This window comes from Reinekea marina (genome assembly GCF_030409715.1).
Lineage (GTDB): Bacteria > Pseudomonadota > Gammaproteobacteria > Pseudomonadales > Natronospirillaceae > Reinekea > Reinekea marina.
Genome location: NZ_JAUFQI010000001.1, coordinates 1330172 through 1386817 on the forward strand (window position 1 = coordinate 1330172; position 56646 = coordinate 1386817).

61 protein-coding genes (2 of these 61 only partly in view) are annotated in these 56646 nt (G+C 43.9%); 35 read left to right on the plus strand and 26 right to left on the minus strand.

The window, feature by feature from the left end:
* From QWZ13_RS06955 to QWZ13_RS06985, 7 genes are all read right to left on the minus strand, one after another.
* Window positions 1-1471, minus strand: partial view of a BatD family protein gene (locus tag QWZ13_RS06955; protein WP_290281119.1) — the 5' portion only. Its footprint begins 116 nt before the window's first position; the window shows 1471 of its 1587 coding nt (coding positions 1-1471); the start codon lies at window positions 1469-1471; its stop codon lies beyond the left edge, outside the window.
* Window positions 1471-3180, minus strand: coding sequence for a VWA domain-containing protein (locus QWZ13_RS06960; protein WP_290281120.1), 1710 nt, complete (start codon window positions 3178-3180; stop codon window positions 1471-1473). The genes QWZ13_RS06955 and QWZ13_RS06960 overlap by 1 nt, the downstream gene beginning before the upstream one ends.
* Window positions 3167-4159 (minus strand): vWA domain-containing protein, encoded by a 993-nt coding sequence (locus tag QWZ13_RS06965; protein WP_290281121.1) that lies wholly within the window; start codon window positions 4157-4159, stop codon window positions 3167-3169. Before QWZ13_RS06965 ends, QWZ13_RS06960 begins: the two co-directional genes overlap by 14 nt.
* The gene (locus tag QWZ13_RS06970; RefSeq protein WP_290281122.1) at window positions 4135-4602 is read right to left on the minus strand and encodes a DUF4381 family protein; all 468 of its coding nucleotides are present in this window, start codon (window positions 4600-4602) and stop codon (window positions 4135-4137) included. The genes QWZ13_RS06965 and QWZ13_RS06970 overlap by 25 nt, the downstream gene beginning before the upstream one ends.
* Window positions 4590-5510 (minus strand): DUF58 domain-containing protein, encoded by a 921-nt coding sequence (locus QWZ13_RS06975; RefSeq protein WP_290283300.1) that lies wholly within the window; start codon window positions 5508-5510, stop codon window positions 4590-4592. Before QWZ13_RS06975 ends, QWZ13_RS06970 begins: the two co-directional genes overlap by 13 nt.
* A complete protein-coding gene (locus QWZ13_RS06980; RefSeq protein WP_290281123.1) occupies window positions 5510-6466 on the minus strand; it encodes an AAA family ATPase in 957 nt (318 codons plus the stop codon). Before QWZ13_RS06980 ends, QWZ13_RS06975 begins: the two co-directional genes overlap by 1 nt.
* A gap of 172 nt (window positions 6467-6638) precedes the next feature.
* Complete coding sequence (locus tag QWZ13_RS06985; protein ID WP_290281124.1) at window positions 6639-6761, minus strand: hypothetical protein; 123 nt, start codon at window positions 6759-6761, stop codon at window positions 6639-6641.
* A 90-nt stretch (window positions 6762-6851) separates the two neighbouring features.
* Between QWZ13_RS06985 and QWZ13_RS06990 the strand changes: the two genes are divergently transcribed.
* Complete coding sequence (locus tag QWZ13_RS06990; protein WP_290281125.1) at window positions 6852-9338, plus strand: glycogen/starch/alpha-glucan phosphorylase; 2487 nt, start codon at window positions 6852-6854, stop codon at window positions 9336-9338.
* Window positions 9339-9371: 33 nt separating this feature from the next.
* Here QWZ13_RS06990 and QWZ13_RS06995 read toward each other — a convergent pair whose 3' ends face one another.
* On the minus strand, window positions 9372-10283 hold the full coding sequence (locus QWZ13_RS06995; RefSeq protein ID WP_290281126.1) for a DMT family transporter: 912 nt from the start codon (window positions 10281-10283) through the stop codon (window positions 9372-9374).
* A gap of 90 nt (window positions 10284-10373) precedes the next feature.
* On the opposite strand from QWZ13_RS06995, the gene QWZ13_RS07000 reads away from it, so the two are divergent.
* Window positions 10374-11090 (plus strand): 2-phosphosulfolactate phosphatase, encoded by a 717-nt coding sequence (locus tag QWZ13_RS07000; protein ID WP_216001165.1) that lies wholly within the window; start codon window positions 10374-10376, stop codon window positions 11088-11090.
* Window position 11091: 1 nt separating this feature from the next.
* Here QWZ13_RS07000 and QWZ13_RS07005 read toward each other — a convergent pair whose 3' ends face one another.
* From QWZ13_RS07005 to QWZ13_RS07020, 4 genes are all read right to left on the minus strand, one after another.
* Entirely contained in the window at window positions 11092-12330 is a 1239-nt protein-coding gene (locus QWZ13_RS07005) for a phosphopentomutase (protein ID WP_290281127.1), read from the minus strand.
* A gap of 79 nt (window positions 12331-12409) precedes the next feature.
* Window positions 12410-13738, minus strand: coding sequence for a thymidine phosphorylase (deoA, locus tag QWZ13_RS07010; protein ID WP_290281128.1), 1329 nt, complete (start codon window positions 13736-13738; stop codon window positions 12410-12412).
* Window positions 13739-13748: 10 nt separating this feature from the next.
* Entirely contained in the window at window positions 13749-14519 is a 771-nt protein-coding gene (deoC, locus tag QWZ13_RS07015; protein WP_290283301.1) for a deoxyribose-phosphate aldolase, read from the minus strand.
* Window positions 14520-14578: 59 nt separating this feature from the next.
* On the minus strand, window positions 14579-15043 hold the full coding sequence (locus QWZ13_RS07020; RefSeq protein WP_290283302.1) for a chemotaxis protein CheX: 465 nt from the start codon (window positions 15041-15043) through the stop codon (window positions 14579-14581).
* A 118-nt stretch (window positions 15044-15161) separates the two neighbouring features.
* On the opposite strand from QWZ13_RS07020, the gene QWZ13_RS07025 reads away from it, so the two are divergent.
* Window positions 15162-16151, plus strand: coding sequence for a sensor histidine kinase (locus tag QWZ13_RS07025; RefSeq protein ID WP_290281129.1), 990 nt, complete (start codon window positions 15162-15164; stop codon window positions 16149-16151).
* Between the two features lie 39 nt (window positions 16152-16190).
* Here the strand turns inward: QWZ13_RS07025 and QWZ13_RS07030 are convergent, their stop codons facing one another.
* Window positions 16191-19154, minus strand: a complete 2964-nt coding sequence (locus tag QWZ13_RS07030; RefSeq protein WP_290281130.1) for an insulinase family protein — start codon at window positions 19152-19154, stop codon at window positions 16191-16193.
* A gap of 100 nt (window positions 19155-19254) precedes the next feature.
* Here QWZ13_RS07030 and trxA point away from each other — a divergent pair, with 100 nt between their 5' ends.
* Together trxA and QWZ13_RS07040 are read left to right on the plus strand one after the other, a co-directional pair.
* Entirely contained in the window at window positions 19255-20112 is an 858-nt protein-coding gene (trxA, locus tag QWZ13_RS07035) for a thioredoxin (RefSeq protein WP_290281131.1), read from the plus strand.
* Window positions 20113-20168: 56 nt separating this feature from the next.
* Complete coding sequence (locus QWZ13_RS07040; protein WP_290281132.1) at window positions 20169-21437, plus strand: cyclic di-GMP phosphodiesterase; 1269 nt, start codon at window positions 20169-20171, stop codon at window positions 21435-21437.
* Window positions 21438-21467: 30 nt separating this feature from the next.
* On the opposite strand, the gene uvrA is transcribed toward QWZ13_RS07040, so the two are convergent.
* On the minus strand, window positions 21468-24296 hold the full coding sequence (gene uvrA / locus QWZ13_RS07045) for an excinuclease ABC subunit UvrA (RefSeq protein WP_290281133.1): 2829 nt from the start codon (window positions 24294-24296) through the stop codon (window positions 21468-21470).
* Between uvrA and QWZ13_RS07050 the strand changes: the two genes are divergently transcribed.
* The 3 genes from QWZ13_RS07050 to QWZ13_RS07060 are packed head-to-tail and all read left to right on the plus strand — an operon-like array spanning window position 24265 to window position 26389.
* Window positions 24265-24528 carry a hypothetical protein gene (locus tag QWZ13_RS07050; protein ID WP_290281134.1) on the plus strand — a complete coding sequence of 88 codons (264 nt, stop codon included), beginning with the start codon at window positions 24265-24267 and terminating at the stop codon, window positions 24526-24528. The genes uvrA and QWZ13_RS07050 overlap by 32 nt on opposite strands.
* Window positions 24529-24576: 48 nt before the next feature.
* Window positions 24577-25755 carry an MFS transporter gene (locus QWZ13_RS07055; protein ID WP_290281135.1) on the plus strand — a complete coding sequence of 393 codons (1179 nt, stop codon included), beginning with the start codon at window positions 24577-24579 and terminating at the stop codon, window positions 25753-25755.
* A gap of 40 nt (window positions 25756-25795) precedes the next feature.
* Entirely contained in the window at window positions 25796-26389 is a 594-nt protein-coding gene (locus QWZ13_RS07060) for a single-stranded DNA-binding protein (RefSeq protein ID WP_290281136.1), read from the plus strand.
* Between the two features lie 105 nt (window positions 26390-26494).
* On the opposite strand, the gene QWZ13_RS07065 is transcribed toward QWZ13_RS07060, so the two are convergent.
* Window positions 26495-26674: a hypothetical protein gene (locus tag QWZ13_RS07065; RefSeq protein WP_290281137.1), complete on the minus strand. Its 180-nt coding sequence runs from the start codon at window positions 26672-26674 to the stop codon at window positions 26495-26497.
* Between the two features lie 73 nt (window positions 26675-26747).
* Window positions 26748-27851, minus strand: a complete 1104-nt coding sequence (locus tag QWZ13_RS07070; RefSeq protein WP_290281138.1) for an NAD(P)/FAD-dependent oxidoreductase — start codon at window positions 27849-27851, stop codon at window positions 26748-26750.
* Between the two features lie 97 nt (window positions 27852-27948).
* On the opposite strand from QWZ13_RS07070, the gene QWZ13_RS07075 reads away from it, so the two are divergent.
* The 8 genes from QWZ13_RS07075 (at window position 27949) to QWZ13_RS07110 (ending at window position 36370) form a co-directional block, all read left to right on the plus strand.
* Window positions 27949-28833 carry a LysR family transcriptional regulator gene (locus QWZ13_RS07075; protein ID WP_290281139.1) on the plus strand — a complete coding sequence of 295 codons (885 nt, stop codon included), beginning with the start codon at window positions 27949-27951 and terminating at the stop codon, window positions 28831-28833.
* A 456-nt stretch (window positions 28834-29289) separates the two neighbouring features.
* On the plus strand, window positions 29290-30309 hold the full coding sequence (locus QWZ13_RS07080) for a TRAP transporter substrate-binding protein (RefSeq protein ID WP_290281140.1): 1020 nt from the start codon (window positions 29290-29292) through the stop codon (window positions 30307-30309).
* Between the two features lie 71 nt (window positions 30310-30380).
* Window positions 30381-30923, plus strand: a complete 543-nt coding sequence (locus QWZ13_RS07085) for a TRAP transporter small permease subunit (protein ID WP_290281141.1) — start codon at window positions 30381-30383, stop codon at window positions 30921-30923.
* Window positions 30923-32245 (plus strand): TRAP transporter large permease, encoded by a 1323-nt coding sequence (locus QWZ13_RS07090; RefSeq protein WP_290281142.1) that lies wholly within the window; start codon window positions 30923-30925, stop codon window positions 32243-32245. The genes QWZ13_RS07085 and QWZ13_RS07090 overlap by 1 nt, the downstream gene beginning before the upstream one ends.
* A gap of 2 nt (window positions 32246-32247) precedes the next feature.
* Complete coding sequence (locus tag QWZ13_RS07095; RefSeq protein ID WP_290281143.1) at window positions 32248-32796, plus strand: gluconokinase; 549 nt, start codon at window positions 32248-32250, stop codon at window positions 32794-32796.
* Window positions 32793-34604 (plus strand): phosphogluconate dehydratase, encoded by a 1812-nt coding sequence (gene edd, locus QWZ13_RS07100; RefSeq protein ID WP_290281144.1) that lies wholly within the window; start codon window positions 32793-32795, stop codon window positions 34602-34604. The genes QWZ13_RS07095 and edd overlap by 4 nt, the downstream gene beginning before the upstream one ends.
* Window positions 34601-35239, plus strand: a complete 639-nt coding sequence (locus QWZ13_RS07105) for a bifunctional 4-hydroxy-2-oxoglutarate aldolase/2-dehydro-3-deoxy-phosphogluconate aldolase (RefSeq protein ID WP_290281145.1) — start codon at window positions 34601-34603, stop codon at window positions 35237-35239. The genes edd and QWZ13_RS07105 overlap by 4 nt, the downstream gene beginning before the upstream one ends.
* Window positions 35240-35362: 123 nt before the next feature.
* Entirely contained in the window at window positions 35363-36370 is a 1008-nt protein-coding gene (locus QWZ13_RS07110) for a substrate-binding domain-containing protein (protein ID WP_290281146.1), read from the plus strand.
* A 107-nt stretch (window positions 36371-36477) separates the two neighbouring features.
* Here the strand turns inward: QWZ13_RS07110 and QWZ13_RS07115 are convergent, their stop codons facing one another.
* Together QWZ13_RS07115 and QWZ13_RS07120 are read right to left on the minus strand one after the other, a co-directional pair.
* Window positions 36478-36873 (minus strand): c-type cytochrome, encoded by a 396-nt coding sequence (locus QWZ13_RS07115; RefSeq protein WP_290281147.1) that lies wholly within the window; start codon window positions 36871-36873, stop codon window positions 36478-36480.
* 62 nt (window positions 36874-36935) lie between these two features.
* Window positions 36936-37187: a hypothetical protein gene (locus tag QWZ13_RS07120; protein ID WP_290281148.1), complete on the minus strand. Its 252-nt coding sequence runs from the start codon at window positions 37185-37187 to the stop codon at window positions 36936-36938.
* A gap of 276 nt (window positions 37188-37463) precedes the next feature.
* On the opposite strand from QWZ13_RS07120, the gene QWZ13_RS07125 reads away from it, so the two are divergent.
* From QWZ13_RS07125 to QWZ13_RS07140, 4 genes are all read left to right on the plus strand, one after another.
* A complete protein-coding gene (locus tag QWZ13_RS07125; protein WP_290281149.1) occupies window positions 37464-38102 on the plus strand; it encodes a pentapeptide repeat-containing protein in 639 nt (212 codons plus the stop codon).
* A 19-nt stretch (window positions 38103-38121) separates the two neighbouring features.
* Window positions 38122-38496, plus strand: coding sequence for a SirB2 family protein (locus QWZ13_RS07130; RefSeq protein WP_290281150.1), 375 nt, complete (start codon window positions 38122-38124; stop codon window positions 38494-38496).
* Window positions 38497-38516: 20 nt separating this feature from the next.
* Window positions 38517-39413, plus strand: coding sequence for a sugar nucleotide-binding protein (locus QWZ13_RS07135; RefSeq protein WP_290281151.1), 897 nt, complete (start codon window positions 38517-38519; stop codon window positions 39411-39413).
* Between the two features lie 69 nt (window positions 39414-39482).
* Window positions 39483-40151 carry a flagellar brake protein gene (locus QWZ13_RS07140; protein WP_290281152.1) on the plus strand — a complete coding sequence of 223 codons (669 nt, stop codon included), beginning with the start codon at window positions 39483-39485 and terminating at the stop codon, window positions 40149-40151.
* 11 nt (window positions 40152-40162) lie between these two features.
* Here QWZ13_RS07140 and QWZ13_RS07145 read toward each other — a convergent pair whose 3' ends face one another.
* Complete coding sequence (locus QWZ13_RS07145; RefSeq protein ID WP_290281153.1) at window positions 40163-41131, minus strand: polyprenyl synthetase family protein; 969 nt, start codon at window positions 41129-41131, stop codon at window positions 40163-40165.
* Window positions 41132-41168: 37 nt separating this feature from the next.
* Here QWZ13_RS07145 and QWZ13_RS07150 point away from each other — a divergent pair, with 37 nt between their 5' ends.
* From QWZ13_RS07150 to rpmA, 3 genes are read left to right on the plus strand one after another with little or no spacing between them, the layout of a single operon-like run.
* A complete protein-coding gene (locus QWZ13_RS07150) occupies window positions 41169-41309 on the plus strand; it encodes a hypothetical protein (protein WP_290281154.1) in 141 nt (46 codons plus the stop codon).
* Window positions 41310-41366: 57 nt separating this feature from the next.
* On the plus strand, window positions 41367-41678 hold the full coding sequence (gene rplU, locus QWZ13_RS07155; protein ID WP_216001146.1) for a 50S ribosomal protein L21: 312 nt from the start codon (window positions 41367-41369) through the stop codon (window positions 41676-41678).
* Between the two features lie 12 nt (window positions 41679-41690).
* Window positions 41691-41945, plus strand: a complete 255-nt coding sequence (rpmA, locus tag QWZ13_RS07160) for a 50S ribosomal protein L27 (RefSeq protein WP_216001145.1) — start codon at window positions 41691-41693, stop codon at window positions 41943-41945.
* Here the strand turns inward: rpmA and QWZ13_RS07165 are convergent.
* Window positions 41942-42097 carry a hypothetical protein gene (locus tag QWZ13_RS07165; protein ID WP_290281155.1) on the minus strand — a complete coding sequence of 52 codons (156 nt, stop codon included), beginning with the start codon at window positions 42095-42097 and terminating at the stop codon, window positions 41942-41944. The genes rpmA and QWZ13_RS07165 overlap by 4 nt on opposite strands.
* Before the next feature lie 30 nt (window positions 42098-42127).
* On the opposite strand from QWZ13_RS07165, the gene QWZ13_RS07170 reads away from it, so the two are divergent.
* The 7 genes from QWZ13_RS07170 to QWZ13_RS07200 all read left to right on the plus strand — a co-directional run bounded on the left by QWZ13_RS07170 (window position 42128) and on the right by QWZ13_RS07200 (window position 47388).
* Window positions 42128-42322 carry a hypothetical protein gene (locus QWZ13_RS07170; RefSeq protein WP_290281156.1) on the plus strand — a complete coding sequence of 65 codons (195 nt, stop codon included), beginning with the start codon at window positions 42128-42130 and terminating at the stop codon, window positions 42320-42322.
* A 14-nt stretch (window positions 42323-42336) separates the two neighbouring features.
* The gene (gene cgtA, locus QWZ13_RS07175; RefSeq protein ID WP_290283303.1) at window positions 42337-43533 is read left to right on the plus strand and encodes an Obg family GTPase CgtA; all 1197 of its coding nucleotides are present in this window, start codon (window positions 42337-42339) and stop codon (window positions 43531-43533) included.
* Window positions 43534-43553: 20 nt separating this feature from the next.
* Window positions 43554-44684, plus strand: coding sequence for a glutamate 5-kinase (gene proB / locus QWZ13_RS07180; protein ID WP_290281157.1), 1131 nt, complete (start codon window positions 43554-43556; stop codon window positions 44682-44684).
* Between the two features lie 11 nt (window positions 44685-44695).
* A complete protein-coding gene (locus QWZ13_RS07185) occupies window positions 44696-45271 on the plus strand; it encodes a DNA-3-methyladenine glycosylase I (RefSeq protein WP_290281158.1) in 576 nt (191 codons plus the stop codon).
* Window positions 45229-46218 (plus strand): RluA family pseudouridine synthase, encoded by a 990-nt coding sequence (locus tag QWZ13_RS07190; RefSeq protein WP_290281159.1) that lies wholly within the window; start codon window positions 45229-45231, stop codon window positions 46216-46218. The genes QWZ13_RS07185 and QWZ13_RS07190 overlap by 43 nt, the downstream gene beginning before the upstream one ends.
* Before the next feature lie 64 nt (window positions 46219-46282).
* Entirely contained in the window at window positions 46283-46891 is a 609-nt protein-coding gene (locus QWZ13_RS07195) for a fumarylacetoacetate hydrolase family protein (protein WP_290281160.1), read from the plus strand.
* 17 nt (window positions 46892-46908) lie between these two features.
* Window positions 46909-47388: a GNAT family N-acetyltransferase gene (locus QWZ13_RS07200; protein WP_290283304.1), complete on the plus strand. Its 480-nt coding sequence runs from the start codon at window positions 46909-46911 to the stop codon at window positions 47386-47388.
* A gap of 22 nt (window positions 47389-47410) precedes the next feature.
* Here QWZ13_RS07200 and QWZ13_RS07205 read toward each other — a convergent pair whose 3' ends face one another.
* A complete protein-coding gene (locus QWZ13_RS07205; protein WP_216001138.1) occupies window positions 47411-47647 on the minus strand; it encodes a DUF1127 domain-containing protein in 237 nt (78 codons plus the stop codon).
* A gap of 166 nt (window positions 47648-47813) precedes the next feature.
* On the opposite strand from QWZ13_RS07205, the gene QWZ13_RS07210 reads away from it, so the two are divergent.
* Window positions 47814-48701, plus strand: a complete 888-nt coding sequence (locus QWZ13_RS07210) for a LysR substrate-binding domain-containing protein (protein WP_290283305.1) — start codon at window positions 47814-47816, stop codon at window positions 48699-48701.
* Here the strand turns inward: QWZ13_RS07210 and QWZ13_RS07215 are convergent.
* Complete coding sequence (locus QWZ13_RS07215) at window positions 48698-49294, minus strand: class I SAM-dependent methyltransferase (RefSeq protein ID WP_290281161.1); 597 nt, start codon at window positions 49292-49294, stop codon at window positions 48698-48700. The genes QWZ13_RS07210 and QWZ13_RS07215 overlap by 4 nt on opposite strands.
* A gap of 174 nt (window positions 49295-49468) precedes the next feature.
* On the opposite strand from QWZ13_RS07215, the gene QWZ13_RS07220 reads away from it, so the two are divergent.
* The 4 genes from QWZ13_RS07220 (at window position 49469) to QWZ13_RS07235 (ending at window position 53876) form a co-directional block, all read left to right on the plus strand.
* The gene (locus QWZ13_RS07220; protein ID WP_252729126.1) at window positions 49469-50386 is read left to right on the plus strand and encodes a sterol desaturase family protein; all 918 of its coding nucleotides are present in this window, start codon (window positions 49469-49471) and stop codon (window positions 50384-50386) included.
* Window positions 50387-50472: 86 nt separating this feature from the next.
* Window positions 50473-50946 carry a methyltransferase family protein gene (locus QWZ13_RS07225; RefSeq protein WP_290281162.1) on the plus strand — a complete coding sequence of 158 codons (474 nt, stop codon included), beginning with the start codon at window positions 50473-50475 and terminating at the stop codon, window positions 50944-50946.
* A gap of 52 nt (window positions 50947-50998) precedes the next feature.
* On the plus strand, window positions 50999-53662 hold the full coding sequence (locus tag QWZ13_RS07230) for an efflux RND transporter permease subunit (RefSeq protein ID WP_290281163.1): 2664 nt from the start codon (window positions 50999-51001) through the stop codon (window positions 53660-53662).
* Window positions 53634-53876, plus strand: a complete 243-nt coding sequence (locus tag QWZ13_RS07235) for a hypothetical protein (RefSeq protein ID WP_290281164.1) — start codon at window positions 53634-53636, stop codon at window positions 53874-53876. Before QWZ13_RS07230 ends, QWZ13_RS07235 begins: the two co-directional genes overlap by 29 nt.
* 49 nt (window positions 53877-53925) lie before the next feature.
* On the opposite strand, the gene QWZ13_RS07240 is transcribed toward QWZ13_RS07235, so the two are convergent.
* The 4 genes from QWZ13_RS07240 to miaB all read right to left on the minus strand — a co-directional run.
* Window positions 53926-54807, minus strand: coding sequence for a CorC family transporter (locus QWZ13_RS07240; protein WP_290281165.1), 882 nt, complete (start codon window positions 54805-54807; stop codon window positions 53926-53928).
* Entirely contained in the window at window positions 54797-55270 is a 474-nt protein-coding gene (ybeY, locus tag QWZ13_RS07245; protein WP_290281166.1) for an rRNA maturation RNase YbeY, read from the minus strand. Before ybeY ends, QWZ13_RS07240 begins: the two co-directional genes overlap by 11 nt.
* Window positions 55270-56274 (minus strand): PhoH family protein, encoded by a 1005-nt coding sequence (locus QWZ13_RS07250; protein ID WP_377362184.1) that lies wholly within the window; start codon window positions 56272-56274, stop codon window positions 55270-55272. Before QWZ13_RS07250 ends, ybeY begins: the two co-directional genes overlap by 1 nt.
* 117 nt (window positions 56275-56391) lie before the next feature.
* Window positions 56392-56646, minus strand: the 3' end of a protein-coding gene (gene miaB / locus QWZ13_RS07255; protein ID WP_216001130.1) for a tRNA (N6-isopentenyl adenosine(37)-C2)-methylthiotransferase MiaB. The gene runs 1110 nt beyond the window's last position; 255 of the gene's 1365 nt are visible here — the last part of the coding sequence; its start codon lies off the right edge, out of view; its stop codon occupies window positions 56392-56394.

Consider the following 56646-nt stretch of genomic DNA (forward strand, 5'->3'; position numbering starts at 1 on the left):
TTGATCCAAAATAATTGAGCTCCATATTCTGAAGCGAATTTCTTGCCTTAGGGGTTAAACGCCTTTTTAAATCTTCTGCCGTAGCGTTGTGGTGGCGCAACAATTTTAATAGTTCGGAATAAGCTTCTTCTACATTCTGTATCGATGGGTATCGAGTTTTTGTTGATTCTGTACTTGGCTTGGGCGAATCTCGTTTTAATAACCAAATGTTAAGGGCTATACTCATCAGTAACAATTTACTTGTTATAACCGATAACCAAATCCATAAGGTATTTACATTGCCAATAGTCGAATTATTGCTATTCGCTAAAATGCTTTGATTAGTAGACCCCTGCGAGAATGTAGGTTGGTTAGGTTCTAGAATGATAGTTCGTGAAGGCAGTGTCGCATACTCTAGTTGGTCGGAATTGATATTCCACCAAGGAACGCGCACTTCAGGTAAAGTAATGTTGTCTTTTGTTTGATTTTTAAATGACAAGGCTGCTATGTCTTTTCTAAACCCAGAATTATTGTCAGCATCTTTAAATATAGGGTTATCTCGATACAGTTGAATATTAGGCTGTTGCTTGATTGAAGTCAGTGGGTCTGGCAATAGATTAGCGCTGATTCCAGTGACATTTTGAGTGATACTCCAGTTTAAGTGTTCGTCGGCTTCCAGAGTAATATCGTTGTCTAAATTATCTGATATGGTTAGGCTTGAAACTGGTAACCAGTAGGCTCCAGCAGGGTAAGTTGAGGGTATAGGCTTAACAGTGATTTTTTCAGGTTTGGCGGACAGCGAAATCCTTTTTGCGGGTCGAGTACTGGATACTTGGTACTGACCATTAAATTCAATTTCGGGCAAACTAAACGCCCCTGCGCTTCTAGGAGTGAGCGGAATAGTTAAAGTATAAACGTTATAGCTTTTCCCTTCACGGGTTTCAACGCGTTGTTGTTCTTGCTGCTCCCCGGTCTCAAAATTTGGAAAACTAAGCTTAGTAAACTGACCGTTTAATGCTACGCGATAGGCCACTTCTATAGTTAAATAGAGTGTTTGATCTATATAGGGGGATGTATCGCTGACTGAAACATCATAAATAATGGCGTCGTCTTCAAGTGTGTTTGAGCGAGTTTTTGCGTCTTTGACATTGATAAAAAATGTGTCGCTTTGTTCGCCATTGACTGTAAATACAGGTATGCCTAATAGCCCCTTTTCTTTGGGAGCTAAACGAAATTGGTATTCGGTAACCGAAGTTCGCTGTCCATTTACAGAAGTGGATTGAGTGGATTGACCTCTAGAGACAATAGTAAAAATGCTTTCTAGTGCATTAACATCGGCACGGTTTAAATTTGCTGATGGCGATACGCTGACCGTAAGTAAAAAACTTTCATCTTCATATATGTCTAAGCGATCAGCTGTAACAGTGACATCAGCACTAACAACGGCAGCCAGCGTGAAAGTCGCAATTATAAAAAATATTATTCTAACCATTACCAAAGCGTTCCTTCATCGGAGGTTGGGTTTTGTTGATATTGATATTTGAATTTCTGCTGTGTCACATACCCAGGTGTAGTTTCTAATTGGTTGAGTATTGCATCAATTTGTTGCTGCGCTCTCAGCTCTTCTGCACTTTTTGGCGATTCTGAATCGAGACCTTCAGTGGCGTTTTTTGGAGGGTTATTTGATGGTTCTGAGCCTTCGCTTGCATCTTCGCGAGATTCTTCTTCAGCTTCGTCGGTATTCGATTCGGAAGGTTCGACTCGATTGCTATTTTCTGATGGCTGAGCGTTTTCACCAGACTTTGCGCTATCCTGTTGATTTTCAGATGGGTCTTTAGGCTTATCGTCATTCGTCGATTGCTCAGTATTTTCTTGTTCGGCGTTCTGCTGGGCTATAAATTCTTCAATGGTCTTTTTATTTTTAAGAGCACCGGTGTGATTTTCTATAGTTAAAGCGTTCTCATAGGCTGAAATAGCTTCTTCAAGTTTTCCTAGGTGGGCTAAACTATTGCCCAAGTTAAAGTAGCCAGAAGCCGTAGGAATAGATTCGAATGCAGTTACGGCCTGTTCGTAATCATTCAGTTCAAATGCCGCTTGCCCTTTTATTTCTGGGGAAGTAGCAATGTTGAGTGCGTTGTCGAATTGCTCAGCCTGTAAATACTTAATTGCTTGTTGATCTTTATTTAAAAATAAATTTTCGAATTCAAACGCTTCACTGTTTGATGGTATGGCGATGAAAAATAAAACACCCATAGCCGAAGCGAAATTAGGGAAGGCACGCAGCATTAGTGCGAACAAAATCATGATGGGAATAATCAGCCAATAACCCACTTCTTGCTCATTGGAGATATCGCTTTGTTGGTCGTACTTGCTTTGTAGTAAATCGATGGCTGGATCTTGCCCTAGAGTAATAGTTCGAAACCCAAGTTCTAGACCACGCGTCGCTATTTCATTCGAATTTGCTTTCGCTATCACCATGTTATCGCCATCAGTTAAAAAACCGTTGTCGTTGGGCAAGGGTATCGCACTGCCTTGTTCTGTTCCGACTACGGTTAGAAACTTATTAGAAGTTTCAGGCAATGAATTGGTTATTTTTTTTATGTGATGCTCTTGAATGTCGTCCGTTAACCAAAGTAAGGTGAGTGGTTGGCTTGGCAGTGACGCTAAGCGAGACTCTAATGCTTTAAATGCCAGCTCGGGTCTGTTTCCCAGTGAAGGCATCATAAATGGAGTAACAGGCGATAATTGAACTTCTAGCGTTTTAGAATCTTGGGTAAAAGGTGTTAGCCAATGTGCTGAGCCAGAATACAATATAACGGCGGTTTGATGGAAAAGTCCGCTCTGTGTCCAATCCAGCAGCATTCGTTTTGCACGTGTTAGCCTATCGGGTGTGATATCGGTACCTGCCATCGATAAACTATTATCTAAGATGACAACTAAGTTTCCTAAACTCGACACCTTAACATCACCATTTTTAATGGCAGGTCCGGCGAGTGCAAATATAGAAAGTGCCAACAAAATGGGTAAAAAACCATTATGCCTTTTGCTTCTTTGAATCTGGTCACCTGCAATGGCTGTAAAAAGTTCTGGTGAGATGATGTCGCTCCAGCTCGACTTAGGCTGATTATTCCGAAACCAATACCAAGTCGCAGGAAGTAGTAAGACCAGTAGCCATAACCATTCAGGTCTAACGAAGGTCATATTGATGGGTCCTCCGTACATTTAAAGCGGTTAAACTAAGTATTAGAATTAAAATGACAGAAAATAGCAAAGGCCAGTAATAAAGCTCCATTATGGTGCGTTGTTCAATACCCTCTGATTCAGAAGGCTCCAATGCATCAATGGTTTCAAAGATTGCTTTAAGTTCTGCGCTATTGGTTGCTCTAAAGAATTGGCCTTGGGTCGTTTGAGCGATAGCGGTTAGGGTTCTTGTATCGACTGGGTCCCCAAAGAATGCAGACCCTTGCCGTCCAAAGCCTATTGTATGAACGCGAATATTGCTTTGTTTTGCAATATTGGCGGCGTCTTGGGGAGAAACGCTGCCGGCCTTATTTTCTCCGTCGGTAAGCAAAACAATAACTTTATCGTCAGTATCAATTTCGCGTAAGCGCTGAACCGCGAGCGCCAAGCCATCCCCTATGGCTGTACTTTCACCCGCCATTCCAGGTAGCAGGTCGCTTAATATGCTTTCTACAGCTTTCACATCGGGCGTTAGAGGCGCTTGAATATCGGCAAACGATCCGAAAACGACCAGTCCTAAAAAGTCACCTTTTCTGTTGGCAGCGAAATTGCCAACAACCGATTGAACGGCTTGATATCGCGCAATTCGTTGGCCATTCCAAACCATATCGCGCTCTCCCATACTGCCGGAAATATCAACCGTTAGCATAATGCTGCGCCCCACGAGCGGCTGTGCAATGGGCTCTCCTATCCATTGTGGCCTTGCCAGTGCCAGCACTAACAAACTCCAGGCTAGAATGGCGGCTGCATTTCGCCAATTTAGATATGGGTATTGTTGGGTTTGAGATGATACCTCCCCAAGACTGGCTAAATAAGGGTGCGCAATAGCCTCGGAGCTTCGTTTTGGTTGAACGTTAACTTTAAACGCGGCTAACGGTACCAGCAAAAACATAAGAAGCCATGGCCATGCAAAAGTCATACACGCTGCTCCTGTGACCATTGTTTAATCAATTGCTTAACCTGTATCCAATCTACCGTTACGTTTGGGTTTTGAGCGTAGTGAGCATTCACCCAATTAGGTACTGTATCGAGATCCAACGTGCTTTTAATTTTATTAGCAAAAATTTGATTGCTGACACTGGCGTCGGCTGCAGCATTATCTTGTAAGACTTTTCGTAGTAATAAATGTACTTGGCTAAGTTGTTGATCTTTTGGGGCGGTTTTTGTTTTATTCAGGTGTTTTAAATAGCTTCGATATTTCGCTTTTTTAAACCAAACTCTCGCAATAATGGTTAGTACGATACAAAGTAACAACAGTAACAACCAATAGCCTATCGCAAGTGGCCACCAAGGTGCGGCGCTGACCGGGTCATTTGGAACCAGTTGAGCTAACAGCTCTGGTGGTACTTGTGTCGCTGAATTCATAATCGTTAAATGGACCATTGGCTTACATCCTGCCATTGAAACTGTTGGCTGATCGAATGAATAAACTGTCCATTAAACCCAACCGCGATTTCGCTTAGTTTATTTTGAAGCTCTAACGCCTGTTGTTCGTGCTGTGAACGTGCCTGTTGATTGCTAGCATTTATAAAAGTGGTTTTATTGTTGTGAGAGACTGCTAGCTGACCAGCTTTCGGGTACTGTAAGTCAAACTGATCGGTCACTTGCAACAAATTAACTCGATTGACGCGCTCATAGGGTATAGACATTTGAAGCTCATCTAAGTCATCTTGTAAAAAGTCTGAAAGTACCCAAAGGTTCGGGCGGCTGTGCCAGTGAGTTGGCCAGTTAAAAGAGGGTGCTGAGTCGAAAATTTTGAATTGGCTGGCTAACAGGTCGTGACACTCTATTAAGGTTTGGCAAGCGAACGCAGCTTGCGCTTTATTCGATACGGTCAATTCTTTCGATGTATTTCCAACTTGAATAATAATTCGAAGAGGGTGCTTTAGGTGTAAAAAGCGCCAAACTAAAAATGCCGCCCAATGCACCAGCATTACGGATTTTAAGCAGCGTTGCGTGCCAAAGAAGCAGCTGCTCGATAAGTTTAACCAAATGGCTTGTTCGGCATGTCTATCTTCTTCCATGACTCGAACGAAGGGTTGTTGCTTGCGTGCGGTTAGCTTCCAATCTATGCGCCTAACATCATCGCCCATTTGATAATGTTTCATTTCTATAAACTCTCGACCTTGGCCTCGAAACTTTGAACGTTGGTCTCCCGCTTTTCGAGAGCGGGTACGGTCATTGAACAGGCGTGCCGTATCGTGAGCCAATAATTGAAGTTGCAACAAAGAAGCCACATCGACATCAGCGCCTTTTATGGCAAAGGGTTCAATAGCAGCGGAAGCATTCATTAGATTACGGCTACCGAATCTAGTAATAAACGTATTATTGATGGCGCAGTATGGCCTTTCGCTTGCGCATTTAACGAAACCACTATGCGATGAGCTAATACGCGTATGGCGACACGCTGAACATGATCTGGCGTGACAAAGTCGGATTGCTCTAGCCATGCTAATGCTCGAGCCAACCTTTCAATAGCGATAGTGGCACGCGGTGATGCTCCGTAGTCAATGGCATCGTTTAATTCAGGGTTGAATAATTCTGGTTGTCGAGTCGCCTGTATCAACCTGAGTATATAGTGTTCAACAGCGTCACTGACGTGAATGTTATTTAACGCTTCTCTTGCATCGAGTAGCAACTGTAAATTCAAGGAGGTCAGTTCAGGCAGTTGGTGAGCTTGTTCCGCACGCGCCAGTTTTAATATTTTCTGTTCATCCTCGATGCTTGGGTAATCAAGGTTGACCTTCATAATGAAACGATCAAGCTGGGCTTCGGGCAGCGGATAAGTGCCTTCGTTTTCGACTGGGTTTTGCGTTGCCATGACAAGAAATGGATTCGGCAGGACGTGCGTGGTGCCGTTCACAGAAACCTGTTTTTCAGACATGGCTTCTAGAAGTGCCGATTGAACTTTCGCTGGGGCACGGTTGATTTCATCGGCCAATACTAGGTTAGCGAAAATAGGACCCTTCTGAAATTCAAACAGATGCTCTTCAACTCGATAAACTTCGGAGCCCGTAACATCGGCTGGCATTAAGTCTGGCGTAAATTGAATACGTTGAAATTCGCCGTGAATTGAATCGGCTAGGGCTTTAACTGCGGTGGTTTTTGCCAAGCCCGGAGCACCTTCAACTAGCAAATGTCCATCAGCAAGTAGACTGAGCAACAAAGACTCTATTAGCTCATCTTGCCCGATAATACGGCCATCGAGAGAGTGTCTTAATTGATTAATAGCGTGTTGAGCATCCATAGTTAAGGTTCTTTATGATTCAAAAAAGTGTAATGACGCTAAATTATGAGCCTATAGCTCACTTTTCAAGGATGTTTACCGGTTAATTTCAAAAAATTTAGCAATTTTTTTAAACTTTTTCATAGCTGAGTAAAATTCACTTATACACGCGGCGCGGTAGAGAATTTAACCCTCATACACTGTTTTCATGCCGCGAAACTAGAGCCAAGGCTAAGACAGATGAGGAATAGTTAACTACTAGGGTCAACCTTAATAGGGTGGAGCTAAGGCAAGGGCAGGGTTCTGCTATATTCAAACTTCAACTTTATCAATGACTGAGTATTATGCGTTGATCAAAATTCAAACCATAATAAAAATCGCGAGATTTTAACCGATTCACAAGTAGATGGATGATCCTACAATGCCAAGTAAAAAGTCTGTAGCGCCAACGCCTGCTCTGACCGCTGAACAGTTTAAAACGTCAGTCGTTAAGCATTTACGTACCACTTTAGGTACTTATGAAGAGAAAGCCTCAAAGCAAGCTTGGAATAAGGCTCTCGCAGCAGCGATCAATGAATTTGTATTTGAAGGCGTTAGCCGCACACGTAAGACCCATGCCAATGTCGGTGCTAGAGCTGTACATTATTTATCGCTCGAGTTTCTTATGGGTCGCCTAATGTCGAATAACTTACAAAACTTGGGTTTATACTCAGTGGCGGAAGAAGCACTGAAGAGCCTGGGGCTTGAAATTGCCGATGTCCTCGAAGAAGAGCCTGATATGGCGCTGGGCAACGGTGGCTTAGGTCGTTTGGCGGCTTGTTTTATTGATTCAATGGCTACGCTTAGCATTCCGGCTGTAGGTTATGGCATCCATTATGAGCATGGACTATTTCGCCAAGAGTTCCATAAAGGTCGCCAAGTTGAACGGCCAGATCAATGGCGTGAGTTTGGTAATCCTTGGGAAATCTGTCGCCCAGAGTCTGCTCAAGTCATCAAATTATATGGCTATGTAGAAACGGTTTATGAACAAGGCAAGCTCTCAAAAGTTTGGCATCCTGGGCGCACTATTCGTGCCATTCCATGGGATATTCCAGTAGTAGGCTATGGTGGTCAGAATGTGAACGTTTTGCGCCTATGGGAATCAAGAGCCGATAAATTTTTTGATTGGGATGTATTCAACTCAGGTGGTTATGTTGATGCCTACTCAGAATCTGTAGAAGCCGAAACCATATCAAAAGTTCTTTACCCCAACGATGAAACGGATGCAGGTAAAGAGCTTCGCCTTATTCAACAGTATTTTTTCAGTGCGGCATCAATTGCTGATGTTATGCGACGCTATAAAGCGGCAAACGGTGAAGACTTGGCAAATTTCGCAAAACTAAATGCGATGCAGCTTAACGACACCCACCCAGCCATTGCGATTCCTGAACTGATGCGTGTGCTCGTTGATGAAGAAAATTTTGCCTGGGATGAAGCTTGGGCAATGACACGCGAAACTTTCTCCTATACGAACCATACTTTACTCCCTGAAGCATTAGAGAAGTGGTCTTTAAAGCTCATCGAAAAAGTATTACCGCGTCATATGGAAATTATTCTGGAAATAAATAGCCGATTCTTGACTCAAGAAGTAGAGACTATGTGGCCAGGCAACAATGACATAAAACGGAAGCTTTCGATTGTCGAAGAAGGCGCAGAACAAATGATTCGCATGGGTAATTTGTCGGTTATTGGCTCCCACACTGTAAACGGTGTAGCCCAGATACATTCCGATTTAGTTAAGAAAGATTTGTTTCCTGAATTCGACGCGCTGTGGCCCAATAAGTTTGTAAACGTCACCAATGGTATTACTCCTCGACGCTGGATGAAAGCTTGTAACCCTAGGCTGTCTGCTTTAATTGAGCAACATATCGATACCGATTGGCCACGGTATTTAGAAAAGCTAACGGGCTTAAAGCCTTTGGCTGATGATCAAGCATTTCAAGATAGCTTTATGGCCGTTAAACATGAAAACAAAGTTGATTTTGTTAAAGAAATAAAAACACTGACCGGTGTAGATGTGAGCGCCGATGCCATCTTTGATGTGCAAATTAAGCGTTTGCATGAATATAAACGCCAGCATTTAAATTTATTGCACATTATGGCGTTGTATCGTCGAGTGTTGATTGATCCAAATTACGATATGCATCCAAGAGTATTTATCTTCGGTGCTAAAGCGGCTCCAGGCTACAAAATTGCGAAAGAAATTATTTTTGCGATTAATAAAGTGGCCGAAAAAATTAACAATGATCGCCGCATCAATGACAAGATAAAAGTTGTATTTTTGCCGAACTATCGTGTATCGCTCGCTGAAAAGCTAATTCCAGCGGCTGATGTTTCCGAACAAATATCATTGGCAGGTAAAGAAGCTTCAGGTACCGGAAACATGAAGCTTGCATTAAATGGTGCCATTACCATTGGTACTATGGACGGCGCAAATATTGAGATTGCTGAAGAAGCTGGTTCCGATAATGTTGTTATTTTTGGAATGGAAGTTGACGATGTCGTCGCGCTAAAAAATAAAGGGTATCACCCTGCAGATTATTATCGTAGTAACGAAGAGCTAAAAGCGGTGTTGGATTGGTTAGAAGGAGACTTCTTTACCCCTGGTGAACCTGGGTTGTTGGCAGAGGTGAAACGTAACTTGGTCGAGAGTGATCCATTTATGGTGTTACCAGATTTTGAATCTTATTGTGAAGCTCACCAAAAAATTGATGCGCTTTATCGTGATAAAAAAGCTTGGGCAAAGGCCGCTATTTTAAATACAGCCAGCTTGGCTAAGTTCAACTCAGATCGTTCTATTCAAGATTACGCGCAAAATATTTGGCACGTAAAAGGTGTTGAAGCGAAGTCTTAGTAGTTGCTCTTAAAAGCTATACCCTCAAAGGCGCTAAGGCGCCTTTTTTATTTTCAGGCTAGCAATACGAGAATTAAGGCTGTGTAGTTTTAATAGTTGTAAGGTCAAGGCCGTACCTGAAAGTGTTACTACCATGCCTAAAATGAGCCTTAACGTGAGTGATTCGTCGAGTAGAAATATCCCCCAGCTCACAGCAAACAAAGGCACGAGTAGCGTCACATTTGAAGCAATGAACGCACCGGCTTCCTTCATGATCTTAAAGAAAATGATAAAAGCGACGCCAGTCGAAGCGACGGCTAGTAGCAATGCACTGGCCCAGGCTTGAGTACTTGGGTTGGTCGTTGGCCAGAAATAAAGGCCAGGTACTAATAAGATAAGGGAGGAGGCAAGCATACTCCCAACCGTTATTTCGATGGCACTTAGATGGCTTAACGCATGCTTGGTGTAGTTTCCTGCAAAACCATAAGAAAGTGCCGCCATTAACCCCGCCGCTATGGCCCAACCTGTGCCTAAGCTGCCAAAGCTCATTTTATCAGACGACAAAATGCCAACACCCAGAACGGCTACAATTAAACCTAGAATTTGGCTAGGTTTAATGGCGGTGGCAAAAAACAGCGCGGCGACTAAAGCCGTGAAAATTGGCGTTGTGGCATTTATGAGCGAGGTAAAGCCAGATTCGAGTGAAAGTGCTGCATAGGAAAGGGCGACAAAAGGTATTACATGGTTAATCAAACCCAGTAATAGCAGTGCTTTGGCGTTTTTGATTATGGCTTTTAGCAAAGAAACTTTGAAGAAAAAAGGCAGAATAGCCAGAACGCCGACAGACATGCGAATAAATATTAGGCTAACAGGGCCAAACTCTGGAGCTCCCACACGCATAAATAGGAACGAAGCGCCCCAAAGGGCAGAAAGAACCAACAGTAAACTCAATGACTTTGGTGACATAAGGGCTTTTATTTCCTATTGACGATTCACAATAAAACGTGGGCTCTGGTATGCTGGAGCCATTACAAAAAAGACTAGGATAAACGACTCATGAAACAAGCGCTATTCGATATTCGATGTGAATGGGGAGAACAAGGAATGTTATCGTTACACGATGCTTGTGATGTGATCATTGTTGTCGATGTTCTTTCTTTTTCTTCTTGTATCAGCATCGCTGTAAATCAAGGTGCAATCGTTTATCCGACAAAAATGGATTCGGAAAAGGCCAGTGCTTATGCTGCGCAGCTTAACGCAGATTGTGCGGTAAAGCGCGACACAGCGGTTAAGCAGGGAAAACTCAGTCTATCTCCTAAGTCATTCCAGTCGATTAAACCCGAACAAAAAGTGGTTTTGCCTTCTCCAAATGGCGCGACATTGAGTTTAATGGCCAATGAGACCCCCGTATTGTGTGGCAGTCTTAGAAATGCTCGAGCAACGGCGGCGGCGGCCATGCACCTAGGTTCTCGTATTGGTATTGTGCCAGCGGGCGAACGTTGGCCTGACAATTCTTTGCGACCAGCTTGGGAAGACCTCATTGGCGCGGGAGCGATCATCAATGAGCTTGATGGTCAGCGATCACCCGAGGCAGCCGTAGCTGAAATGGCCTACTTAAGTGTGACCGGTGAGTTAGACGCGAGAATGTTTGAATCTGTGTCGGGGCGGGAGTTAATAGATCGAGGTTTTAAAGAAGACGTGCAACTGGCTTGTGAAGAAAACTCCGATGCCTATGCTGCACGCCTTGTTGATAACGCTTTTGTGCAATTTTAACTTACTGTTTTGGCGCCATTTCATTTAAGAAACTGGTGCCATAGTCCATCGCTTCTAAGCCGAAGTAATCGGCCAACGTTTGGCCAATATCGGCAAATGAGCTTCTTAACCCTAAGTTCACGGCTTGTCTGTTTTTGCAGTAAACAATCACAGGAATGTGCTCACGGGTGTGGTCTGATCCTGGCCATGTTGGGTCGCAACCATGATCCGCGGTGAAGATAACCAAATCATCATCGGCGACGGTTTCTAATAGCTCAGGGATACGAGTATCAAAATACTCAAGAGCTGCCGCGTAGCCAGCCACATCTCGGCGATGTCCGTAGCTAGAATCAAAATCTACAAAGTTAGTGAAAACAAGGGTGTTGTCTCCAGCGGCTTTGATTTGCTCTAAAGTCTTATCAAATAAAGCTTCAAGACCTGTTGCTTTATGGCCTTCGCTGATGCCGGTATGGGCATAAATATCCGATATTTTACCAATAGAGATTACTTTGCCGTTGGCATCGGTAAGCTTTTCCAACACGGTCTTTGATGGCGGCTGAACAGCAAGATCTTTACGATTACCCGTGCGCTCAAAGCTCTCTGAATCGGCACCAACGAACGGGCGCGCGATCACTCGACCAATGTTGTATTCGTTGACCAATTCACGAGCAATAGTGCACAGCTCATATAAACGCTCTAGGCCGAAGCTTTCTTCGTGGCACGCGATCTGAAATACGCTATCGGCGCTGGTGTAAACAATCGGTTTACCCGTGGCCATGTGCTCTTCGCCTAAGCGTTGGATGATTTCAGTACCCGAAGCATGGCAATTGCCTAAAATACCCGGCACGTCTGCACGTTTGATGAATTCTTCAAGCAATGATTCTGGAAATGAGTTTTCTAATTCAGAAAAATAGCCCCATTCAAATAAAACGGGAACGCCAGCAATTTCCCAGTGACCGCTAGGCGTATCTTTACCGCTGGAAAGCTCTTCAGCAAAACCATGGCTCGCTATGGGTGCGTCTGTTTGCTCTAAGCCAGCAGGTACCTTGCCTTTACTGCTCTGAGTCGCTGCATTGACCAATCCAAGCTGGGTTAGGTTAGGTAATTTAATAGGACCTTGTCGGTTAATGTCAGCTCGACCTTCAAAGCACTCTTGTGCAATGTGGCCAAAGGTATTTGCCCCCACATCACCAAATTTATCGGCATCAGCGGTTTCGCCTAGGCCAAAGCTATCTAAAACTAAAATGTGAGCTCGTTTCATGTGGTTCACCTTTTCGTATGACTGTGAGGGAAACAGCGCAATTACCCAAAAAGTGCCTTGCGCTTAAAAAATGACGAGGTTAACCAGTCACAGTTTCATATACAGACTGTAATGCGTCTGGTTTTTGGTCAGAGACGGTAAATGACGACAATAATCGTTCTTTTACACTGTCGTACTGGGCTTGATCACGAACATGCACCTCTAATAACGGGTCACCTTGTGCTACTTGCTCGCCAATTTTAACAATATTGTCTAATCCAACAGCATGATCAACTTTTTGATCCGCACGAGAACGACCGCCGCCTAATTGAACAACCGCCAACCCTAGTTCGCGCGTTTTAATGGAGCTAATGTAGCCTGCTTGCGGAGCTGTTAAGGTTAGCTTGAGTGGTGCATGTGGCAAGTAAGATTCCATTTTTTCAACAAAATCGTTTGGACCACCTAAAGCACCGACCATTTTTGAAAATACTTCTAAAGCTTTGCCGCTATCGAGCGCTGCCTGTAGCTTTTCATGCGCTTGCTCTAGATTAGTCGCTAATTTTGCACTGACGACCATTTCTCCACATAAAGCCATGGTGACTTCATGTAATGCCTGATCGCGATAGGCACCTGATAAGTAACGTACAGCTTCGCGCACTTCTACAGCATTGCCCGCTGAACGTGCTAATACTTGGTTCATGTCCGTTAATAAGGCGGTCGTTTGTGTGCCAGCGCCGTTGGCGACTTTTACAATGCTCTGCGCTAAGGCTTTACTGTCTTCGTAGCTTGGCATAAAGGCACCGTCGCCTACTTTCACATCCATCACCAGTGCATCTAAGCCTGCTGCGAGCTTTTTCGAAAGGATAGACGCCGTGATTAAATCGATACTCTCTACCGTAGCGGTCACGTCTCGAATACCGTAGAAGCGCTTGTCGGCTGGGGCGAGATTGCCGGTTTGACCAATAATGGCTACACCTACATCACGAACGATGTCTCTAAAACGATCGTTGTTAGGGTAGGGGTCGTATCCTGGAATACTTTCAAACTTGTCTAATGTACCGCCTGTATGCCCTAAACCTCGACCTGAAATCATTGGAACGTAGCCACCAACGGCAGCAACCATCGGGCCAAGCATTAAACTCACAACATCACCGACACCGCCAGTACTGTGCTTATCGACGATAGGTCCATTAAAATCTGACCAATCTAGAACGTGACCAGAATCACGCATGGCTAGAGTTAGCGCAATACGCTCTTCAATGTTCATGCCTTTAAAGTAAACGGCCATTGCAAACGCACCAATTTGGCCTTCGGTCACGCTTTCGTCGTGAATGCCTTTTACAAACCACTGGATTTCTTCTGTGGTTAGAATTTCATTGTTGCGTTTCCGACGAATAATTTCTTGGGGTAAATACATGCCTTGCCTCATAAATAATTTATTAGTAGCCGCTTTTGCTAGATGATGATTGATGGCCGAGAGTTTCTAATAGGCTGCCCAGTAGGCTACTGGCACCAAAACGGAATGTTTGAGTGGTAGCCCAAGCATCTCCCATGATTGAAGCCGCTAAATTTAGGTACTCAGCTGCGTCTTCAGCGCTTCGTACACCGCCAGCGGCTTTAAATCCGACCGGCTTTTGGCTGTCTTTGATGGCTTGAATCATAATGCTAGCCGCTTCTAAGGTGGCATTAACGGCTACTTTACCAGTACTGGTTTTAATGAAGTCAGCACCGGCATTAATTGAAATTTCAGATGCACTTTTAATCAATGCATCTGTTTTAAGTTCACCTGATTCAATGATGACTTTTAACTGAACAGCGTCGCCACAGGCGGCTTTACATTGCTTAACTAACTCATAGCCTACTTCGGTGTTCCCTGCTATTAATGCGCGGTAAGGGAAAACAACATCGACTTCATCGGCACCATCTTTAACGGCTTGAATTGTTTCATTTACGGCGCGCTCGATATTGTCGCTACCATCCGGGAAGTTGGTAACAGTCGCAATTTTAACTTGATCTAATTCTAAGGCCGTTAGCTGTGATTTAGCCGTTTTTATAAATTTCGGATAAACGCAGACTGCAGCTGGGTGCCCTTCAGGTGTTTTCGCTTGTTGGCATAAAGCTTCAATAACGGCATCGGTATCGTTGTCGTTAAGCGAAGTAAGATCCATTAGGGATAAGGCTTTGCGGGCAGATTCTTGAAGCTGAGTCATTATTGTTGTCCGTTTGGTCAAATAAATAAGGCTTATTCTAGGCTTAAATGACCCTGAACTCAACGGTTCAAGCAGACTTCGATGAAAATTTCACCCTTTTCAAATGTAAACGGTAAAACAACAACGGGTTTATTGTCTAAATGCTCTACTTTATGCCCTTCGCCTTTTATAATACTGGGTGTGGCTAAGTCGAATTCAAGCCCTTGCTCACTAAGTCGGCGTTTTGCACCGCCACATACCATGTTGGTGATTTCTCCGACTAAGTCGTAAGCCGAATCATCTAATTGCTCTAATGGCTCCCCGAGCATTTTTTGGTAGATATCCAAAAGAACGTCTTCAGTAAAGGTGATTGATAAAGACCCATTGTTACTTGAACTATTTAATAAAATATAGCCGCTAACAACCCCTTGAGCATCGTCTCCGACCTTAATTGATGGCTTACCTATTTCACCCGTCAGTTGAGCCATACTTTCAGTCACTTCTAAAAGGGCTTCTACAAATGGGTTAATTAATTTAACGTCCATAATACTCACGAATTTATATACTACTGCTAAAGTTAGTAGATATCTGGCAGAATGCAGCTTTATATTTATATTTTTTTTGATTGAGCAATTATTGCTCTTTTTTCTGGAGAGTGTACGAGTGACAAAAGCATCTCGTTTGAAGCAATTTTTAGTAATTATGTTGGTGGCTTGGCTGGCTTTAGGTTTAGTTTCAATCTGGCTGTTTTATAACCAAGTTGAGGTGTGGAAGCTAGTCACGATACTGTCCCTATTAGTTGTATCTGTTGGCGCGAGCTTGGCAACTTTGAATCAGTCCCAAATCGAGTTAGCTGAAACAAATAAAGCCCATAGTGCTACTAAGCGGCAAGTGCAAGAAGCTCGGTTGAAAATTGATCGTTACGAGTATGATTCAAAAAAATCAGGTGAATTGAGACGCATTGTTTTAAATTCAACCCAAGAAAAGGATCACGCCTTGCAAAACATGGCGAATGCCTTGGATCATGCCATGGATGAGTTGATAGAAATTTCTCATCAGTCAAGTGATGATTTAAATCAACAAGTAGAGTTTCGAGCGAAAGGGATGAAACAGTATGCTTTTGATTTAAAATCTTTAGCGAAATTAGAGTTGAAATCTGAAATTCCACAACTCCATGAAATGAATTTTATTGAGCAAATAGGTCCATTGGTTGACGATTGGAATGCATTTGGCAAAGGCCATAAAGTTTCCGTGAAGTTAGATAACCCAGAAGATCATATGCCTATAATGGCCGATGAACTCTGGTTAGAAAATTTATTATCGCGGGTAGCACGCGCACTGATCAGAATGAACCACGATACAAAACTTACGGTGCATTTAATTGGCTATTTGGATGCAGATATTGGCGATGCTTTACGGATAACATTTGCAATAGATGGGCGCGTACTTTCTGAAGAGCAATTAAAGCGAGTATTAACGGAATATGTGGCTATTCTAGAAAATGGACAAGATGTTGGCCCTGGCCTTACGTTTGTGGTTGCTCGGCGCATGGCGCAGCTACTTAATGGGCAATTAGATATTAACGCATCTGATCAAGGTACAGAGGTGTTAATAATTATTCCTAGAAATCCTTTTGAACAAAATTATGAGTAAAAAAACGGCGCATAATGCGCCGTTTTTTATTGCTGTCTATTATTGATTGTTAAAGGTCGGTGTAACCCAAGAAACATCTTCTGGCCACTGCTTAGGTTTTTCTAAAGGATACAAGCCGACAATACTTTCCATATGGTCTTTGTAATCTGCTTTCATATCTTTTCCTATTTGGTGCAGTGATAAACTACGTACGTTGTCCGCCAATACACGATTCTCATAGAATCGTTTAAATCCATCTAAGCTGATCTGATCAACTTCGTGGGCTATGCGACGGTAGCTGTTAAAGTTGTAGTTTTCATCTTGAATGTTATTCCAATAACGACTGCTTAACTGATATAAGTTCTTATCGTCTTCGAGCAAATTAGTTTTTAAACCTTCTTTAAAAATATTAAATTCTTCATCACTCAACGATTGCAGTGTTTGCCGGTAACGGCTTAAGAAACGATCTGAGTAAAGCTGCAACAGAGCAGGGTCTGTACTTGGTGATTGGATATATAACACCATGCCAGGATGACCATCAAGCGGATAGGGTCGTGCCATAACAATATAACCAAGCTGCTCTTTTGTTCTTAGTTCGGTAAAATAGGGCGCGCTGATCATATCAGCTAGTAGCGCATATAATGCTCGCTCTCTAAGAGAGGCGTTTTCACCTTGGTAATATTGTAAAAAAGCTGAGTCAGAGTGATCTATAAATATAGAATCGACAAAGGTACGGGTAGGTATCTTTGCTAACTGCCGGCTGACGTTGGCGGAACCCTGTTGTGGGATGATAGAGTTAATTCGATTCGTCCAACGAATAGCATCGTCTTTAACTAAATTGCCGTGAATGAGCACATTGAGTTTGCTTGATGTTAACCATTGAACGCGTGATTCTTCCAGCTGAGCTTTAGTAAGTTGTTGCACGGCTTCGAGCTTTGCCTCAACAGAAAATGTATTGCTGATTAGCCATTCGTTAAATCGCCGCACCACTTGGCTAATCACGGGTTCTTCATCTGCATTTCTTAAATTACGTAAAAATTCTTCGCGTTTTACCGCCAAACGATCTGCATTAATTTCATGCTCCGCAAGTTCTAATAAAAGGGTGTCGAGCAGCAGTTGAAGTTTATCTTGATAACCATACAGGCGAATAAGGAGGCCATTATCCACTAAGCTAATGCCATACCCGGAACCTGCCAAACTCGCTTCATAGCGAACTTCATTAAGCGCATCATTGATGAGCATTAAGTATAGTGATGTTGCTGAACTATTTAACGCTGACTGGTTAGCGAAATCGGTTTCGAGCAGAATGTGAACATCCACCTTGGGTGTTTTAAACTTATCATCTTGTTCAAACCAAACGGTGATATTCTCTTCTGTAATTACTCGCTGCGGGTTGGCTGAAAACAAACCAGATTCTTCATGCTCTAACGGATAAACCGTTAATTGAGATGGTATAAATGGGTTAGGTGTAGGTAACGCTAAGTTGGTCTCTAGCGTGGGTGAACGCCAATTAGCGAGTAAATTGCCCGGTAGGTCACTAACGCCATAGGGGGTTTGGTAATATTGACTCAACTTTGTAGTCTTTGCGCTTGGATGCGTCAGCACAATCAATGCATTATCAGGTTTGAGCTTTTTTAATACGGCTTTAATTTGATCGGGATTAAAGCTTTCCATGCGAAATGGACCTGAAAGTAATTTTTCCATTGGGTAGTAACGTAAACGCTCCGCAAGCACGGTTGCAGTTTGGCCAGCTGAAACTTTTTCAGAAAATTGGAACCCAATTTCATTGATTTGTTGTTGTTCATCAAATATCCATTGCTGAATACCCTGGTTAGATATTAGCTCTATTTGAGCAAATAATAGCTCACCAATAGCCTCCCAGTTTTCAACACCTTCGGGAGTGAGATCAATAGTTACGTTAAAGGTAGTATTTGATTCCGTTAATCCGTAAGAGCCGGCGGAAAGTTGCTCTGCCCATCCCTTGCTCTTCAACTCAGATAATAAAGACCCAGTTGATTCATGCCCAAGCAGGTGGGCAACGTAGTTTTCTGGTCGGTTTGCTATCGATTTGGCGGTGCCTTCTATTGGAAATCTAAAGTTTAGTTGGCGAAGTTCACTGCGGGGTTCAACCTCTAGTAACAACGGCAACTGGCTGGGAGAAAGAAGGGCTTGATCATAAATCGGGGCATTACTGTCTATGTCTCGAATGCCGCTAAAATTTTCCGTTACCCAGGTTTCAAGTTGATCCATCGATTGTGGCGCGTAAATCGCTAAAGCCATACGCGAGGAAACATAATGCTCTTTGTAAAATTGTTTCAGCCTGTCACTCATGTTATCAGTTGCTAATGTATCTAATGTACCAACGCTGAGCATGGCAGCAGGATGATTCGGGTTGACCACTTCGCGGATAGCATCTTCAATGCGTCGGCCGTCATTTTGTAGGCTCGCGCTATATTCTGAGTGAACAGCATTTCTTTCTCTGTCGGAGTAAACAGGGTCAAATAATGGTGCAATAAAAAATTGTGCAAAGCGGTCGAGTGCTTCAGGTAATGCCGGCGCGTTAATATCAAAATGGTACAGAGTGTTTTCCGAACTGGTATAGGCATTGTCGCTGCCACCGTTCTTTTCAATAAATTGTTGGTAGGCATCGGCTTCGGGGTATTTTTCGGTACCGAGAAATAACATGTGTTCTAAAAAGTGAGCTAGGCCCTGCTTGTCTTTAGGGTTTGCCCATGAGCCGACAAATACGTTCATCGCAGCGGCCGCTTTTTCGGCGCTGGGGTCTGATACTAAAACAACTTTAAGACCATTTTTTAACGTCAATGCTTTAAAGTGGCGAGTTTCAGCATCGCTAACAATGATGTTTGAGGGGTTTTCCCCTGTTTCCTTCGGCTTAAGCCACCAAATACCGGTGACGACTAACACAACCACAATCAGCACGCTGAGGGCGATAAGAACGCCTTTTTTCATTAGAAACCCCTTAAAAATAATCCAGACTGAATCGTCGGAGAATAAAAGAGTCATTTTAACGAGGCCAGCTCTAGAGCGCTAGTCGGAATAATTGGAGATTTACCGATTTAGCCGCATAATAGGGTCTTTTGAATTTAAATGAGGGTGAGGTCACATGCAGAGTCACGTTGTAGACGTAACGCAGGAAAATTTCCAACACATTATGTTTGAAGAATCTAAGCAGAGACTTGTGTTGCTTGATTTCTGGGCAGACTGGTGTGCACCTTGCAAAGCTTTAGGACCCATTCTTGAAAAATTGGCGGCAGAATACGATGGCCAGCTGCTGTTAGCTAAAGTAAATGCCGATGAACAACAGGCAATAACAGCAAATTTTGGCGTTCAAAGCTTACCAACCGTAGCACTCATTAAAGATGGACAGCCCGTTGATGCGTTTCAAGGTGCCGAGCCAGAAAGTGTTATCCGTGAAAAGATAGCGCCTTTTTTACCCAGTGAATGGCAATTAAAAGCGCAAGCAGCCCAGCAGCTGATGGAACAGCAGGATTTCCAGAAGGCTCTGCCTCTGCTGTTAGAAGCTTATACATTAAGTGAGGAAGTTTTCGAGGTCGCCATTCTGATTGCGGAATGTTATGTATCTTTGAAACGCTGGTCAGAAGCTGAAGCTGTTTTATCTGAAGCTAGTTTAGAGCAAAAACTTCATCCAAGTTATGAGCCAATTATGGCCAAAATTGAATTGATGAAAGAGGCCGCTGACACCCCTGAATTACGCGAATTACAAGCTAAGCTGGAAACAGACCCAGAAAACACCGAGCTCAAATATGAGCTGGGCGTTCAATACAGTCAGGTCGAACGGGTTGAAGAAGCGTTAGAGTTGTTGTTAGACGTATTAAAGGCGGATATAAACTACCTTGACGGCGGCGCTAAGAAAATATTCTTAGATGTGATCAGTGGATTACCAGCGGGAGATGCGTTAGCCGCACGTTACCAGCGAAAATTATTTACTTTGCTATACTGAGTATATTCATCTTTTACTGTTCAAATACCAAGCAGCCGCTTTGAGGTTCTACACGTATGAAGCACCTTCAATATCATGATGTTCCAATCTCAGTCTCAGATTTAGAAATTGGAATGAATATTGTTAGCCTGGATCGCCCTTGGAAAGAAACAAACTTCTTACTTCAAGGGTTTATCATTAAATCCCAAGAAGAAATCTATCAGCTGCAAGCCCAATGTGAACAAGTATTTGTGCAAGTAAAGATGGAAGAAGTAGAAGCCTTTAAACGTATGTTGGCGGCGAAACCCAAAAACAGAAACGGAAAAACACGTAGACCAGGTGTTGATGGGCCAGTAACCGATATTCCTGTTGCCTATAAAGATCAGGTGCCATTCGAAAAGGCCGTTGACTCTGCTCGAGTTACCTTTGATTCGGCAAGGTCTATGGCCAATACCGTGATAGATGGCCTGCGATTCAGCCGAAACATTAACATGGACGAATGCCGCCAGGCTGTCGAAGAGATTGTTGACAGCGTGTTATCCAATAAAGACGCGTTGCGGTTTTTAAGTCAAATAAAAAGTAAAGATAACTACACGGCTGAGCACAGTATGAATGTGTGTATATTGTGTGCAACCTTTGCTAGGCATTTAGGGTTACTCGATTTCGAGATTAAAACAGTGGCACTGTGTGGTTTGTTACACGACGTAGGCAAATCAAAGATTCCTATTGAAGTGCTCAACAAGCCCGATCGATTCAATGCGGGTGAAGCCAGGATGATGGCCCAGCACACAACTTTTGGGCGTAACATATTAATGTCGATGGGAGGTAACCATCGGCATGCAGTAGAAGTAGCGCACTCTCATCATGAGCGCATCGATGGAAAAGGTTATCCAAGAGGTTTAGACGGAGATACCATTCCATATTACGCTAAGTTGGTTTCTATCGTAGATGCGTACGATGCGATGACCAGTGACCGAGTGTACGGAACCCCTAAATCATCTGAGTTTGCGCTCGATATTTTATTAAAAAATATGGGTACTCAGTTTGACGAAGCACTGACAAAAGAGTTTGTAAAGTGCATCGGCGTATACCCAGTGGGTTGCTTAGTAGAGCTTAAATCTGGTGAGGTAGCCGTGGTGATTGGGGCAAATGAACTAGACCCTTCTAGCAGTAAAATTCTAATAGTCAGTGATGAGAAAAAACAGCCGACACCATTTGAACGAGTAGTAAATTTGGCGAGTAAAAACCCTGAAGGGTTTACCATTTTAAAAGAATTGGCGAACGGTTCTTTTGGGTTTGATGTGAAGTCTTATATTAAAAAGGAATTTGCACTTTACAATCGGTAAGCGTAACCGCTCACCGATTTTTAAAGCTACTTAGCCTTTTTCGAGTAGCGGCTTTAAGTACTTACCTGTAGCCGATGCCTTATCTTTTGCAATATGCTCTGGCGTTCCAGCTGCTACAATGTTACCGCCTTTTACGCCACCTTCTGGCCCTAAATCGACAACCCAGTCGGCCGTTTTAACGACATCTAAGTTGTGCTCAATAACGACCACGGTATTTCCGTTATCACGAAGTCGATGTAATACATCGAGCAGTAACTTAATGTCTTGGAAGTGCAAGCCAGTGGTAGGTTCATCTAAAATATATAAGGTACTGCCAGTGTCTCGTTTTGATAGCTCGCGTGCTAGTTTAACTCGCTGTGCCTCACCACCAGAAAGCGTAGTGGCGCTTTGGCCCAGTTTTACATAAGACAAACCAACGTCCATCAATGTTTGTAATTTACGAGATAGCGCAGGAATAGCTTCAAAAAATTCAGAGGCGTCTTCAATCGTCATATCGAGCACTTCATGAATGTTTTTGCCTTTATAACGTACCTCTAGAGTTTCGCGGTTATAGCGTTTACTTTGGCAAACATCACATGCCACGTATATATCGGCTAGAAAGTGCATTTCAACTTTAATTAAGCCATCGCCTTGGCAAGCTTCACAACGGCCACCTTTGACATTAAAACTAAAGCGCCCCGGAGCATAACCGCGTGAGCGTGCTTCTTGTGTTGCGGCAAATAAATCACGTACTGCGGTAAAAATTCCCGTATAGGTTGCTGGGTTGGAGCGGGGAGTACGTCCAATCGGGCTTTGATCAATATCTACGACTTTGTCGAAGTGGTCTAACCCTTGAACCGATTTATAGGGTGCAGCCGTTAAGGTGGTTGCGTTATTCAATTCGGTCGCGGCTAGCGGGTAAAGTGTGCGGTTTATTAGAGTTGATTTCCCTGACCCTGAAACACCTGTAATACAAGTGAATAAGCCAACCGGTATTTCTAATGTCACATCATTCAGGTTGTTGCCCGAAGCCCCTTTAATAACCAATTGCTTATCTGGATCTATCGGTAATCGTTGCTTTGGAACATCAATTTTTTTCTTGCCGCTAAGGTATTGCCCGGTGATGGAATTTTTGTTTTTCATGACCTGCTTCGGTGTGCCAGCGGCAATGACTTGGCCACCATGAACACCTGCGCCTGGGCCAATGTCTAATACGTAATCGGCTGTCATAATGGCGTCTTCATCGTGTTCAACCACAATGACTGTGTTGCCCATGTCGCGTAAATTGGTCAGTGTTTTTAAGAGACGATCATTATCACGCTGATGCAAACCAATAGATGGCTCATCTAAAATGTACATTACGCCAACTAAGCCTGCACCAATCTGGCTGGCTAAGCGAATTCGTTGAGTTTCACCGCCCGATAAAGTATCGGCGCTTCGATCGAGTGATAAATAGTCTAAACCGACGTTTTCTAAAAAGGTGAGCCGTTGAATAATTTCTTTTAAAATTTTATCGGCAATTTGTGCACGTGCGCCCTGTAGCTTTAACTTATTGTAGTAGGCGACGGCATCGGCTATCGACATACGGGTAACTTCAGGTAACGTAATGCCTTCAATAAAGACATTGCGCGAGCTTTCCTTCAGGCGGCTACCATGGCAACTCGGGCAGGCTTGCTCGGCCATTAGTTTAGAGAACTCTTCACGTACCGCGTTACTGTCTGTTTCGCGGTAGCGCCGCTCTATATTTGGTACTACGCCTTCAAAAGGATGGCGACGGTTATACACCGACCCTCGGCTGTTCACATAGTTAAATTCAATTTCAACATCACCGCTGCCTTCGAGCACGGTCTTTTGAAATTTTTTCGGCAGCTTGCCAAAGGGTTTTTCAATATCGACTTTATAATGTTTAGCGAGCGAGGTGAGCTGACTAAAATAATAAACGGACCGGCGATCCCAGCCCATAATGGCACCTTCGGCTAAGGTCAGCTTTGGGTCTCTGATTACTTTGTCTAAATCAAAAAATTGCTTTAACCCTAAACCATCGCATTCGCCACAAGCACCGGCCGGGTTGTTGAATGAAAACATTCTTGGCTCTAACTCGGTAATAGAGTAACCACAGACAGGGCAAGCGAATTTGCTTGAAAACACCATGTCTTCACCATCGCCATCCATCCAAGTAATCTGGGCAATGCCTCCTGTTAATGCAAGGCAAGTTTCAAACGATTCGGCTAAGCGTAGGTTTATGTCATCTCGCACTTTGAAGCGATCGACAACGGCTTCAATGGTGTGCTTTTTACGTTTATCGAGCTCAGGAACTTCGTCTAGGTCCATTACAGTGCCATCTAAACGTACACGTACAAAACCTTGCGCTTTTAACTCGTTAAATACATGTAAATGCTCACCTTTGCGATCACGGATCAACGGTGCTAACAGCATTAATTTGCTGCCTTCAGGGAGCGCGACGACTTGATCGACCATTTGGCTAACCGTTTGTGCTTCTAATGCTTCGCCATGTTCTGGGCAGCGCGGAACGCCCACTCTGGCAAATAAAAGGCGTAAGTAATCGTAAATTTCAGTTGTAGTACCAACGGTAGAGCGAGGGTTGTGGCTGGTTGTCTTTTGTTCAATTGAAATGGCAGGAGACAGACCTTCGATGTGGTCAACATCTGGCTTTTCCATCATGGATAAGAATTGGCGAGCATAGGTAGATAAAGATTCTACATAGCGACGCTGCCCTTCGGCATATAGTGTATCGAACGCAAGTGAAGACTTTCCGGAACCTGATAAACCGGTAATAACCACGAGTTTATCGCGAGGAATGTCAATAGTGATGTCTTTTAAGTTATGAGTGCGTGCGCCTTGGACGGAAATTGTGCCCATTAGAACCTCGATAATGAATGATGCAAGGGAGCAAAGAAAACATAATTTTCTAAGAAGATCCAGCGGAGGTTTTACCCTCCGCATCAGAATAGACCAATACGGCTGGGGAGTCGGATTGGATTACTCTGTTGGATCTGCATTTCGAGTGCGTGAAATTCGAAAGGCAATGCAAATATACTGTATGAACAACCAGTTATCTAGTGTTTTTTATTACTTTATCGCAAGTCTCTGATAGAATTCGCGACCGAAATAAACAGTAATTGAGGAAGCCCCAAAGCTCATGGCGCTGAATAGTCTAGAACGCAAAGCCCTATCGGGTTTGGCAATGTTGTACGCCTCTCGTATGTTGGGTTTGTTCATGGTGTTGCCGGTATTAACGCTCTATGGGCAAGAATTGTCGGAAGCGACACCTTTATTGTTAGGAGTGGCATTAGGTATTTACGGGGTTACGCAAGCCTTATTGCAAATACCCTTTGGTAGCCTGTCTGACCGTTATGGTCGTAAGCCGCTGATTTATTTTGGTTTGGTGTTATTTTTAATCGGCAGTTTATTATGTGCCTTTAGCAACAATGTGTTCGGCATGATCGTTGGTCGGGCGCTGCAAGGCTCTGGAGCTATCTCAAGTGTCGTGCTAGCAATGTTAGCTGATTACACGCGAGAAGAAGAACGCTCAAAGTCGATGGCCATTGTAGGGGCTGTGATTGGTGCAAGCTTTGTGGTTGCTGTGGTTTTAGGTCCCATTATCAGTGGGTTTTCGGGGTTGTCCGGTCTATTTTGGTTTACGGCTGGGTTAGCGCTAGTCAGTATGCTCATTGTTGCAAAGTTACCACCCGTGCCAGACGCTCGTGTTCATGAAGAGCGGCAGGTAAAAACCAGTTTAATCGGCACCGTCATCAAAAACCCATTTGTCGGAGTGCTGAGCACTGGGATATTTCTTTTGCATGTCACGATGACGTCGGTCTTTGTTGGGTTGCCACTAATATTAGTCGAGCGTGGCTTAGCCTCGGAACAACTGGGTTGGGTGTATGGACCCGTAATGGTATTGGCGTTTATAGGCATGGCGCCCATGATGATGTTTGCTGAGAAAAGGCAAGCCCAGCTGCCTTATTTGAAAATGGCTGCCGCATTCATGGTTGTCGCGCTTGGGTCTTTAGCCAGTTATAGCGGGCTATGGTTCAGCGCTTTCGCACTTTGGTTGTTTTTTGTGGGGTTTAACTTTGTAGAGGCTACACTGCCTTCATTGTTGAGCCGGCGAGTAGAGCCCGGTGTGCGAGGCACCGCCATGGGCGTGTTTGCAACCTCACAATTTTTAGGTGCGGCAATAGGTGGCATCGCAGGTGGTTATGTTTATACATTGGCTGGTTTTTTAGGCATTGCAATACTGGGTGTAGTAGCGAATATTCTATGGAGTGTTATGCTACTCGTTCTTAAGAGTTCGCCACAATCAAAGCCGGCTTAACACTCATTTTAGAAAGAATTGATATCGATAGGAATTCGTTATGGCGAAAGGTACAGTAAATAAAGTAATTATTTTGGGCCGCTTAGGCCAAGATCCAGAAGTGCGTACAACTGCTTCAGGCACTCAAATTGTGAATTTAAACGTGGCCACTAACGAGTTAGGCCGCGCCGATGACCAAGGTAACCGTACCGATGTGACAGAATGGCACCGCATTGTATTGTTTGGGCGTACCGCCGAAATCGCTTCGCAATATTTGTCAAAAGGCTCACAGGTATATATCGAAGGCCGATTACAAACCCGTAAGTGGCAAGATCAAAACGGTCAAGATCGTTATTCAACTGAAATCGTCGGCAACGAAATGCAGTTCATTGGCGGCCGTAGCGACAACCAGCAACAAGGCGGTGGCTTTGGTCAAGCGGCACCTGCACAAGGTGGCTACCAGCAACCACAACAGCAAGGCGGTTACAACCAGCCTAAGCCTCAGCAAGCTGCACCACAGCAACAAAGCGGATTTGGCGCACCGCAACAAGGTGGCGGGTACCAGCAACCACAGCAAGCCCCAGCACAAGCACCAAGCCAGCCAGCACCGCCAGCCGGTGGCTTTGACGACTTTGATGATGATATTCCGTTCTAGCATTCCACTGAGCTTTATCGCCTAAAGCCCAATTCTAAAGCCCTTTAGTTAAGGGCTTTTTAATGCCTGAAGAAAGGCAAAATGGCTTCTAGTAAGATAGATGCTTTATTTAGGGGTTATAAATATGGATGTTGAGAGTTGCAGGGACGTTGCTGAATTTAATGCAGATAAGAGTGAGAAGTATCTTGAGCAGAATGCCTGCTCGTTGAGAGCTACACCAAAAAGGCTCAGTAAATAGGAAACCAAAACTTTCCTACAAAAGTGCACTCTCACTCCTGCAATCACAAAAATATTCATAAATCGTTTTTTACGACGGTTATTACAAATAATTGATTGCTTAAATAAATCTGGTCAATAATTACGCTTTCTGCGCATTGAATGAACCCTCATCATCAGGCTGAGCGTCTAAGCCATCGAATGTTTTTTCAATAAACAGGTCTCGTTGTTTCATGTTAACCATGAATTTTGCTTTAGTCACACCAAATGGCAGTTGCACTAAACCTGTATTAGGTCCGGTGGGCACTAGGGCCATCATTTTTGTCATAGGTTTATAGGGTTGAGCCTTTTTCCCGGCTTTTGTAGCAAGGATATTTTTAACCAGCAAGTCCGCCTGCATACCCGCTACGTAACCTAGTTTTGGGCTTCCGGTATTCGCAATATCCCCAAGTGAATAAAGGTTATCGTAGCCTTCAACTTGAAAATAGGCGTCTACTTTTACGTAGCCTTGTTTGTTTAGTGCGGCCGATAAATGTGGTTTAAGAAATTCGGAGTTTGGTTGAGTTCCGATAGCCGAAAATACCAAGTCAGCCGTTATGGTGTGACCAGTGTTGGCGTCTTGGTACCGATCACCTTCGGCTCGATACAGTCGGTTCGTCTCAATTTTTACACCGAGTGCTTCTAATTGCTTAAATGCAAGTTTCTGTGCCTTAGGTTTAAAGGTGTCTAAAAGAGTTGATTGGCTATGTGCTAGCGTGACAGTTTTCTCTGGAAAGGCCGCTGCTATTTCGCCTGCAAGCTCTACACCGACAACGCCTCCGCCTAGAATAAGAATATCTTTTGCGGCCTGAATATCTTGTCGTGTTTTTATTTGTTCCTGATTTCTCATTTCCAGCACGAGGCTGTTATTACTTTTGACCATCGGCATCGTTTCATAGCGGGAGCCCGTGGCGATGATTGCTTGTCGAAAGGTAATAGTTTCGCCGTTTTCAAGAATGACTTGGTGTTGATTCATCTCGGAAACACCACTGTGGATAAATTTTCCGGCCAGAAAATCGGTGTAACGTTTACGGGGGCTTTTAGGGAGTAATTCAGGTGCTGTGACGTTCCGTAATGTTGCGTAGGTCACTTCGAAGTAATCTTTCCGGTCCAGCATGAGCGTATTAATGCCTGCTGCGGCTAATTTCTGCGCCACTTTAGCACCAGAAAAGCCACCACCGATGATAAGGGTATCTGTATGAATCATGTTAAAACTCCTATTAGTTATGTTTAGCAGTTTACTCTTGCTGTTCTGCAAATAAATAGTTAACTTTGCAAAGTTTATTTGCAAATATGAAATAATTATGAATTGGAACGATATACGATTTATTCTGGCAATAGCGGAGTTTGGAAAATTACAGGAAGCCGCCGAGGCTATGAAAGTAAGTCACACGACCGTTTGGCGGAGAATACAAGCGTTAGAAAAGGGCATTGGTGCCCAGCTATTCGTTAGCGATCGTCAGGGCTACCGCTTAACCGATATTGGTGAACAGGTAATTCGGCATGCCAAAAACGTTTCCGACAGCATGGATGCTATTGACGAGATTGTCTCTGGGCAAAAAACTGAATTGAAAGGGCTCATTCGGATTACCGTGCCTCTTCAGGCGGCCAACACGTTTTTACCGTCTGTTTTGAAGGAATTTCGAACGCTGTACCCACAGATTCAATTTGAAGTCATCCAAAGCAACGTGCAGCTCGATTTGGAGAGGCGAGAAGCAGACATTGCCATTCGCGGTACGAATAAAGCACCCGATAATCTGGTCGGAAGATGCCTAGGCAGAACGAATTGGTCTTTGTTCGTTCACGATGAATATTATGAAGGTCGGCTGATGTCTTTAGAAGAAATCAAACGGCTACCCTTGATCGGATACCAAACGGCAAGTACGCCATCACTGCGGTGGTACGACAGTGCGTTTCAGGAATGCCCAAAGGCTATTTTGTGCAATGGTATAGACGAGGGTCAAGGCTTCGCCGAGGCCGGTTTGGGCGTGGCGTTGTTACCAACGAATGGTGATAACGCGTTAAATGAAATCTATACCTTGCCTGAACGGTTTGGTGTGGAGCTTTGGTTGTTGACGCACAAAGAAATGCGTAATTCTGCAAAAATTAGGGCCTTTTGGGAATTTCTCTTAGCAAAGTTAGAGCAACATGAACTATTACGTAAAGCAATGGCTAAACGCATTGAATAACCGGACTGCCTTCGTTACTGGGCGTCGGCATTCTACAAATGTAATCATCCCCGCCACCTGATACTTTAGCATGTGGCGGCTGTGTGATATCAGTGATAATAATTTAAGTTAATAACAATTGTTAATTTTTAAAAGCCTCGATCTACGAGGTTTTTTGTTTGTAAGTTCATATTCCAAACCTCTGAGCCAATAGCCTCCAGGTAAACTGTAGTTTTTTAAGCTGAAAGACTCTTCGAGCTAATCTTTGCTCATTTTAAAAGTACAATAAACCGAGTTTGGCCGTTTTCTTCAAACGGCGTTAAGGATCCCACTAGTTAAAAATCACTCTGAAAGTATTGAAAAATTCAATTGTTACCCGTAACATGGTTTTTGCGTTACGGGTAACATGCTAGAATTTAAGTAAGCTTCCCGTTCGATGAAACAACAATAACAATCAATTAACTTAAGGTTTTCGTGATGAAAAAATTTACTTCCAAAGCGATAGTCACCCTCGTAGCCGCTGGATTAATGTCTTCAACCGTTTTCAGTGCAGACTTTAAATTTAAGTTCCAATCTTCAGACCCTGCGGGCGTGAAGAATTTTGAACTTCAGCAAGATTGGGCCGACCGAGTGGAAAAAATGTCGGGCGGCCGTATCGATATTGATCTATTGCCAACGGGTGCCGTTGTTAAACACACCGAAACGATGGACGCGATGAAGCTGGGTATCCTAGATGGCCACATTACGTCGACTAGCTACTTCGCGGGTAAAGACCCAGCTTTTGCGTTGTTAGGAGGAACTGTGGGGGCATGGTCAGATACGACACAGCTGCTTCAGTTTATGAATTTTGGCGGCGGTAACGAACTAATGGAAGAGTTGTATGCACCCTACGGCGTTCAATTTATTGCCGCTTCTACAACGGGTTTAGAAGCTTTTGTTTCTAAAGTACCGCTTAATGGCGTTGCCGACCTTAAAGGATTAAAAATGCGCGCACCTGAAGGCATGGTGCAAAAGGTATTTGCAGCAGCAGGAGCATCACCTGTTAATTTACCAGGCTCAGAAGTCTTTACTGGATTAAGTAAGGGGGTTATTGACGCTGCGGATTACACCGTATTCTCAACCAACCATGCACAAGGCATGCATGATGTAGCTCAGCATCCAGTTTACCCAGGCTTTCACTCATTACCTTTGATTGATATATCAATGAGTAGCAAAAAGTGGAACAAGCTGCCTGAAGATTTGCGTGAGATTTTAAAAGTTGCATCGCGAGATTTCTCTTACAACATTACAAATGAATTAAAAATGGCCGATGCCGTTGCTGTTTCAGAAGCGCGTGCAAACCCGAGCATTACTATTCATGACTGGTCTGCAGAGGAGCGAATGAAATTCCGTGCTATTGCAAAGACTGAGTGGGAAAAAGCTGCTAAAGCATCTCCGAGCGCTGAAAAAGCCTACAAGGTGCTAATTGAGTATATGGAAACTTCGGGTCTGCTCTAATTATTTCTAGAGTCTTAGTTTAAAGGAGAGCGCAATGCTCTCCTGAATTTTAAATCTCAAGAGGATTCACTATGTCGACCCATGAGTCTGACACACAAGAACATGAACCTAAAAACTTCTTAGACCATGCCATGAAATGGTTGGGCGATGTGGCAAGCCTCTTGTTCTTGCTGACTGTCCTAATCTCGTTCTATGAAGTTGTAATGCGATACGTGTTTAACATGCCGACCATGTGGGTTCACGAATCTGCATCCTTTATTGGCGGTTTGTTGTTTGTACTTGGTGGTAGCTATGCACTGGCCACAAATCGACACGTTCGTGTAGTGCTTATTTACGACATTGTCTCTGGCAAAACACGTCGAATTTTGAATGTGTTTCATCACCTAATGGGGATGTTATTTAGTGGTTTGATGGTCTATGCCTCCTTTCATATGGTTTCTGCGGCTTGGTACTCTCCATGGGGCGGCTTTAAGTTAGAGAGCTCTGGTTCGGCTTGGGATCCGGCGTTTCCTGCACTCACTAAATTATGGATTCTTATAATTTTTTCGATCATGTTTTTGCAATTCTTGCTGCATTTGGTTCAAGAGATCGCAGCGTTTCGGAGTACTAAATAATGTTTGAGCTGTCTGCCTTAGGTATTGGTTGGGTCAGTCTGATCATGCTTGGCCTGATGATTATATTACTGTTAACTGGAATGCAGTTGGCGTTTGTTACTGGGCTTGTTGCTGTTTTTGCTGCGGTTGGATGGTTTGGAATAGATGCCTTGGGTGTTGTTTCGAGCCGTGTATTTAGCTTTGTTGGCAGCTATGTATTTTTAGCCGTCCCTATGTTCGTGATGATGGCGGCATTGTTAGATAGGTCTGGTATCGCGACAGATTTATTCGATGCGATGAAAAAAGTGGGTCGAAAACTTAACGGTGGCGTTGCTGTTCAGACACTATTGGTAGCCGTTGTGCTGGCATCTATGTCAGGTGTTATTGGCGGTGAAACTGTTTTACTCGGTATTCTTGCGTTACCGCAAATGCTGCGCTTAGGCTATGATCGCAAGTTAGCCATAGGAACAACGGCCGCAGGTGGTGCTCTGGGAACAATGTTACCGCCTAGCATTGTCATTATTATTTACGGCTTAACAGCGAACGTCTCAATAGGTGATTTATTTAAGGCCTCTTTTGTACCTGCTCTCATGTTGGCGAGTTTTTATATTATTTATGTACTGGTCGTCGCAAAACTTAACCCCGCTAAAGCGCCCATTCCATCGGCAGAAGAACTGCGTGAAGACGATTTAAAAAACGTCAATTACGTTCGGGCTTTGTTGTTTCCATTTTTAACGGTTACAGCGGTATTGGGTAGTATTTATGGTGGTATCGCTTCGGTAACGGAAGCGTCGGCGCTGGGTGTTGTTGGTATTGCCATTAGCGCTGCAATTCGTAAAGAGCTTACTTGGACTGTCCTTAAAGAAAGTGCCCAAGCTACCATGCGTACCTGCGGCATGATTATTTGGATAGGTATTGGTGCAACCGCATTGGTTGGTGTTTATAACTTAATGGGTGGCATCGACTTTGTAGAGTCACTGATTTTATCTTGGAGTAATGGCAGCGTAATGGGCACAGTCCTCATTATGATGGTTATTCTACTTATTCTTGGCATGTTTTTAGATTGGGTGGGCGTGGCGTTGCTGACGATGCCTATTTTTGTACCCATCATTACAGGTTTAGGGTTAGACCCAATTTGGTTCGGTGTGGTATTTACATTGAACATGCAAGTGTCATTTTTATCGCCTCCATTTGGTCCGGCTGCCTTTTATCTTAAATCGGTTGCGCCAAAAGACATATCATTGGGTGAAATATTTGTATCGCTCATTCCATTTATTTGTTTGCAAATTCTAGCGCTGACATTAGTGATTTTATTTCCTGAAATTGCTCTGTGGTGGAAATAAACATGACGGTCCTTACTGATATTTTGAAACCAACAACATTAAAGATTGTTGTAATGGGCGTTTCTGGCTGTGGCAAGTCGGCGATTGCAGCTGAACTCGCTAAACGGCTGGGCGTAGAGTATGTCGATGGTGATCATTATCACGCCGAATCAAGTATCGAAAAAATGAGCCGTGGCATACCGTTGACCGATGAAGATCGCTTAGCTTGGTTGCAGACACTTAATGGCGTTATTCAAAAAAAAGATGGTTTGGTATTAGCCTGTTCAGCACTAACACCAATGTACCGATCCCTACTAAAGGAGGGAAATCAACAAGTTACTTTTATATACCTGCACGGTTCCATTGAACTTATATGGTCGCGAATGCGAGAGCGTGTTAACCATTATTTTGCAGGGCGAAAGCTATTAGAAAGTCAGTTCGACACATTGATTGAACCGAATGCCGATGAAGCCATCGCAATCTCAATTGATCAGCCAATAGAACGTATTGTTGAATCAGCACTTGCGGCATTATCAGGCAGTGCGTCAGCTAAACGAGGAGAGACATTGTGAATCCAATCGTTGCAAAAGTTACTCATGAGATAGAGCATCGCAGCCAGAATACCCGTAAAGAGTATCTAGAGAAAATACGAATTCAGGCAAATCAAAAGCCAAATAGAGATGCATTGAGCTGTGGAAACTTAGCGCATGCTGTTGCCCCTTTTGAAGAGCAAGAAAAGCAAAAAATATTAGATAAGCAGCGCTCCAATGTGGCCATTGTAACGGCCTACAATGATATGTTAAGCGCACATCAACCTTATAAAGATTACCCAGATACTATTAAGAAAGTTCTTTTTGGTGAGGGTCACTCGGCGCAAGTTGCAGGGGGTGTTCCTGCTATGTGCGACGGTGTCACGCAGGGGCAGGTGGGCATGGAAATGTCTTTGTTTTCCAGAGATACCATCGCAATGGCGACGTCCGTTTCGTTGAGTCACAATATATTTGATGCCACTTTATTGCTTGGGATTTGCGACAAAATTGCACCAGGCCAATTAATGGGCGCACTGGCTTTTGGGCATTTACCTACGGCGTTTGTGCCCGCCGGACCGATGGCCAGTGGCATATCGAATGATCAAAAATCACAGGTACGCCAAAAGTTTGCAAGTGGTGAAGTGGGCAAAGAAGCTTTGCTGGCTTCAGAATGTTCAGCCTACCATTCTCATGGAACTTGTACTTTTTATGGCACCGCAAATACTAATCAATTGGTATTTGAAGCCATGGGCTTAATGCTACCAGGTTCTGCATTTGTACACCCAGATGATGAATTAAGACTTGAACTAACTAAATTTATCAGCCGCCACGTTGCATCTTTATCGCGTGGATCAGATAACTATCGGCCTTTAGCAGAAACGTTTTCCGCGAAGACCCTAGTGAACGGTTTAGTCGCTTTGCTATCTTCAGGAGGGTCAACAAACCATACCATTCACATGATTGCTATCGCTCGTGCTGCAGGCCTCATTTTAACATGGGAAGACATCGATGCATTGTCAGAAGTTGTGCCATTGTTAGTCAGTATTTACCCCAACGGTAGTGATGATATTAACGCCTTTCAACACAAAGGCGGTACACCGAGGCTACTAAGCCAACTCAATACATTAAATTTATTGCATATGGATGTTCAGCCGGTTTATGGGTCAATGAGCGACTATCTAAAATCGCCTAGCCTATCCGCAGAAGGTGAGTTGGTCTTTAGGGAGCTCGATGATATTAGCGAATCAAATGTCATCGCAACATCAGACGCTCCGTTCAAATTTAAAGGCGGTTTAAAGTTGCTAAAAGGCAATTTGGGTCGTGGTGTCATGAAGATATCAGCAATTGAAGCAAGCAACCTTGTGGTGACTGGCGAGGTCAAAGTTTTTAGTGATCAAAACGATGTTGTTGAAGCCTATGAACAAGGCATTCTGAACGGCAACTATATCGTTGTTGTTCGATTTAACGGGCCATGTATGAACGGCATGCCAGAACTGCATAAACTCATGCCAATTATGAGCAATCTGATGAACAAAGGGCATAGCGTTGCGTTAGTCACCGACGGAAGATTATCGGGTGCATCGGGTAAGGTTCCTGCCGTACTGCATGTGACGCCAGAAGCCGCAAAAGGTGGTGCAATCGCGTTACTTGAAGATGGCGATTTGGTAAGTATCGACGCAATCAAGGGCACCATTGAGTGCGGCACTGATCTTAGCGATCGTTCTGCGGCAACCCCACCAAAGACTAATTATGAAAGTGGCTATGGTCGCGAATATTTTCAACTGTTTAGACAATCGGTTAGCCCGGCAGATCAGGGCGCCAGTATATTTTTTAATGGAGATGTATCATGATCGCTCAAAAGAATGTCAGTGCTGTATTTGAAGCTTCACCTATTGTACCCGTGATGGTCATTAAGGATCTTGCTGTTGCTATACCTCTTGCACAGGCCTTGCTCGATGGCGGTATTAATGTGTTTGAAATAACATTACGCACAGAAGCCGCTTTGGATGCCATTGAAAAAATAGCTAAAACATTTCCACAGGCTATTGTAGGGGCTGGTACAGTATTAAGTACGCAGCAATATGATGATGTCGTCGCCCGTGGCGCGCAATTTGCCATTAGCCCTGGGTTTACGTCTAATCTATTAAAACATGCCTCTGGCCAAGCGGCACCGCTTATTCCGGGTGTTTCTAGTGCCAGCGAAATGATGCAGGCACGTGAATTGGGATACACCCATCTTAAGTTCTTCCCAGCAGAAGCTAGTGGTGGTGCAAAGGCGTTAAAAGCGCTGACTGCACCTATTCAAGATGTAAAAATTTGTCCGACGGGCGGTATTTCAGAAGCTAATATGAATGATTATTTAGAATTGGCTAGCGTAGTCTGTGTTGGTGGAAGTTGGATCATGCCAGAAGCCGCAATTGAAGCGAAGCGATGGGCTGAAATTACCGATCTGACGAAAAGTGCCCTAGAAAAAGTTGCGTCTTAATATCAAGCCAAAGCTTTAATAAATCTGTTAGACTTTGTAGGTTGCCCTTAGTGGGTAGCCTCAAAGGTTTCACAATAATGATAAAAGCTTTCAATAAGACTCAAAATTGCCAAGGATTAGTAAGTGGACGGTTCTAAAAAGCAACCCAGACCTTCGCTACAAAATGTTGCTGATGAGGTCGGCACCACTAAAATGACGATCAGTCGTTATTTAAAAGACCCATCATTGGTATCAAAAGAGTTGGGTACAAAAATAGCCTCTGCGTTAGATAAAGTTGGCTATATTCCAAATAAAGCGCCAGGAATATTGTCTAAAAAGCAAAGTTATTCTATTGGCGTTCTTGTTCCTTCGCTAACAAACCAAGTCTTTTCCGAAGTGATTCGTGAAATAGAAGTCGTCTTAGAGCGACACGGTTATCAACCCATGCTAGCTCATTATGGTTACAGTGAGTTGAAAGAAGAAGATCGAATTACCACGCTACTGTCATATAATGTCGATGGTTTGATCCTGTCTGAATCGCAACATACTGAGAAAGTCAGGAAAATGATCCGTGTTGCGGGGATACCCGTGGTAGAAATTATGGACAGTGTTTCAAAGCCAATTCATCAAGCGATTGGCTACGACAACGCACAAGCCTCGCAAGCGATGACTGAGAAGATGATCCAAAAAGGCTATCGGAATATTATCTATTTAGCCGCGCGTATGGATGTTCGTACTCAACTAAAAATAGCAGGGTATGAGTTAGCCATGTGCAATGCAGGTTTGACGCCAAAAGTACACGCTACTGAAGCGGCATCATCCTTTTCATTAGGTGGGCAATTGTTAAAAGATGCCCAGCTACAATATGACACTATCGATGGCATTATTTGCACGAATGATGATCTAGCTATCGGTGCACTGTTTGAGTGTCAGCGACAAGGGATAAATGTACCGAGTGAGCTCGCCATAGCCGGTTTCCATAACCATAACTTCGCAAAGGAGGTTGTGCCGAGAATTGCTACAGTCGATACACCTCGAGAGGATATTGGTCGAATAGCTGCTGAACAGCTGATTGATAGACTCAATGGGAAGCGCATGAACAAGCGGGTATTTAACTTAGATTTTTCTATAGTGGAAGGGCAAACTATTTAAGGTGGGTATTTTAAACAGTCGCTTTTTGAAAAAGCGACTGCGGTCACCTCTAGTTAAAACACTTAAATGCTTTGCTAGTATTCTAATTATTTAGCCTTGGCTAAAAGTTACATACTATGCTCTTTCTTAACAATCCCATTGCTTTTCTGTACCTCTCGGATAAATGCGACAACGTTCGTTATTTTAGAAAAACCAATATGAGGCTGTGGCGGCATGTTGCCGTATTGCCAATGGTGTTGGCGCACACCTTTGAGTACCGCTCGAGTGAACGATTCATTGGGGTGGTGGCCTGAGTTATATATATCATGGATTAATGGTGGTCCAATTAGTGTACCTTGGCCGTTAATGCCATGGCAGGCGGCGCAGTTGTCATTGAAGGTAAGTTGCCCTGCTGCGGCTCGTGGTGAAAGTGTACCGACAGTTACATCGACATGGCCTTGGTTGTGGTCGCCAAATACGGCGGTTGCTGCTAATAATAAAGTTAGGGTGTAAAAAAATTTCATCGTGCCTCCTCAGGCATGCATTTTCCTATAAGTTTTAAACTTGTTTTGTAAAAAGGTTGTTATTAGGAGGCTTTCGGAGGGTGTTTAGCGCGTTTGTTGAAACCGGGTAAAGGATTACGGTTATAGGGGGTTGAGCTGTTTTTAAAGCGAGGTAATTGGCTTGAGTAAGCTACTTGAGCAACAGGGCAGGCTGATTGAAACTGCGAGCAATGCGTATCCGCTAAACCACAGCTGGTTTGATCTTGGCAATTTAATTGAAGGTGATGTGCGTATTTTGTCATCAGATGCGCTTCGGGGCTGCTTGTTGCAGGCATGCTAAAGCTCAACGCGGTTGCGTTGAAAGAGAGCAAAGCTATTAACAAGAACAAACCGGCTTTTCGCATAAATTTTCTACCTTTCAGTCACCAAGATATTAACTGAAGTTGTTGCTTGGTTGAAGGGATTCCACTTAATCTAGCCGCAGTGTAATGTAAAGTGTTTGTGTGATTTACCGAAAAAAATGTGACCAGCCAAGTAGGTTGAAAAATAGTGTTTTTTAATGGGGATTATCTACCCATTTATGTGCCAATTGTTTAAAAACCTACTGTACAATGTGGCGCAATTGTCTTGTTACCTCTGGAGCGCTCATGATTGATCTAACAGGTTCTACGGTAGAGTATTTTTCTGAAACCTTTGTCGATGAGGCGCTCAGTGGAGAAACGTTAAGCCATATTGAGTTTGATGGCTGTACCTTTAAAGAGTGCGACTTTAGCAGCGCTGTTTTTGATCACTGTAAGTTTATCGAGTGCGAGTTTATTCGCTGTAATTTAAGTGTTGTGCAGCTAAAAGCCAGTCGATTTATGGACGTCGTCTTTAAAGAAAGTAAAGTCATTGGCGTTGATTGGACAAGAGCCGCTTGGTCAAACGTTCAACTTGCTTCACCCGTTGCATTTGAGCACTCTGTAATCAATGATTCCTCATTTTTTGGGCTGTATTTAGCTGAGTTGTGTGTAGAGCACTGTAAAGCGAATGATGTTGATTTTCGTGAAGGTGATTTCACTGAAGCTAATTTTAGTGGTTCCGATTTGTCTCGCTGTTTGTTCGATGGCTCGAATTTAAATGGCGCTAACTTTACCGATGCCGATCACTATTATATTGATATTAACAATTGCAAACTAAAAAAAGCCATCTTCAGCCGAATAGAAGCGGTGAACTTATTAGAAAGTCTTGATATTGTGTTAGTAGATTAGTGACTACCTAAGGTTTGATATGTATTTAATGATAAAACACTTGCACATGTTGAGTGCAATGATCAGCATTAGCTTTTTTATCGTCCGAGCATTTTGGTCGGTTCGAGAGTCGCCGTTGTTGCAGCAAAAGTGGGTGAAAATAAGTCCGCACATTATTGATACCGTCTTACTCGTTTGTGCGCTCTATTTAGCCAGTTTTTGGCCACTTTCGACGGGATGGATATGGGTTAAAGTAGTCGCTTTAGTCGCGTATATTATTGTCGGTACTTTCGCGATTAAACGTGGTAAAACACCTAAATCACGCGGTCTGTTTGCCATAGCAGCCATATTGATATTCGGATATATCGTTGGCGTGGCGGTCACACAAAACCCTAGCGCTTGGTTGGCACTTTAAAATAAATAGAGGAGTTGAATGTGATAAAGCATTCGCCCAGTTTACAGTTTTGCATTTTAGGCCCCGAGTCTCAGGTCGGCCAAGCGCTTGCAACGTACTTTACAGAACGAGAAATTCCTTTTTCTGTGATCAATAGCGATGATCTGGCTGGCGCATTAGATTTAGGTGATCGCTTTAAAGAGACCTATTTTGTGAATGCGTTGCCCGTTGAATGCCCTTCTGGTCGCCCGTTAAACGAATCTTTATTGCTTTCCGTTACTGAAAAGTTGGCAGCCTTTTGTCAGGCAAACGATAGGGTTTTGTTTCAGTTGTCTAGTGCCAGTGTATTTGATGGGCAGAAAAAGTCTGCCTATAAAGAATCCGACGCGACTCACCCGGTGACAGAGATCGGTCAATTGCTGTTAAGTTGCGAGCATAAGGCGGTTCAACGGTGTGCATCTACGGTAATTTTGCGCACCAGTTGGCTGTTCGACAGCGAAGGTGATAATTACCTGACACGGCTGTGTAATGCGGCCGTCAATGAAACTGAGCTGCGGGTTTCTGGCGTCATGAAAGCTTGCCCAACGGGTGCTTCAAGTGTAGCTAAGGCCATTGTTGCAATGGCTGAGCAAATCGATTGTGGTTCTGAGCCCGATTTATGGGGTGTGTATCATTATGTCGACAGCGATGTTTGCAGTATGTATACCTTTTCAAAAGCGGCCATCAACGGCATTAAGGCGTTAACGGATGTGAAAGTAGAGACAGTTACAGAGGTTAGCGCTGAAGAGGGTGGTGTTGAGGAATCTTATGAGCTGAGTTGCTTAAAGATACTGTCGACATTTGGCATTAAACAACACCCTTGGCGTCGTGGCTTATCAGAGTGTATTAAGAAAAAATTCACCAGTGATAGCGCTTTAAATGAACCAATGGGTGATTAAACCTAAAGATTTTAAGAAATAACCCGATCTATAGTAGATCATCCACTGTTTTATAGGAAAGCGAGCTTAATGGCGACCCATGATTTATCGAAGCTGCGCCTTGCTGCTGGCTTAAATATTAATATCGAGCTGCCCGACGTAGACGAAAAGCGTTATTTAGGTACTCTTATCGGCTATGTGTCTGATCGTTCGGTGCTGGTAACTACACCCATGCTGGGAGAAAACCGTCCACTCTTGCTGCGGAAAGATCAAACCGTGGTGTGTCGATTCTTTTCTCATAAGGTTGCTTGTGCGTTCAGTGCGCAAGTTGTGCATTTGTGTACTACCCCTATTCACTATATTCACTTGGGCTGGCCTCGCCAGGTTGAGGTGGGTACCGTTCGAAAATCTGAGCGCGTTGTAGCAAATTTGAAGGTTTCAGTGGTCAATCAAACCGATGTCGACTGGCAGCGCGGCGCTGGGGCCGTGGTGGATTTATCGACAACCGGAGCTAAACTAGAATGCCTTGAGCCAGTTGGTGCTATTGGTGACGTGATTTTAATTAGCGGAAAAGTAGTGGTGGGGCATGTGACGCGATTAATCTCTATCGAAGCGACTATACGAGCGGAGTTGAATAAATTTGAAGTAGCAAACTCAACCGCCGCTTATGGAATTGAGTTTAAGTATGTTTCCGATATCGATTTTTTAGCCCTGCAAGCTTTCGTGAACAGTCAGATTGCCAATGGAGCAGGTCGATAATTAACCGCTGCTTAAAAGTCTCGCTTAACCGATAACGCGGCCAGTGCCTTCATTGCCTGCTTGTAATCTGACTCCGGAAAAGCATCTAAAGCTAGTTTAGCTTGTTCTGCATGGTGTTCGGCTTTGGCAATTGTATATTCGAGAGAACCGCAGCGATTCATAATGGACATGACCTCATTCAGTTGGTCTAAACTGCCCTTACGAATACAGCTGCGGATGAGTTGGCGTTCATCTTCACTGCAGTTTGCCATCGCATGAATAGTGGGCAGGGTCGGTTTGCCTTCAGCTAGGTCGTCGCCCACGTTTTTTCCGAGCTTTTCGGCTTCACCAGAATAATCCAGAACATCATCAATAAGCTGAAAAGCTAACCCTAAATGCAACCCGTAATTGGCTAGGGCAGTAGTTTGGTCTTTCGGTGAGTCGGCAATGAGTCCAGCGCATTCACCGCATGCTTGAAACAAGATGGCCGTTTTACCCTTAATGACTTCGAGATACTGCGCCTCACTGGCATCTGGATTGCGCACATTGGTCAGCTGCAGTACTTCACCTTCGGCTATTTTGCGGGTAGTCGCAGCTAACGTATCCATCACGCCCAGTTGGCCAATTTTAACTAACAGTTCAAATGCGCGGGCATAAAGAAAATCACCCACCAAAACACTGGCTGCATTGCCCCATTGGGCATTGGCGGTAGGTTTGCCTCGGCGCATATCAGAGGTGTCCACTACATCATCATGTAACAAGGTAGCGGTATGTAGAAATTCAATTACGGTGGCTAATTGGTGTTGCTGAGTGCCTTGGCTATTAGTTAAGCCCGCCGCCAGCAGCACAATTGTCGGCCGTAAGCGCTTGCCGCCACTGGATATAATGTGGTCTGCAATCTTCTCAACCATGGGAACATTAGAAACTAACTGTTGGTGTATGGTGTCGTTTACTGCACTAAAGTCGCCGGCAATGACAGCGTGAATTTCTTTATGATCCATGTGAGTTTAAATTCTATTTAAAGGCTAATAATGCGCGATGCTAGGGAGGCGCGCGCGCGCTGTCAAGCTTGCTAAAAAACGGCTTGCAAGTAGTGGGATAACTCCGTATTATACGCCGCCCAATCAGTTTGACTCATTCCCTGCCATAGGGTGCCCAACAGCGTGGCGTCGCCTTTAGAAACAGGTAGTAATGACAGAGTGAGATTGGGGTAATTAAAATCTTTGGAGAATAAAGATGTACGCTGTAATCGTATCTGGCGGTAAGCAATACCGCGTAGCAGAAGGCCAAACGGTCAAGCTAGAAAAAATTGAAGCGGAAACGGGCTCAACGTTCGATTTCGAAAAAGTGCTATTAGTTGCAGATGGCGACAAGGTAAGCTTAGGCCAGCCTGTTGTTAAAGGCGCTAAAGTGACTGCTGAAATTATCGCTCAAGGTCGTCACAAGAAAGTGAAGATCATGAAGTTCAAGCGTCGTAAGCACCACATGAAGCAAATGGGCCACCGTCAGTGGTTCACTGAAGTTAAAATTACTGGTATCAAGGCATAACGGAGATTTCTCATGGCTCATAAGAAAGCTGGTGGTAGTACTAGAAACGGTCGTGACTCGGTCAGTAAACGACTTGGTGTAAAGGCCTTTGGTGGCGAATCTGTAAGCGCAGGTTCAATTATCGTTCGTCAACGTGGTACTCGTTTCCACGCAGGTGACAACGTAGGTTGTGGTAAAGACCACACCTTGTTTGCGAAAGCAGACGGTAAGGTAGAATTTGTTGTTAAAGGTTCAAGCAATCGTAAGTTTGTAAACATCGTCGCTTAATTAGCGAAACAACATTGAAAGCCTCGCCGCGTGCGGGGCTTTTTGCGTTTTAACTCTGGTTTTTTACGCCTGTGGTTAAAGGCAAAGCACAATAACTTATAAATATAGAGGCGCCGTGAACCCATCCATGGGGGCTCAGCTGCTGCATCCATGCAGCAGATGCTCTATATTTATAAGTTATCGTGCTTTTCATACAGTTATATCAACTAAATTGTATCGAAAGCACTACTGTATTTAGAGTGTTGTGTGATTCATTGGTAAGGTGTTTGCGACATGGATGTCGCATCCAAGCCCCCATGGATGGGTTTACGGCGTCCTTATCAATGGATTACGCAACGCTCGGGTCAGCCACGAAAAGCTGTCAAACCAAACCGTAAAAGAGATAAAGATCATGAAATTTGTAGATGAAGCCACCATTGCAGTTGAAGCCGGTAAAGGCGGAAAGGGCTGCGTTAGTTTCCGTCGCGAAAAATACATCGCGAAAGGCGGGCCTGATGGTGGAGATGGCGGTTTTGGTGGCAATGTTTGGGTTGTGGCCGATGAGAACGTTAATACGTTAATCGATTATCGATTTGTGCGTCGCTATAAAGCCGAAAATGGCCAGCAGGGCATGGGTTCTGATATGACTGGCCGAAAAGGCGAAGACGTTACCTTAGTTGTACCCGTGGGTACAACCGTGATTGATGTCGATACTGACGAAGTGTTGGTCGATTTAAAAACAGCCGGCGAAAAGTTTATGGTTGCCGAAGGCGGCGCTCGCGGTATTGGTAATACGCGTTTTAAATCGAGTACTAACCGGGCTCCTCGTCAATCAACGCCAGGCAAAGAAGGCGAGAGTCGAAACATTAAATTCGAATTGAAAGTATTGGCCGATGTTGGTTTGTTAGGTTTACCGAATGCCGGTAAATCGACTTTAATTCGTAGCGTCAGCTCAGCGAAACCTAAAGTCGCTGACTACCCATTTACTACCATGATTCCAAACCTTGGGGTAGTGCGTGTTGATGCATTGCGCTCATTCGTCATGGCCGATATTCCTGGTCTTATCGAAGGGGCTTCTGAAGGTGCTGGCTTAGGTATACGGTTCTTAAAGCACTTAGTAAGAACTCGCGTGCTTTTGCATGTTGTTGATATGTTCCCGTTCGATGAATCTACACCCGCCAACAACGCCTTAGCCATTGCTAATGAGCTAGAAGCCTTTAGCCCAACGCTTGCGCAGCGTGAACGATGGTTAGTGCTGAACAAAATGGACATGGTGCCGGCCGATGAACAGCAAGCTCGCGTTGACTCAGTCATCGAAGCACTAAACTGGGAAGGCCCTGTGTATCAAATCTCGGCAATATCGGGTGAAGGTACTAAGCAGCTTGCTAGCGATTTAATGGTTTGGCTTGAAGAGCGTCGTGAGCAACTGGCTAACGATCCTGAGCTTGCAGAAGAAGACGAAGAGCAGCGAGCGCAAGTTGAAGAAGAAGCACGAGAACGAATTGAAATGCTGTCTAATAAGCGTCGTAAAGATAAGCTAGCAAAAGCCGAAGACGACGATGATGAAGATGACGACGACCACGATGTTGAGTTAGTCTATACCCCATAAATTTATAAAAAGGAAAGACAGTGGTGGCGGGAAACGCTAAAGCCAGACTGACAAAAGGAACGCGCTGGGTTGTTAAAATTGGCTCAGCACTGCTTACCAACGATGGTAAAGGGCTCGATTTAGCGCGAATTGCGCAATGGACCGAGCAGATGGCTGCACTCAAGCAGCAAGGCATCGAAATAGTACTGGTGTCTTCTGGAGCAGTTGCGGCCGGTATGTCGAGATTAGGGTGGCAAGAACGCCCTAATTCAATGGAGCAATTACAAGCGGCGGCCGCAGTCGGGCAAACGAAGTTAGTGCAAACTTACGAGAATGCATTTGCGCGCCACGACCTGCACACAGCGCAAATTCTGTTAACCCATGAAGACCTCTCCGACCGAAAACGCTATTTAAATGCTCGAAATACCTTGCGAGCATTACTTGATTTGCCTGTCATTCCTATTGTGAATGAGAACGACACCGTCGTGACCGATGAAATAAAGTTCGGTGATAACGATACACTCGGTGCGCTCGTAACAAACCTAGTGGAAGCCGATGCTCTCATATTATTGACCGATCAAGACGGCCTTTACGATGCCGACCCACGAAGCAACCCCGAAGCTAAATTAATAGAGCAAGCCACAGCAACCGACGCCAAGTTAGTCGCCGTCGCTGGCGATGGTGGCAAGTTAGGCCGTGGTGGCATGGCCACTAAAGTAAGAGCGGCTCAACTGGCCGCGCGCTCAGGTGCTGTCACTGTAATTGCTGGGGGCCGTATCGAGAATGTCTTAACAAGATTAAGATTGGGCGAGCAAGTAGGTACTCACTTATCCCCTGAACTAGAGCCAATAGCCGCGCGTAAACAATGGTTAGCCGGCCACTTGCAAACTAAAGGTGAAATAACCCTCGATGATGGCGCTGTAAACGCCTTGCTTGAAAAAGGTAAAAGTTTACTTGCCGTGGGTGTTAACAATATCAAAGGTCAATTTCATCGTGGTGAATGCGTTGCCATTCTCGACAGCAAGGGTAATACGTTAGCTCGTGGATTGGTTAATTACGATGTCGATGAAGCTTTTAAAATCATGGGTAAACCGACGTCTGAAATAGACAGCATTTTGGGTTATTTGAACGAGCCTGAATTGATTCATCGAGATAACCTCGTATTGCTTTAGGAGCAAAAAAAATGAAACGGTGTGCATGGTGTGGCGAAGACGAACAATATCAAAACTATCATGACACCGTATGGGGTCGAGCAGAATACGACAGCCAAGAACTGTTTAAAAAGCTATGCCTCGATGGTCAGCAAGCTGGACTCAGCTGGATAACTATTTTACGCAAGCAAGCGAATTACGAAGCGGCATTTTTTAATTTTGATCCCGTAAAAATGGCCGCGATGACCGATGAAGACCTTGCCGAACAAATGCACAACGCTGGCATTGTTCGCAATAAACTCAAAATAGAATCGTTGCGCCGTAACGCCCGCGCTTACTTAGCAATGGAAGCAGCAGGGCAGCCATTTAACGAGTTTATCTGGAGTTTTACCGGTGGAAAAACAATCGATAACGCGCTCAAAGATATGAGTGACTACCCAACAGAATCGAAAGAAAGCCAAGCTATGTCGAAAGCGTTGAAAAAGCATGGGTTTAATTTTGTCGGCCCAACTATTTGTTATGCATTTATGCAGGCCGTTGGCATTATTAACGACCACCTAACGGATTGCCATGTTTACCAAGAATGCAAAGCCCTAGCGAGAGCATAATGGCGGCCGAGTTCCGCTATGTGGTGCCCCATAAATTTTCCGGAATAACCGTTCAGCAAAGCATTTTAGATTGCTTTCCTTTTCGAGAAACAGAAACCTTACTGGCTATGCTTGATTATTCAAGCCTTAAGGTAAATTTACAGCCTGCCAAGCTAGAAGATTTACTCACGGTGAATGATGAGCTTTGCTATCGATTAAATAACTACCATGAGCCCGAAGTAAATACTGATTGGCATTTATTGTGGGAAGGCGATGAAATTATTGCCGTTCACAAACCCGCAAACCTACCCGTTAGCCGCACCACCCGCAATATTTACAATACCTTAGTGCAATTAGTACGGCGTGAAAGTGATTGGCCAGATGCCCATTTATTGCATCGGTTAGATTTGGAAACATCTGGCATCGTGCTGTTGGCTAAAACAAAGGAGTGGGCTTCTAAATGGCAGCCAAAGCTCAGCAGTTTGATGGCAGAAAAGACTTACCACGCGATTGTCTATGGAAACCCGAAATGGGATTCAACCGTGCTTGAATGTGAGTTAAGCACTCGCGCTGATAGCCCTATTCGTTGCCAAATGCATGTTTGCGACTCTGGCCAGAAAGGCAAAGCTAGTAAAACTTCATTTAAGGTGTTGCAGACATTCGAAGGTTATAGCTTGATTGAATGCCAGCTGCTCACTGGCCGAAAACATCAGATTCGCGCGCACCTAGCTCATTTAGGCCATCCTATTGTGGGCGATAAAATATACGCTCATGATGGCCAATACTACCTCAAACGTATTGAAAACCAGTTGACTGAGCAAGATGAAAACATGATACAAACAAACCATCATTTACTCAGTGCTTATAAAGTCCAGTTGCAGTTGGAAGAAGGGGTCGAACCCATTACGGTGATGGATGAAAATTTCTCGGCTACTTGGCAAACCTTTGTCTCCAAGTGCCGATTGTAATAGGACAGAATAACCACTCTGAAACATCGAGGAGTGAAAGTGATTATGTTAAAGGACATAAACCATGAATAGCGTTACTTTTAATGAGCAATCTATCCAACCGTCTAAAATCATCTGTATCGGTCGTAATTATGTTGAGCACATTCAAGAGCTCGGCAATGAAACGCCCGATGAAATGGTGGTATTTTTAAAGCCTAATTCTGCGATCAGCGCCGATCTACATTCTGAAGGTGATCAGGTACATTACGAGACAGAGCTGTGTTTTTTAATTGAAAATAATCAATTTAAAGGCGTTGGTATCGGATTCGATTTAACGAAGCGAGATCTTCAGAGCAAGCTAAAAAGTAAAGGTTTACCTTGGGAGCGGGCAAAAGCTTTCGATCGCTCAGTGGTTTTTAGCCAGTTTGTTGAATTGCCCAACGGTGTTGAGAGCATGAGCTTTCACCTAAAAATTAATGATCAGATCATTCAGGTCGGCGATGTCGATTTAATGATGTACAAGCCTAGCCAAATATTAAGTGAGGTTAGCCAGTTTATGAGTTTATCTGATGGCGATATCATCATGACAGGTACACCAAAGGGTGTTGGCTTGTTAAAACAGGGTGATCACTTTAGTGCCGATCTATTGCACCATGGTCAAAAGCTGCTTTCACAAGCATGGCTGGTTAAATAACGCGTGAATAACATTTGATGAAGTTTATAGAATTTCATGCAGAACATGCACTAACGCTTGCTTCTTGGTTTCGCTCCAAAGAAACTACTTTATTGTGGGGTGGTCGTGTTTTTGGTTGGCCTCTGGCAATAGACGCAATTTTAGAGCGGTCAAATCAGCCTGATTTAAACTTCTTCGTAATGGAAGACTCAAACAAAATGCTCGGCTTTATCGAAATTAAGCAGATATCTGCAACAGAAGCGCGACTGTGTCGGGTAGCAATAGCGCCCGAGGCGCAAGGCCTAGGATATGGTAAGCAACTGGTGCGTTTAGCGCTTGAGCGTATTCGGTTCAGTAGAAATATTGAAACGGTTTCTTTGGCGGTGTTTCAATCGAATGTAAAAGCGTTTCAATGCTATCGCGGATTGGGCTTTTGTATTGTCGATCGAGACCCTAAATTCAAGCTATTTGATGGGGCAAAATGGCCACTGTATCAAATGGAAGTCTCACTCATTTGAATCAATGGCCATTAAGTTAGGCTCACTTTCTTGGCTCCCATACAGGGTTTTCTAATTTAGCCTGAATATCTTCACGCGTAATGCCAATATCTTTCAATATGTAATCTGGCAGTGTTGACATGTTTTTATAGGTGCGTTTGTCATTGTAGGCCTTCTTTAGTTGAAAAAAGCCCTGCTTAATTGAATTTAAAAAGCTTAAGTCCAAACGGTAGCCAGCGTGCTTAGCTGTGATGAATCTAACTTGGTCTTGAGTAGTCATGGTTATGTCCTTGCGGTTGTTAATGTTACTCTGCTAATCTAAGCGCAATGCGCAATTTTGACAAACGATGAAAATTGACACTTGGTTAAGGATTTCTTAAGTGAACCACTTACCCCTTCAAGGGCTGTTTTATTTTTACACAGCGGCCGAAGCTGGCAGCTTCAAATTGGCGGCTGAACGACTGTTCATTACACCTGCTGCCATGAGCCAGCAAATACGAATTCTTGAAGACAAGCTCGACGTGAAGCTTTTTGAACGAAATCACAGGCAAGTTAGTTTAACGGAGGCCGGCCGTCAGTTACTGCCTTATGTACAGACAAGCTTTAACGCTATCCAAGACGGCTTGAATCAATTAGGGCAAGACCCTGACCCTAGTAAACTGGCTATTTCGACATTACCTTCCTTTGCGCAACAGTGGTTAGTGCCTAGGCTAGGTAAGTTTTCAAAAGTAGCGCCCGATTTATCCATTCTAACGATGCCGCTCGATGGTTTGGTTGATTTTAGGAGTGAGCCGATTGATTTATGCATTCGCTTCGGTTTAGGTAACTACCAAGGATTACACAGTGAACTCTTGTTAAGAGATCGTCTGTATCCTGTGTGCCACCCGTTATATTTGGAATCGCACCCTATTGAAACCTTGAGCGATGTGGCTAAGTACGACCTAATTGAAGATGCTCGACCAGATATGAATTGGCACTATTGGCTAGAGTTGGCCGGAGTCTCTTCCAGTCGAGTAAAGCCGTCGCTCTCTTACAGCGGTGTTCATCTAGTGTTAGAAGGTGCGTTAGCTGTGCAAGGCGTAGCACTGGTACGCCACAGTGTGGCGGCAAAATATATAAAACAGGGTTTATTGGTACAACTTGGTGATGTTGAAGTAGAGTCAGCGTTTCATTACTTTTTGTGCGCACCAGAGCCTTACTATAAGCGTGATAAAGTACAACGGTTCGTTAAATGGATTAAAGATGAAGCTGAGCAATTTCTTGAAGACCATCCAATGCCCGAAGGAAATAGGCTGGTGTACTCTGAAATTAAGCCAACAACGAGCAGCTGCTAGGCTAATTTTTTAGCAATAACCGAGTAGGTGTGCCATTGCTTTTGAATACCCGCGACCGTCTGACCGGTTTCATCTCGCTCGTTAAACTCGAGCACCTCAAATTGTTTGAATAAGGCTAAGACTTCGGTTTTTGTCAAAGGGCAAGTGCGCGCAAACATACCATCAGCCCAGCTATCGTTAGGCCCCATAAAATCTCCTGTAAACACACCGCCAGGAAGCAAGCTATTCTCTATTTTTTGCCAGGTTTGTTTAAAACATTGAGGGTCAGCAAAAAATAAGCTGGCATTCGCTATTACCAAGTCGGTTGGGGGAAAGTCGAATGATTCAAAGCTTGCTTGTGAGATCCTTACATTTGGCTGGTGTTTAAATCTTTTAATGCAAAGCTCAATGGCTTCTTCAGTATTGTCAAAGGCGAGTACCTCAAAGCCTTGGCTCGCTAAAAAATAAGTATCAGCGCCTGTACCACAACCACAATCTATGGCCCGTCTGGCGTTGGTTTCTGCATAACCTAATGCTTTTTCTGTTCGTGGATGGTGTGGTTTTTCTAATGTTTTTTGGTAGTAAGGTGTCCAGCTGTCACTTTGTTGATTCATGAGCTTTTATCACTAATGTTCAGGTGGGAAAGAATATTTAAGTAGTTGAACTAATTTAAAGGTTTTAACGCTCGAGTGCTACTGGCATATTATTTCAAAAAGCCGTAACTTGGCTCGTTACTGGCAAAACGGCAGAATGTTGCTTTTATAAATCTTTGGAGTGTGTGCGTAGTTATGTTGGAATTAATCGCTTGGATGGAAAGTACCTTTGGTGCTCATATTGATTGGAAGCAGGTGATTCTGGTTGGTTTATCACCCATATTCGCATTGTCGTTTATGTTGGAATGGCATTTCATGCGTAAACGAAAATCTCCTGAATACATGAAACGGCAATTTGCCTGGATGGATACTTTTACTAATGTTTCCCTCGGTGGTGCTTACCAAGTGTTTGAACTTATTGTGCACGTGGTATTTGTCGGTACGGCTATCTTCTGGTTTTGGGATCAGCGCTTTTTTACCATTCCTATTAACGCATGGACGATTATTCCGATATTTATTGCTGTTGAGTTCTGCTACTACTGGTTTCACCGCACCAGCCATCGAGTTCGCTGGTTTTGGACCGCGCACGTGGTTCACCATACAGGCGAACAAATGAATATGTCGACGGCGATGCGACAGTCGATGTTGTACCCCATTACTGGCTGGTGGTTGTTCTTTATGCCATTAGTGTTATTGGGTGTGCACCCTGCAGTGGTATTTATTCTTTATGCTGTCGATTTAGGGTATCAATTCTTTATTCACACAGAATCGGTTGGCAAGCTGCATCCTTGGGTAGAATATGTTTTCGATACGCCCAGTAATCATCGTGCTCATCATGGCAGAAACCCGCAATATATCGATAAAAACTACGGCGGCGTTATTATTGTTTTTGATCGCTGGTTTGGAACCTATGAAGAAGAGCAGGAGCAGGTAGATTACGGTGTGGCGACGCGCCAAATAAAGTCCCATAACCCCATAAAGTTAAACTTTCAAGAATTCATCGACATGTGGAAAGATGTATTGCGACCAGGTCCAATTGGGCAGAGAATAAAGCACCTATGGGCACCACCAGAATACGTTCGGCCATCAGACGAGGTTAATATAGAGAAGTAAAGGCTCCTCAAATCATGACTTTCGACGCCTGTGAATCGTATTGTTATCGGCTACTATTATATTAGTTAATTTTACATAGAGCCTATATGTCTGCTAGACCTCCTATCTTACCGCCCAGTATCGGAATGCTCGCTATGTTGGGCGTTTTTGTACTGCATTTCATTAAGCCAATCGCTATGTTGTTTCCGTATCCGATCAATTACATGGGCTTGGTACTCATTGCCGCCGGCGCATTAGTAAATATTATTGCAGAGCGTGATTTACAGCGATTTGGCGCACCTTTTGATGCCAATGGGCAGGCCAGTCAGCTTGTAGAAGGTGGGCTTTATCGTTTTAGCCGTAACCCAGCCTATTTAGGTATGATACTGATCGCGGCAGGCATAACGGTCTGGGTGGGTAGTTTATCGCCATGGCTTGTCGTACTTTTTTTGCCTCCAATAATGGGTAAGTTATACGTTTGCCAAGAAGAATCTGCACTAAAAGATCGTTTCGGTTTAAATTATGATCAATACTGCGCAAAAGTTCCAAGATGGATTCGATTTTCTAAAGCCGATTCCTGAAAATACCGTTACACTGACAGCTACAGTTACCGGCTTTTAAAGGTTGTCAGGGATGTTTCAGCGGCTACAAGCTCAATACGAAAGACTCATTCAAGAAAAATCACATTGGCTACTCATGTGGCTCATCATAGGTCTGGTGTTTCTTGCCTTTCAGGCCAGGCATTTTACGTTAGATGCATCGGCCGAAAGCCTGCTTTTAGAAGATGATCCATCGTTAGAGTATTTCCGTAAAATGTCCGATCGCTACGGAGCTGGCGAATTTCTTGTGCTCACGTTTACACCTGAAGCACCTCTTTTCAGCTCTAGCTCGCTAGATGTCCTCACAAAACTACGCGATGAAATACGTGCTTTAAAGCGGGTCGAGTCTGTCGTTAGCGTGATGGATGTTCCGCTATTGTCGAACCCACCGGTTCCTATGTCTCAATTAGTGTCTAATATTAAAACGCTTGAAGACCCAAATGCCGATTTAGAGCAAGCGCAATATGAGTTAGCCAATAGCCCATTGTATGTAAACCTGCTGTTAAATTTAGATGAAAACACCACCGCGCTGCAGATTAACTTTCCAATTGATGATACGAAAAATAACCTGTTGAATATGCGCAAAGAGTTGCGCGAACAGTACCGCTTAAGCTCAAACGACATTGACAAGCAACAGCTCAAGCTAGTGAATGAGCTGATTTATGAACACAATACTAATCAAGGTGCATTGCTGCACAAAGACATTGAAGCCATTCGCGATATTATTAAACAGTATGAACCTCATGGCGAGTTGCATTTAGGCGGCGTGCCGATGATAGCCGATGATATTGTGCGTTTTGTTAAGAATGATCTAACCACCTTTGGCGTAGGTGTCTTTCTGCTGATCATCATTACATTGACGATCATATTTAGACAGCCGCGATGGGTTATATTGCCTTTGCTGTGTGCCAGTGCAGTCGTGTTGGCTATGCTTGGGCTGTTGGGCTGGTGGCGTTGGCCAATTACCGTTATCAGTAGTAATTTTATTTCATTGCTGCTGATTTTAACCTTATCAATGAATATTCATTTGGTGGTTCGGTACCGCGAGCTGTTGCGAAAACACCCAGACTGGGATCACCGCAAACTCATTACAGTAACCTTACGACGTATCGCTATACCCTGTTTGTATATGGCACTCACAACAGGCGTGGCATTTGTTTCATTAATATCCAGTGGGATTCGCCCTGTCATAAATTTTGGTTGGATGATGACGGTAGGCATATCTGTAGCCTTTGTGATGACCTTTATTCTTTTTCCCGTCATGTTAATGATGTTAGGTAAAGATAAAGCCTCTGGTGAGCGTAAACAAAGCAATGCATTAACTCGGTTGATTGCGAAAATTACGCTACGCAATGGCCGATTAATTATTACGTGTACTGTCATACTCATTGCCTTCACGATAGTTGGTGCGTCGCGGCTAATTGTTGAAAATAGCTTTATTGATTATTTTGATGAAGGGACGGAAATTTACCGAGGCATGACCGTTATTGATCAACGGCTTGGTGGAACGACGCCACTCGACATTATTCTAGACTTTAATGGCGATAAACCGACTGTTTCAGTTGAATCGCAAGATGAAGTATCGACAGAACTTTCTGGATTACAAGATTCGATCAACACGACAAACGATGATGACTTTTTTGTCGATGAATCGGATCCATTTCTAGACGACAGCGGCAGTGATTTTATCGAAGAGGATTTCTTGTCGATGGACGGCGACGTCGGCTCTTTTGAAGACGACTTTGTAGGCGAAGACGATCCAGACAAATATTGGTTCACCACCGATAAAATTATTGCGATTAAAAAAATACACGAGTATTTAGATGCTCGACCAGAAACAGGGAAGGTGCTTAGCTTAGCGACAATGATGGACATTGCTGAGGACTTTAACGACGGTAAGCCTTTAACGAATATCCAGTTAGCTCTACTTTATGGGGTGATTCCGGAAGAATTTAGAGCCATAGTAGTATCACCTTATGTTTCGGTAGAGCACAATCAAGCACGAATTAATGTACGAATTATTGATTCATTAGAAGGGCTGCAGCGGGATACGTTATTATCAGAGATTGAGCAAGACATAGTCGCAGAACTTGGGTTTGAGCCTGGTCAAGTTAAGCTGACGGGTATGATGGTGTTGTATAACAATATGCTGCAAAGCTTATTCTCTTCCCAAATTATGACACTCAGTGCGGTTTTTGCCGGTATTATGCTTATGTTTTTAATTTTATTCCGAAACCTTAAGTTATCGTTAATTGCCATGGTGCCCAACCTTATTGCAGCAACATTAGTATTAGGTGTCATGGGTTGGGTGGGTATTCCGCTCGATATCATGACGATCACAGTTGCCAGTATTACTATTGGCATTGCAGTCGATAATACGATTCATTATATCGTACGTTACAAACTTGAATTAGCGCGAGATGGAAATTATGTTGCAGCGATTCGGCGCAGTCATCAATCTATTGGGAAAGCTATTTTTTATACGTCGATAACCATTATCATGGGGTTCTCCATTTTAATGCTTTCTAATTTTAAACCGACGATTTACTTTGGTGTGTTAACGGCATTGGCCATGGCTGTTGCATTGTTGGGCTCGCTCACTTTGTTGCCAAGATTGATCTTGATTGTTCGCCCATTTGATGTAAAAAAATTGCAGCAGCAAGAGGTATTTGAGGCAGACCGTAGCGATGGAATCTAATGATGAAGATCTCGGTTTTAGTTGTCAGATCACAAAAAATGGACGAGTATTTTTTGTTCACTTAAACAGACCTGCAGGTGTTTTAAGTGGCAAAGAAGCCAGTCGGTTTATGGCTAAATTCAGTCAAAGTAACTTTCAACAACAACAGCTTTTGATGGCAAAAGCCACAGGGCACTATAAACATGGTAATGAAAAACAGAGTAAGAAACGTTAAAGAATGAACGAATAATACGAGCAGCATTGCGCTGCTCGTTTTTCACCGTTTAATCGGTCGTTTCGGTTTTAATTTCGAACGCTTTGACTCGACGGTTATCCGCAGTGGTTACTCGAATCAAAAGATCATCAAGCTCTATCGTATCATCACGCTTCGGAACTCGACCAAAGTTATGCATGATAACGCCGCCAATGGTGTCGAATTCTTCGTCACTGAATTGTGTATTAAAGTGATCGTTAAAATCATCAATGGGTGTTAGCGCCTGAACAATAAAGCCACCATTGCCATTAGAGGCAATGTTATCGATGGTTTCATCATCGTGTTCGTCTTCAATTTCACCAACAATCTCTTCGAGAACGTCTTCAATGGTGACTAAGCCTGATATTCCGCGATATTCATCGACCACAATCGCCATGTGATTTCTATTTTGTCTGAAATCTCGTAACAACACATTTACGCGTTTCGCTTCAGGTACAAAAGTTACATCACGTACGATCGAGCCGACCGCTTTTTGCATTTCTTCTTCATTGAAATCAGCTGTTAAGCCAAGCGAAAGAAGATCTTTTGCTAACAATACACCTATAACTTCATCGTTACTTTCACCTAAAACTGGAAAGCGCGAATGGCCAGAGCTGACGACTTTTGCGGTCCATTCTTTGATGCTTTCATCGTGCTCTAAACTAACCATTTGGGAGCGTGGAATCATAATGTCGCGAACGTGCAAATCGGAGACATTGATTGCGCCTTGCATAATTCGGAGTGAGTCGTCATCGACAATCTCGTTTTGATGCGCTTCCTGAACAATCGCTAGCAATTCATCTTTGTCTCTTGGTTCCCCGGTAAAGGCATCGCCTAGACGTTCTAGGAAAGATTTCTTTCCGGGGTTTCGACTCGTGGGTCGGTCGTCACTCATGACTGCGTTAATCCTCATTGGTTTCTAAGTACGGATCTGAGATGTTTAGCTTGGCTAAAATATCCCTTTCCAGTTGTTCCATTGTATTGGCTTCATCATCTTTTATATGGTCATAGCCTAAAAGATGCAAGGTACCATGCACTAACATATGACACCAATGGTCATTTACGGCTTTGCCTTGCTGTTTGGCTTCCGCAATCACCACAGGTGCGCAGACCACTAGATCGCCCAGCATATAGTCAAAGGCTTCCTCTGGCACACCTACCGGTGCATCAAATGGAAAAGAAAGCACGTTGGTGGGTTTGTCTTTGCCACGATAGTCGTTGTTAAGCTGCTGACTTTCTAGGTTGTTTACAATTCTAATCGCAACGGTGGCGTTCGCCTTTCGGCCTTCCAAGGCAGTACTTAACCAAAGATGACATTGTGCTTCACTGGGCGCTTGGCTATCTGAAACGTTTTCAAAATCTAATTGAATTGGCATTAAGCGTCATTGGCCTCATAGGCATCAACAATTCTTTGTACTAATGGGTGTCTGACCACATCACCAGAAGCAAAATGCGTAAAACTAATGCCTGGTACATCGGTTAATACTTCAATTGCGTGTTTTAACCCAGATTGTTGACCTTTTTGGAGGTCAATCTGAGTAGGGTCACCTGTAATCACCGCAGTTGACCCAAAGCCAATACGCGTTAGAAACATTTTCATCTGTTCGCGAGTGGTGTTTTGGCTTTCATCGAGAATTATAAAAGAGTGGCTGAGTGTTCGGCCACGCATATACGCCAATGGAGCGACTTCAATGACATTTCGTTCTATTAATCGATCAACCTTTTCGAAGCCTAGCATATCGTAAAGGGCATCATATAAGGGGCGTAGATAAGGGTCGACCTTCTGGCTTAAATCACCTGGTAAAAAGCCCAGTTTTTCGCCAGCCTCAACGGCCGGGCGAACCAGTAAAATACGTCGGACTTCGTCCTTCATCAGGGCTTGAACGGCGCACGCAACGGCTAGGTAAGTTTTACCCGTACCAGCAGGACCAATGCCAAAATTAATGTCATGATTCAGAACAGAGTGCACATAACGCTTTTGATTGCCTCCGCGCGGTCTGACCACGAGCTTTGGCGTGTGTACAACATACAACTTATCGTCGTGTAAACTGCCTTCGGCTTGCTTTTGTGCGAGCATGGCGACTTCATTAGGCTGCAAAAATAAGTGAATAGCATCGGGCGCTAAGTCTTTACCGCCTTTGGTTTCGCGGTATAGTCGGCGCAGCACATCAATAGAGGTCGTTAACCGCGCTTCTTCGCCCGTTAATTCAAATAAGTTTCCACGATTGCGTATCCGAATATCTAAGCGATCTTCAATTTGCTTAAGGTTATCGTTCGCGAGGCCACAAAGAGACGCAAGGCGCTGAGGATTGTCTGGTTCGAGTGTGATTTGTCGTGTAATGACACTGTCGCTAGACAGGCCGTCAGTCGGAGTACTCAAAGTAGGGCATTTCCTAATCATAAACGTAGAATTTAAGAATACCCAGCTGACTCGGTTTGTCAAAAAGACTTTGTTGTAACCAGCTGGGATCTAAGACGATTTGGTTATAGCAGTGCCTTAATAGGCCAGCTCTGGATTAATGAGTTCACCTTTTAGGCTGCTGGTAAAGGCCTCGGTGATCTTCACTTGAACAAATTTGCCAATTAAGCTGTGGTCGTCACACTTGAAGAAGGTGTTGCGGTTGTTCTCGCTTCGCCCGTATAACTCAGTACTGTCGCGTTCTGAAACACCTGTCACTAAGATCGTTTGAGTGGTGCCTACCATGCGGCGGCCAATCTGGATGGCCTGAGCTGTAATTCTGTCTTGTAGAAT

Bases quoted from the DNA above. Each gene is read 5' to 3' on its own strand.
- QWZ13_RS06960 (WP_290281120.1), bottom strand. From the start codon at position 3,180: ATGACCTTCGTTAGACCTGAATGGTTATGGCTACTGGTCTTACTACTT.
- QWZ13_RS06965 (WP_290281121.1), bottom strand. From the start codon at position 4,159: ATGGTCACAGGAGCAGCGTGTATGACTTTTGCATGGCCATGGCTTCTT.
- QWZ13_RS06970 (WP_290281122.1), bottom strand. From the start codon at position 4,602: ATGGTCCATTTAACGATTATGAATTCAGCGACACAAGTACCACCAGAG.
- QWZ13_RS06975 (WP_290283300.1), bottom strand. From the start codon at position 5,510: ATGAATGCTTCCGCTGCTATTGAACCCTTTGCCATAAAAGGCGCTGAT.
- QWZ13_RS06980 (WP_290281123.1), bottom strand. From the start codon at position 6,466: ATGGATGCTCAACACGCTATTAATCAATTAAGACACTCTCTCGATGGC.
- QWZ13_RS06990 (WP_290281125.1), top strand. From the start codon at position 6,852: ATGGATGATCCTACAATGCCAAGTAAAAAGTCTGTAGCGCCAACGCCT.
- QWZ13_RS06995 (WP_290281126.1), bottom strand. From the start codon at position 10,283: ATGTCACCAAAGTCATTGAGTTTACTGTTGGTTCTTTCTGCCCTTTGG.
- QWZ13_RS07000 (WP_216001165.1), top strand. From the start codon at position 10,374: ATGAAACAAGCGCTATTCGATATTCGATGTGAATGGGGAGAACAAGGA.
- QWZ13_RS07005 (WP_290281127.1), bottom strand. From the start codon at position 12,330: ATGAAACGAGCTCACATTTTAGTTTTAGATAGCTTTGGCCTAGGCGAA.
- deoA (WP_290281128.1), bottom strand. From the start codon at position 13,738: ATGAGGCAAGGCATGTATTTACCCCAAGAAATTATTCGTCGGAAACGC.
- deoC (WP_290283301.1), bottom strand. From the start codon at position 14,519: ATGACTCAGCTTCAAGAATCTGCCCGCAAAGCCTTATCCCTAATGGAT.
- QWZ13_RS07020 (WP_290283302.1), bottom strand. From the start codon at position 15,043: ATGGACGTTAAATTAATTAACCCATTTGTAGAAGCCCTTTTAGAAGTG.
- QWZ13_RS07030 (WP_290281130.1), bottom strand. From the start codon at position 19,154: ATGACTCTTTTATTCTCCGACGATTCAGTCTGGATTATTTTTAAGGGG.
- trxA (WP_290281131.1), top strand. From the start codon at position 19,255: ATGCAGAGTCACGTTGTAGACGTAACGCAGGAAAATTTCCAACACATT.
- QWZ13_RS07040 (WP_290281132.1), top strand. From the start codon at position 20,169: ATGAAGCACCTTCAATATCATGATGTTCCAATCTCAGTCTCAGATTTA.
- uvrA (WP_290281133.1), bottom strand. From the start codon at position 24,296: ATGGGCACAATTTCCGTCCAAGGCGCACGCACTCATAACTTAAAAGAC.
- QWZ13_RS07055 (WP_290281135.1), top strand. From the start codon at position 24,577: ATGGCGCTGAATAGTCTAGAACGCAAAGCCCTATCGGGTTTGGCAATG.
- QWZ13_RS07060 (WP_290281136.1), top strand. From the start codon at position 25,796: ATGGCGAAAGGTACAGTAAATAAAGTAATTATTTTGGGCCGCTTAGGC.
- QWZ13_RS07070 (WP_290281138.1), bottom strand. From the start codon at position 27,851: ATGATTCATACAGATACCCTTATCATCGGTGGTGGCTTTTCTGGTGCT.
- QWZ13_RS07075 (WP_290281139.1), top strand. From the start codon at position 27,949: ATGAATTGGAACGATATACGATTTATTCTGGCAATAGCGGAGTTTGGA.
- QWZ13_RS07080 (WP_290281140.1), top strand. From the start codon at position 29,290: ATGAAAAAATTTACTTCCAAAGCGATAGTCACCCTCGTAGCCGCTGGA.
- QWZ13_RS07085 (WP_290281141.1), top strand. From the start codon at position 30,381: ATGTCGACCCATGAGTCTGACACACAAGAACATGAACCTAAAAACTTC.
- QWZ13_RS07090 (WP_290281142.1), top strand. From the start codon at position 30,923: ATGTTTGAGCTGTCTGCCTTAGGTATTGGTTGGGTCAGTCTGATCATG.
- QWZ13_RS07095 (WP_290281143.1), top strand. From the start codon at position 32,248: ATGACGGTCCTTACTGATATTTTGAAACCAACAACATTAAAGATTGTT.
- QWZ13_RS07105 (WP_290281145.1), top strand. From the start codon at position 34,601: ATGATCGCTCAAAAGAATGTCAGTGCTGTATTTGAAGCTTCACCTATT.
- QWZ13_RS07115 (WP_290281147.1), bottom strand. From the start codon at position 36,873: ATGAAATTTTTTTACACCCTAACTTTATTATTAGCAGCAACCGCCGTA.
- QWZ13_RS07120 (WP_290281148.1), bottom strand. From the start codon at position 37,187: ATGCCTGCAACAAGCAGCCCCGAAGCGCATCTGATGACAAAATACGCA.
- QWZ13_RS07125 (WP_290281149.1), top strand. From the start codon at position 37,464: ATGTGGCGCAATTGTCTTGTTACCTCTGGAGCGCTCATGATTGATCTA.
- QWZ13_RS07130 (WP_290281150.1), top strand. From the start codon at position 38,122: ATGTATTTAATGATAAAACACTTGCACATGTTGAGTGCAATGATCAGC.
- QWZ13_RS07140 (WP_290281152.1), top strand. From the start codon at position 39,483: ATGGCGACCCATGATTTATCGAAGCTGCGCCTTGCTGCTGGCTTAAAT.
- QWZ13_RS07145 (WP_290281153.1), bottom strand. From the start codon at position 41,131: ATGGATCATAAAGAAATTCACGCTGTCATTGCCGGCGACTTTAGTGCA.
- QWZ13_RS07150 (WP_290281154.1), top strand. From the start codon at position 41,169: ATGCTAGGGAGGCGCGCGCGCGCTGTCAAGCTTGCTAAAAAACGGCTT.
- rplU (WP_216001146.1), top strand. From the start codon at position 41,367: ATGTACGCTGTAATCGTATCTGGCGGTAAGCAATACCGCGTAGCAGAA.
- rpmA (WP_216001145.1), top strand. From the start codon at position 41,691: ATGGCTCATAAGAAAGCTGGTGGTAGTACTAGAAACGGTCGTGACTCG.
- QWZ13_RS07165 (WP_290281155.1), bottom strand. From the start codon at position 42,097: ATGGATGCAGCAGCTGAGCCCCCATGGATGGGTTCACGGCGCCTCTAT.
- cgtA (WP_290283303.1), top strand. From the start codon at position 42,337: ATGAAATTTGTAGATGAAGCCACCATTGCAGTTGAAGCCGGTAAAGGC.
- QWZ13_RS07185 (WP_290281158.1), top strand. From the start codon at position 44,696: ATGAAACGGTGTGCATGGTGTGGCGAAGACGAACAATATCAAAACTAT.
- QWZ13_RS07195 (WP_290281160.1), top strand. From the start codon at position 46,283: ATGAATAGCGTTACTTTTAATGAGCAATCTATCCAACCGTCTAAAATC.
- QWZ13_RS07200 (WP_290283304.1), top strand. From the start codon at position 46,909: ATGAAGTTTATAGAATTTCATGCAGAACATGCACTAACGCTTGCTTCT.
- QWZ13_RS07205 (WP_216001138.1), bottom strand. From the start codon at position 47,647: ATGACTACTCAAGACCAAGTTAGATTCATCACAGCTAAGCACGCTGGC.
- QWZ13_RS07215 (WP_290281161.1), bottom strand. From the start codon at position 49,294: ATGAATCAACAAAGTGACAGCTGGACACCTTACTACCAAAAAACATTA.
- QWZ13_RS07220 (WP_252729126.1), top strand. From the start codon at position 49,469: ATGTTGGAATTAATCGCTTGGATGGAAAGTACCTTTGGTGCTCATATT.
- QWZ13_RS07225 (WP_290281162.1), top strand. From the start codon at position 50,473: ATGTCTGCTAGACCTCCTATCTTACCGCCCAGTATCGGAATGCTCGCT.
- QWZ13_RS07230 (WP_290281163.1), top strand. From the start codon at position 50,999: ATGTTTCAGCGGCTACAAGCTCAATACGAAAGACTCATTCAAGAAAAA.
- QWZ13_RS07240 (WP_290281165.1), bottom strand. From the start codon at position 54,807: ATGAGGATTAACGCAGTCATGAGTGACGACCGACCCACGAGTCGAAAC.
- ybeY (WP_290281166.1), bottom strand. From the start codon at position 55,270: ATGCCAATTCAATTAGATTTTGAAAACGTTTCAGATAGCCAAGCGCCC.